At 60.8% G+C, this 55,987-nt stretch carries 55 protein-coding genes (2 of these 55 cut by a window edge); 30 read left to right on the top strand and 25 right to left on the bottom strand.

The features are described 5' to 3' along the window. The 3 genes in view from Q0887_RS00785 to Q0887_RS00775 are tightly spaced (at most 51 nt apart) and all read left to right on the top strand, a layout consistent with a single transcriptional unit that may run on beyond the window. Positions 1-1,677, top strand: the 3' portion of a protein-coding gene (locus Q0887_RS00785) for a S9 family peptidase (protein WP_299191503.1). The gene continues 264 nt to the left of window position 1, outside the view; 1,677 of the gene's 1,941 nt are visible here — the last part of the coding sequence; the start codon falls outside the window, past its left edge; the stop codon is at positions 1,675-1,677. Between the two features lie 51 nt (positions 1,678-1,728). After that, positions 1,729-2,556 (top strand): SDR family oxidoreductase, encoded by an 828-nt coding sequence (locus tag Q0887_RS00780; RefSeq protein ID WP_299191501.1) that lies wholly within the window; start codon positions 1,729-1,731, stop codon positions 2,554-2,556. Between the two features lie 37 nt (positions 2,557-2,593). Next, positions 2,594-3,406, top strand: coding sequence for an SDR family oxidoreductase (locus Q0887_RS00775; protein WP_299191499.1), 813 nt, complete (start codon positions 2,594-2,596; stop codon positions 3,404-3,406). Between the two features lies 1 nt (position 3,407). Here the strand turns inward: Q0887_RS00775 and Q0887_RS00770 are convergent, their stop codons facing one another. Next, a complete protein-coding gene (locus tag Q0887_RS00770; RefSeq protein WP_299191496.1) occupies positions 3,408-3,710 on the bottom strand; it encodes a 4a-hydroxytetrahydrobiopterin dehydratase in 303 nt (100 codons plus the stop codon). Positions 3,711-3,786: 76 nt separating this feature from the next. Between Q0887_RS00770 and ccmA the strand changes: the two genes are divergently transcribed. Both ccmA and Q0887_RS00760 read left to right on the top strand, forming a co-directional pair. Further along, positions 3,787-4,383: a heme ABC exporter ATP-binding protein CcmA gene (gene ccmA / locus Q0887_RS00765; protein WP_299191494.1), complete on the top strand. Its 597-nt coding sequence runs from the start codon at positions 3,787-3,789 to the stop codon at positions 4,381-4,383. Continuing rightward, entirely contained in the window at positions 4,380-5,030 is a 651-nt protein-coding gene (locus Q0887_RS00760; protein WP_299191492.1) for a heme exporter protein CcmB, read from the top strand. The genes ccmA and Q0887_RS00760 overlap by 4 nt, the downstream gene beginning before the upstream one ends. Here Q0887_RS00760 and Q0887_RS00755 read toward each other — a convergent pair. Both Q0887_RS00755 and map read right to left on the bottom strand, forming a co-directional pair. Then, positions 5,027-5,290, bottom strand: coding sequence for a hypothetical protein (locus Q0887_RS00755; protein ID WP_299191490.1), 264 nt, complete (start codon positions 5,288-5,290; stop codon positions 5,027-5,029). The genes Q0887_RS00760 and Q0887_RS00755 overlap by 4 nt on opposite strands. Before the next feature lie 165 nt (positions 5,291-5,455). Next, a complete protein-coding gene (map, locus tag Q0887_RS00750) occupies positions 5,456-6,283 on the bottom strand; it encodes a type I methionyl aminopeptidase (RefSeq protein ID WP_299191488.1) in 828 nt (275 codons plus the stop codon). Positions 6,284-6,378: 95 nt separating this feature from the next. Here map and Q0887_RS00745 point away from each other — a divergent pair, with 95 nt between their 5' ends. The 7 genes from Q0887_RS00745 to Q0887_RS00715 all read left to right on the top strand — a co-directional run bounded on the left by Q0887_RS00745 (position 6,379) and on the right by Q0887_RS00715 (position 12,992). Continuing rightward, positions 6,379-7,764, top strand: a complete 1,386-nt coding sequence (locus tag Q0887_RS00745; RefSeq protein ID WP_299191486.1) for a leucyl aminopeptidase family protein — start codon at positions 6,379-6,381, stop codon at positions 7,762-7,764. Positions 7,765-7,875: 111 nt separating this feature from the next. Further along, on the top strand, positions 7,876-8,229 hold the full coding sequence (locus Q0887_RS00740) for a hypothetical protein (protein WP_299191484.1): 354 nt from the start codon (positions 7,876-7,878) through the stop codon (positions 8,227-8,229). Positions 8,230-8,249: 20 nt separating this feature from the next. Beyond that, positions 8,250-9,185: an N-acetyl-gamma-glutamyl-phosphate reductase gene (gene argC, locus Q0887_RS00735; protein WP_299191482.1), complete on the top strand. Its 936-nt coding sequence runs from the start codon at positions 8,250-8,252 to the stop codon at positions 9,183-9,185. Between the two features lie 210 nt (positions 9,186-9,395). Further along, positions 9,396-9,734 (top strand): P-II family nitrogen regulator, encoded by a 339-nt coding sequence (locus Q0887_RS00730; RefSeq protein WP_299191480.1) that lies wholly within the window; start codon positions 9,396-9,398, stop codon positions 9,732-9,734. Positions 9,735-9,817: 83 nt separating this feature from the next. Continuing rightward, positions 9,818-11,233 (top strand): type I glutamate--ammonia ligase, encoded by a 1,416-nt coding sequence (gene glnA, locus Q0887_RS00725; RefSeq protein WP_299191478.1) that lies wholly within the window; start codon positions 9,818-9,820, stop codon positions 11,231-11,233. Between the two features lie 153 nt (positions 11,234-11,386). Next, positions 11,387-12,136 (top strand): hypothetical protein, encoded by a 750-nt coding sequence (locus Q0887_RS00720; protein WP_299191476.1) that lies wholly within the window; start codon positions 11,387-11,389, stop codon positions 12,134-12,136. A gap of 97 nt (positions 12,137-12,233) precedes the next feature. Beyond that, positions 12,234-12,992 (top strand): lysozyme, encoded by a 759-nt coding sequence (locus tag Q0887_RS00715; protein ID WP_299191474.1) that lies wholly within the window; start codon positions 12,234-12,236, stop codon positions 12,990-12,992. A gap of 24 nt (positions 12,993-13,016) precedes the next feature. Here the strand turns inward: Q0887_RS00715 and Q0887_RS00710 are convergent, their stop codons facing one another. From Q0887_RS00710 to Q0887_RS00695, 4 genes are all read right to left on the bottom strand, one after another. Continuing rightward, a complete protein-coding gene (locus Q0887_RS00710) occupies positions 13,017-17,225 on the bottom strand; it encodes a translocation/assembly module TamB domain-containing protein (protein WP_299191473.1) in 4,209 nt (1,402 codons plus the stop codon). Next, the gene (locus Q0887_RS00705; protein WP_299191471.1) at positions 17,225-19,453 is read right to left on the bottom strand and encodes a BamA/TamA family outer membrane protein; all 2,229 of its coding nucleotides are present in this window, start codon (positions 19,451-19,453) and stop codon (positions 17,225-17,227) included. The genes Q0887_RS00710 and Q0887_RS00705 overlap by 1 nt, the downstream gene beginning before the upstream one ends. Positions 19,454-19,496: 43 nt before the next feature. Then, the gene (locus Q0887_RS00700) at positions 19,497-20,342 is read right to left on the bottom strand and encodes an arginyltransferase (RefSeq protein WP_299191469.1); all 846 of its coding nucleotides are present in this window, start codon (positions 20,340-20,342) and stop codon (positions 19,497-19,499) included. Between the two features lie 277 nt (positions 20,343-20,619). Continuing rightward, positions 20,620-21,873, bottom strand: coding sequence for a threonine ammonia-lyase (locus Q0887_RS00695; protein WP_299191467.1), 1,254 nt, complete (start codon positions 21,871-21,873; stop codon positions 20,620-20,622). A gap of 87 nt (positions 21,874-21,960) precedes the next feature. On the opposite strand from Q0887_RS00695, the gene Q0887_RS00690 reads away from it, so the two are divergent. The 3 genes from Q0887_RS00690 (at position 21,961) to Q0887_RS00680 (ending at position 24,947) form a co-directional block, all read left to right on the top strand. Then, the gene (locus Q0887_RS00690) at positions 21,961-22,887 is read left to right on the top strand and encodes an NAD(P)-dependent oxidoreductase (protein WP_299191466.1); all 927 of its coding nucleotides are present in this window, start codon (positions 21,961-21,963) and stop codon (positions 22,885-22,887) included. Between the two features lie 8 nt (positions 22,888-22,895). After that, a complete protein-coding gene (locus tag Q0887_RS00685; RefSeq protein WP_299191464.1) occupies positions 22,896-24,551 on the top strand; it encodes an amidohydrolase family protein in 1,656 nt (551 codons plus the stop codon). 174 nt (positions 24,552-24,725) lie between these two features. Further along, positions 24,726-24,947, top strand: a complete 222-nt coding sequence (locus Q0887_RS00680) for a hypothetical protein (RefSeq protein ID WP_299191463.1) — start codon at positions 24,726-24,728, stop codon at positions 24,945-24,947. An 80-nt stretch (positions 24,948-25,027) separates the two neighbouring features. Here Q0887_RS00680 and tatC read toward each other — a convergent pair whose 3' ends face one another. The 9 genes from tatC to Q0887_RS00635 form a co-directional block, all read right to left on the bottom strand. Continuing rightward, positions 25,028-25,843, bottom strand: a complete 816-nt coding sequence (tatC, locus tag Q0887_RS00675) for a twin-arginine translocase subunit TatC (protein WP_299191461.1) — start codon at positions 25,841-25,843, stop codon at positions 25,028-25,030. After that, complete coding sequence (gene tatB / locus Q0887_RS00670; RefSeq protein ID WP_299191460.1) at positions 25,844-26,233, bottom strand: Sec-independent protein translocase protein TatB; 390 nt, start codon at positions 26,231-26,233, stop codon at positions 25,844-25,846. A 43-nt stretch (positions 26,234-26,276) separates the two neighbouring features. Continuing rightward, positions 26,277-26,513: a twin-arginine translocase TatA/TatE family subunit gene (gene tatA, locus Q0887_RS00665; protein ID WP_299191458.1), complete on the bottom strand. Its 237-nt coding sequence runs from the start codon at positions 26,511-26,513 to the stop codon at positions 26,277-26,279. Positions 26,514-26,612: 99 nt separating this feature from the next. Continuing rightward, on the bottom strand, positions 26,613-27,302 hold the full coding sequence (gene scpB, locus Q0887_RS00660; RefSeq protein WP_299191456.1) for an SMC-Scp complex subunit ScpB: 690 nt from the start codon (positions 27,300-27,302) through the stop codon (positions 26,613-26,615). Next, entirely contained in the window at positions 27,299-28,087 is a 789-nt protein-coding gene (locus tag Q0887_RS00655) for a ScpA family protein (protein WP_299195150.1), read from the bottom strand. Before Q0887_RS00655 ends, scpB begins: the two co-directional genes overlap by 4 nt. A gap of 71 nt (positions 28,088-28,158) precedes the next feature. Next, on the bottom strand, positions 28,159-29,181 hold the full coding sequence (gene nagZ / locus Q0887_RS00650; protein ID WP_299191455.1) for a beta-N-acetylhexosaminidase: 1,023 nt from the start codon (positions 29,179-29,181) through the stop codon (positions 28,159-28,161). Positions 29,182-29,305: 124 nt separating this feature from the next. Beyond that, positions 29,306-29,986, bottom strand: coding sequence for an SPOR domain-containing protein (locus Q0887_RS00645; protein WP_299191453.1), 681 nt, complete (start codon positions 29,984-29,986; stop codon positions 29,306-29,308). Positions 29,987-30,001: 15 nt separating this feature from the next. Then, complete coding sequence (gene argS, locus Q0887_RS00640) at positions 30,002-31,750, bottom strand: arginine--tRNA ligase (protein WP_299191451.1); 1,749 nt, start codon at positions 31,748-31,750, stop codon at positions 30,002-30,004. 89 nt (positions 31,751-31,839) lie between these two features. Beyond that, the gene (locus Q0887_RS00635) at positions 31,840-32,490 is read right to left on the bottom strand and encodes a hypothetical protein (protein WP_299195148.1); all 651 of its coding nucleotides are present in this window, start codon (positions 32,488-32,490) and stop codon (positions 31,840-31,842) included. Between the two features lie 105 nt (positions 32,491-32,595). Between Q0887_RS00635 and ispH the strand changes: the two genes are divergently transcribed. Genes ispH through rnhA form a run of 3 tightly spaced genes read left to right on the top strand, consistent with a single transcriptional unit; the run spans position 32,596 to position 35,029 of the window. After that, positions 32,596-33,567 carry a 4-hydroxy-3-methylbut-2-enyl diphosphate reductase gene (ispH, locus tag Q0887_RS00630; protein WP_299191449.1) on the top strand — a complete coding sequence of 324 codons (972 nt, stop codon included), beginning with the start codon at positions 32,596-32,598 and terminating at the stop codon, positions 33,565-33,567. 19 nt (positions 33,568-33,586) lie between these two features. Then, positions 33,587-34,558, top strand: a complete 972-nt coding sequence (locus tag Q0887_RS00625; RefSeq protein ID WP_299191447.1) for a homoserine kinase — start codon at positions 33,587-33,589, stop codon at positions 34,556-34,558. 27 nt (positions 34,559-34,585) lie between these two features. Then, positions 34,586-35,029: a ribonuclease HI gene (gene rnhA, locus Q0887_RS00620; RefSeq protein WP_299191445.1), complete on the top strand. Its 444-nt coding sequence runs from the start codon at positions 34,586-34,588 to the stop codon at positions 35,027-35,029. An 82-nt stretch (positions 35,030-35,111) separates the two neighbouring features. Here the strand turns inward: rnhA and Q0887_RS00615 are convergent, their stop codons facing one another. From Q0887_RS00615 to Q0887_RS00605, 3 genes are all read right to left on the bottom strand, one after another. Then, positions 35,112-35,288, bottom strand: coding sequence for a YegP family protein (locus tag Q0887_RS00615; protein ID WP_190787999.1), 177 nt, complete (start codon positions 35,286-35,288; stop codon positions 35,112-35,114). A gap of 66 nt (positions 35,289-35,354) precedes the next feature. Next, positions 35,355-36,479 carry an FAD-dependent oxidoreductase gene (locus tag Q0887_RS00610; protein ID WP_299191442.1) on the bottom strand — a complete coding sequence of 375 codons (1,125 nt, stop codon included), beginning with the start codon at positions 36,477-36,479 and terminating at the stop codon, positions 35,355-35,357. Then, on the bottom strand, positions 36,479-37,438 hold the full coding sequence (locus tag Q0887_RS00605) for an alpha/beta hydrolase (RefSeq protein ID WP_299191440.1): 960 nt from the start codon (positions 37,436-37,438) through the stop codon (positions 36,479-36,481). Before Q0887_RS00605 ends, Q0887_RS00610 begins: the two co-directional genes overlap by 1 nt. A gap of 141 nt (positions 37,439-37,579) precedes the next feature. Between Q0887_RS00605 and Q0887_RS00600 the strand changes: the two genes are divergently transcribed. The 7 genes from Q0887_RS00600 to Q0887_RS00570 all read left to right on the top strand — a co-directional run bounded on the left by Q0887_RS00600 (position 37,580) and on the right by Q0887_RS00570 (position 45,092). After that, positions 37,580-38,059 (top strand): prepilin peptidase, encoded by a 480-nt coding sequence (locus Q0887_RS00600; RefSeq protein ID WP_299191439.1) that lies wholly within the window; start codon positions 37,580-37,582, stop codon positions 38,057-38,059. Positions 38,060-38,158: 99 nt separating this feature from the next. Then, on the top strand, positions 38,159-39,250 hold the full coding sequence (gene cpaB, locus Q0887_RS00595) for a Flp pilus assembly protein CpaB (RefSeq protein ID WP_299191437.1): 1,092 nt from the start codon (positions 38,159-38,161) through the stop codon (positions 39,248-39,250). Positions 39,251-39,396: 146 nt separating this feature from the next. After that, positions 39,397-40,986: a type II and III secretion system protein family protein gene (locus Q0887_RS00590; protein WP_299195145.1), complete on the top strand. Its 1,590-nt coding sequence runs from the start codon at positions 39,397-39,399 to the stop codon at positions 40,984-40,986. Positions 40,987-41,010: 24 nt separating this feature from the next. After that, positions 41,011-41,652, top strand: coding sequence for a CpaD family pilus assembly protein (locus Q0887_RS00585; RefSeq protein WP_299191435.1), 642 nt, complete (start codon positions 41,011-41,013; stop codon positions 41,650-41,652). A gap of 3 nt (positions 41,653-41,655) precedes the next feature. Then, positions 41,656-42,936, top strand: coding sequence for a pilus assembly protein CpaE (locus Q0887_RS00580; RefSeq protein ID WP_299191433.1), 1,281 nt, complete (start codon positions 41,656-41,658; stop codon positions 42,934-42,936). Positions 42,937-43,096: 160 nt separating this feature from the next. Next, positions 43,097-44,068 (top strand): type II secretion system F family protein, encoded by a 972-nt coding sequence (locus Q0887_RS00575; protein WP_299191431.1) that lies wholly within the window; start codon positions 43,097-43,099, stop codon positions 44,066-44,068. A 19-nt stretch (positions 44,069-44,087) separates the two neighbouring features. Then, positions 44,088-45,092: a type II secretion system F family protein gene (locus Q0887_RS00570; RefSeq protein WP_299191429.1), complete on the top strand. Its 1,005-nt coding sequence runs from the start codon at positions 44,088-44,090 to the stop codon at positions 45,090-45,092. 91 nt (positions 45,093-45,183) lie between these two features. Here Q0887_RS00570 and Q0887_RS00565 read toward each other — a convergent pair whose 3' ends face one another. Beyond that, the gene (locus tag Q0887_RS00565) at positions 45,184-45,714 is read right to left on the bottom strand and encodes a MarR family winged helix-turn-helix transcriptional regulator (protein WP_299195142.1); all 531 of its coding nucleotides are present in this window, start codon (positions 45,712-45,714) and stop codon (positions 45,184-45,186) included. 67 nt (positions 45,715-45,781) lie between these two features. Beyond that, the gene (locus Q0887_RS00560) at positions 45,782-46,654 is read right to left on the bottom strand and encodes a crotonase/enoyl-CoA hydratase family protein (protein WP_299191427.1); all 873 of its coding nucleotides are present in this window, start codon (positions 46,652-46,654) and stop codon (positions 45,782-45,784) included. Positions 46,655-47,005: 351 nt separating this feature from the next. On the opposite strand from Q0887_RS00560, the gene Q0887_RS00555 reads away from it, so the two are divergent. The 3 genes from Q0887_RS00555 to Q0887_RS00545 are packed head-to-tail and all read left to right on the top strand — an operon-like array spanning position 47,006 to position 48,400. Continuing rightward, positions 47,006-47,458, top strand: coding sequence for a helix-turn-helix domain-containing protein (locus tag Q0887_RS00555; protein WP_299191425.1), 453 nt, complete (start codon positions 47,006-47,008; stop codon positions 47,456-47,458). Positions 47,459-47,474: 16 nt separating this feature from the next. Beyond that, positions 47,475-47,846: an antibiotic biosynthesis monooxygenase family protein gene (locus Q0887_RS00550; RefSeq protein WP_299191423.1), complete on the top strand. Its 372-nt coding sequence runs from the start codon at positions 47,475-47,477 to the stop codon at positions 47,844-47,846. 17 nt (positions 47,847-47,863) lie between these two features. Next, a complete protein-coding gene (locus Q0887_RS00545; protein ID WP_299191421.1) occupies positions 47,864-48,400 on the top strand; it encodes a cytochrome b in 537 nt (178 codons plus the stop codon). A gap of 88 nt (positions 48,401-48,488) precedes the next feature. Here Q0887_RS00545 and Q0887_RS00540 read toward each other — a convergent pair whose 3' ends face one another. Together Q0887_RS00540 and Q0887_RS00535 are read right to left on the bottom strand one after the other, a co-directional pair. Then, on the bottom strand, positions 48,489-49,274 hold the full coding sequence (locus Q0887_RS00540) for an SDR family NAD(P)-dependent oxidoreductase (RefSeq protein ID WP_299191419.1): 786 nt from the start codon (positions 49,272-49,274) through the stop codon (positions 48,489-48,491). A 64-nt stretch (positions 49,275-49,338) separates the two neighbouring features. Further along, positions 49,339-50,511 carry an acetyl-CoA C-acetyltransferase gene (locus Q0887_RS00535; RefSeq protein WP_299191417.1) on the bottom strand — a complete coding sequence of 391 codons (1,173 nt, stop codon included), beginning with the start codon at positions 50,509-50,511 and terminating at the stop codon, positions 49,339-49,341. A gap of 471 nt (positions 50,512-50,982) precedes the next feature. Here Q0887_RS00535 and Q0887_RS00530 point away from each other — a divergent pair, with 471 nt between their 5' ends. Continuing rightward, positions 50,983-53,988, top strand: a complete 3,006-nt coding sequence (locus Q0887_RS00530) for a TonB-dependent receptor (RefSeq protein WP_299191416.1) — start codon at positions 50,983-50,985, stop codon at positions 53,986-53,988. Positions 53,989-54,092: 104 nt separating this feature from the next. Continuing rightward, entirely contained in the window at positions 54,093-54,473 is a 381-nt protein-coding gene (locus Q0887_RS00525; RefSeq protein WP_299191414.1) for a hypothetical protein, read from the top strand. Positions 54,474-54,517: 44 nt separating this feature from the next. On the opposite strand, the gene Q0887_RS00520 is transcribed toward Q0887_RS00525, so the two are convergent. Continuing rightward, a complete protein-coding gene (locus tag Q0887_RS00520) occupies positions 54,518-55,519 on the bottom strand; it encodes a hypothetical protein (protein WP_299191412.1) in 1,002 nt (333 codons plus the stop codon). A gap of 48 nt (positions 55,520-55,567) precedes the next feature. After that, positions 55,568-55,987 carry the 3' portion of a hypothetical protein gene (locus tag Q0887_RS00515; protein WP_299191411.1) on the bottom strand. Its footprint extends 57 nt past the window's final position, so only the last 420 of its 477 coding nucleotides appear in the window; the start codon falls outside the window, past its right edge; the stop codon is at positions 55,568-55,570.

Genomic DNA, 55,987 nt, shown 5'->3' with positions numbered 1-55,987 from the left:
AAAGGCGGGGACGAGAATTTCCTGCTCTACCGCATCGATATCGCCAGCGGCGAAGAGGTCTGCCTCACCCCGTTTGAGAACACTCGGGTGCAAATTGTCGGCTCTTCGGAAACCAACAAGCGTGAGGTTCTGGTCGGCCTCAACAACCGCGATCCGCAATGGCACGATGTGCATCTGCTCGATCTGGCGAGCGGCGCGCTGACGCTGGTTTACGAGAACAACGCCTATGCCGGTTTCATGGCCGATGACACGCTGACGCTGCGCATGGCGATGGCGCAGAACGAGGATGGTGGGACCGACTATTACCGTGTGACGGACAATGTGGTCGAGGACGAGCCGTTCGAGAGCACTGCGATGGAAGACGCGATGACGACCTCGCCCGCAGGCTATACGGTCGATGGCTCGGTGCTCTACTGGCTCGACAGCCGGGGCCGCGACACTGCGGCGCTCTACGCGCAAGACACCGAAAGCGGCGAACGCACTCTGATCGCGGAGAATGCCAAGGCAGATATCGGTAGCACGATGCGCCACCACCAGACCGGCGAAGTGCAGGCCTATTCGGCAACCTATCTCAAGACCGAGTGGACCGCCATTGACCCTGAAATCGGCGCTTCGCTCGATTGGCTGGGCGCGCAGTTTGACGGCGAATACGGGGTGATGAGCCGGACCGATGCGGATGACCTGTGGATCGTGTGGAACGATCCGGGCACCGCGCCGATTGCCGCCCATATCTATGACCGAAAAGCGCAGACGCTCAGCCCGTTCTACGTCACGCGGCCAGAGCTTGCGGACGCACCGCTCCAGCCGATGGAGTGCGTTGAGATCACCAGCCGCGACGGGCTGACCCTGCCGTCCTATCTGACCCGTGCTGCGGGAAGCGAGGAGGGCGTGCCGGGACCGATGGTGCTGCTGGTCCATGGCGGGCCGTGGGCGCGCGACTCCTATGGCTACAATCCGGTCCACCAGATGCTCGCCAATCGCGGGCTTACAGTGCTGTCGGTCAATTATCGCGGTTCCACCGGTTTCGGCAAAGGCTTCATCAATGCCAGCAACCATCAATGGGGCCTGGCGATGCATGACGATTTGATCGACGCCGTGAACTGGGCAGTCGCACAAGGTATTGCCGACAAGGACAAGGTCGCCATCATGGGCGGCAGCTATGGCGGCTATGCGACGCTGGCGGGCCTTGCCTTCACACCCGAAGTCTTTGCCTGCGGGGTCGATATTGTCGGTCCGTCCAACCTCGAAACGCTGCTGGAAACCATCCCGCCCTACTGGGCGCCGATGGTGAAAATCTTCCACGAACGGATGGGCAATCCGAACACAGAGGAAGGGCTCGCGATGCTCAAGGCCGCAAGCCCGCTTTACAAAGCCGACCAGATCATCAAGCCGCTGCTGATCGGACAAGGCGCCAATGATCCGCGCGTGAAGCAGTCCGAAAGCGACCAGATCGTCGGCGCGATGAAGTCGGCCAACATCCCCGTCACTTACGTGCTTTACCCCGACGAAGGGCACGGATTCGCAAGGCCGGTCAATTCAATCTCCTTCTTCGCGATCACCGAAAATTTCCTCGCCGAATGCCTTAATTCGCGCGCGGAATCGATTGGCGACGTGGTCAGCGCATCGACAGCCGAGATCGTCGAAGGCGAAGCGCATGTGAAGGGGTTGGCAGCCTAGCCTCCCCGCACTAAACCCGTTTCAAACAAAAACGGGAAGAGGGACCCTCCTATGTCTGGATCAGGCGCACAGCCACGCCGTCACATCTTCATTACCGGAGGTGCGTCGGGCATTGGCCGGGCGGTTGCGCGCTATTTCGGCGAACGCAACTGGTTCGTCACCGTGGCCGACGTCAATGTTCAGGGGATGGAAGACACGCTCGGCCTGATCGGCGGCGGGTTCAAATATTCGCATCAACTCGACGTGCGCGACCGCAAGGCGTGGGACGTTGCTCTCGAAGCCGCTGCCACAGCAGCAGGCGGGCGGATCGATGTGATGTTCAACAATGCCGGGATCGGCACTGGCGGCGCATTGGCCGAATTGGAGGTCGAGGAGATCGACCGCTGCCTCGACATCAATCTGCGCGGCGTGCTCTACGGTGCGCAGGCGGTCTATCCATACTTGCAGAAAACCGCGCCCGGATCGGCTCTGATCAACACTGCGAGCGCGGCGGGTATCACCGGCGGCACCGGAATGAGCGTTTACAGCGCAACCAAGTTTGCGGTGCGCGGGATCGCCGAAAGCCTGGACGCAGAATGGGCGCCCGAAGGGATCAAAGTCGCCTCGATCTGCCCCAGCTTTATCGAAACCCCGTTGCTCGACGGCACCGGCCATCGCGGATCGAACGAGCAAATCCGCGACCGCGTGCAGGATGCCGGCCTTGAGATCACTCCGGTAGAGGAAGTCGCCGAAACCGTCTGGCAGGCCGTCCATGGCGAAGATGTGCACTACCTCGTCGGGAAGACGGCCAAGCGGATCAATTTCGCCAAACGCTGGATGCCGGGCCGTGTGCGTAAGCAGCAGCGCGATTCCGCCGGTCTGCTCGGCGGTCGAGGCTGATTTGGGCGCGAGCCAATAGTTTGAGAGAGAAACAAGAATGACCACAGGCGAAGCCACACGTTCGATCTTCATCACCGGCGGCGCGTCGGGCATTGGCCGCGCGGTAGCGGTGTTCTTTGCCGAGAGGGGCTGGTTTGTCGGGATCGCCGATATCAACGAGGCCGGAATGGCCGAGACGCTCGGCATGATCTCCTCGGGCCGCGCATCGACCCATACACTCGACGTGCGCGACAAAGCGCAATGGGAGGCTGCACTCAAGGCCTTCAATGAAGCCGCAGGTGGACGGATCGACGTGGTCTTCAACAATGCCGGGATCGGTGAAGGCGGAGCGCTGGTGGATCAAGCTGAGGGCGAGCTGACCACCATGCTCGACATCAATCTAAAGGGCGTGATCTTCGGCGCACAGGCATCGCACCCCTATCTCGCCGCGAGCGCTCCGGGATCGGTTTTGCTCAACACGGCGAGCCTTGCCGGGATCATCGGCGCGCCGGGCCTTGCCGCCTATTGCGCGACCAAATGGGCGGTGCGCGGGCTCACTGAAAGCCTCGATGCCGAATGGGCCGATGACGGGATCACCGTGGCCTCACTCTGCCCCGGCTTCATCGACACACCGATCATCGGCAAAGTGCAGGAAGGCACCAACCAGACTGCTAAAGAGGCGCTGATTGAACAGGGCGTCGAAGTGTCGTCAGTCGATATCGTGCCCGACGTGGTGTGGCGCGCGGTGCATGGCGACGATCTGCATTACACCGTCGGCCGCGAAGCGGGCCGTCTGCGGCGGCTAAAGCGCTGGCTGCCCGGCATGGTTCGCAAGCAAATGCGCAAGAGCGGAATGGGGATCGAGGTCTAACCTAGACCAGCGCGTCAATCGCCCGGGCCAGCTTGACATCGCGGTGTGACAAACCGCCGCTCGTCCCCGCATCATGCGTGGTCAGGGTGATTTCCACCTTGGCATAGACGTTGAACCATTCAGGATGGTGATCCTGCGCATCGGCGAGCAGCGCCACGCGGCTCATAAAGCCCCAGGCTTCGGAAAAATTGCCGAATTGAAAGGTGCGAATGATCGCCTTGCCCTCGCGCGCAAGTTCCCATTCGGGATGATCGGCGAGCAAGCGGCTGCGTTCGGCTTCATCGAGTTCGGGGACAGTGGCCATTGGAATGGCTCCTTTCGCACGGCGTGTTGTGAGCGGGTGTTGAGACTCTTGAGGCTTTTGCCTAACGCTGCCGGTCATGCAAGCCAAACTGTCCGCGCTGAACCTCGCCTGCCGCCGCGGCGACCGGCTGCTGTTTCGCGGGCTGTCCTTCGATCTGAGCGCGGGCGAGGCGCTGCATCTGACTGGCGCGAACGGGACCGGCAAGACCACTCTGATACGGGCGTTGGCAGGGCTGACGACGCCTTTTGCAGGCGAGATTTTGAGCCATGGCGAACTTGGCTTGCTCGACGAGCGCCCTGCCCTCGATCCCGACCAACCGCTGGGCAAAGCGCTGGCATTTTGGCAGCTTGTGGATGGCTGTAACGATCCTGCGGGCGCACTCAAAGTGCTCGGTTTGGAACCCCTGCTCGAAGTGCCGGTGCGCTACCTTTCGACCGGCCAGCGCAAGCGCGCGGGCATGGCTGCGCTGCTCAATCGCGGTGTGCCTGTATGGCTGCTCGACGAACCGCTATCTGGCCTTGATGCGAGCGCAATCGAGCAGGTTACCTCGCTGATCCAGCTGCATATTGGGGGCGGCGGAATTGCCCTGATCGCCTCGCACCAGCCGCTCGCGATTTCCGGCCTCAAGACCCTCTCCATCGAAGATTTCGCCGCGCGCGAGGAACCGTCATGATCGGCGCGATGTTCCGGCGCGATCTGGCGAAATTCTTCCCCTTTGCAGGAGGAGGCGCGGCGCTGCCCGTGGTGTTCTTTGTCGCGGTGGCGATGCTCTATCCCTTCGCAGTCGGGCCGGACGCTGATCTCCTCTCGCGCACCGGCGGAGGGGTCGTGTGGATCGCCGCCTTGCTCGCAGCGATCCTGCCGCTGGAAAAGCTAGTGGCGCAGGACATCGAGCTGGGAGTGTTCGATCAGCTCAAGCTGCGCGGCGCGAGCGAAGAGATGATGATGGCGGTGCGGCTTGCCGCCCATTGGCTGAGCTTCGGCCCGCCTCTGGTGCTAGCCGCATTTCCCGCCGCCGCGCTGCTGGCGCTCGATATGCCGACATTGCACCTGCTGCTGCTTGGCCTGCTGGCAGGCACGCCGGGCCTCGCCGCTATCGGCCTGATGATCGCAGCCCTAACCGCAAGCCTGCGTGCCGGAGCCGCTTTGTCGGGCCTCCTCTTAATCCCGCTCGCTCTTCCGATCCTGATTTTCGGCGCAGGCGCGCTGGCGAGGCAGGATGCGGCGAGCTTGGGATTTGTGGCAGCGATCAGCCTGCTGCTGGTGGCGCTCGCGCCGTTTGCAGCAGGGGCGGCGATCAGGGCCGCGCGGGAGGTTTAGATAGAGCGCGCCTTCGGCTGGCTTCCAAGCCCTTTGGGCACCTGCGCGGGTTTGCGAACCTCCTGCTTCGGCACAATCTGATTTTCGCCCAGCACATAGGTCATAAGCGCCGCCTGGCGTTTCGCAACGACATAGGAATAGGCCAACCCGGCGACCAGAAGCACGCCCGGACCGCCGCCAAGGTAGGCGATGTCGAAATAAGTGGCGACAATGATCAAGACTATTGCCGCAAACAGAATTGCAAGCGTGACCTTCGACATCTTCAGACCCTCAGCAGATGTATGAGGGGCGTCTTTTCGCATGCAGCAATGACGCGAGAGTTATCTCTCGCGGTTAATTTTGAGTGCGGCGCAGGCCTTGGCAGCATGCCGCGAAGGCCCATACCCGCGTGACTATGCGGTGATTAACACCTGCGCGCCAAAGCCTTAATAAGGTGGCTTGTCCCGACCAGTCGGGCTCTTGGTGAAAATCTCCACCCCGTCCTCGGTGATCGCAAGGCTGTGTTCGAACTGCGCACTCAGCGACTTGTCACGCGTTACCGCAGTCCAGCCGTCGCCGAGAACCTTCGCCCATGGTTTGCCGAGATTGATCATCGGTTCGATGGTGAAGAACATGCCGGGTTTCAGTTCAGGCCCCGTGCCCGCCTTAGCTGCATGGACCACTTCGGGAGCGTCGTGGAACAGTCGGCCTAGGCCATGCCCGCAAAACTCGCGCACCACTCCGTAGCGGAACTGCTTGGCGTGCGCCTCGATCGCAGCGCCAATATCGCCCAGCCGCGCGCCCGGTTTGCCCGCCGCCTCGATCCCCAGCATTAGGCAGTCATAGGTGACATCGACCAGCCGCTTGGCCTTTAGGCTCGGCTCGCCTGCATAATACATCCGGCTCGTATCACCGTGCCAGCCGTCAAGCAGCGAGGTCACGTCGACATTGAGTATGTCGCCATCTTTCAGCACTTTCGGTCCCGGAATACCGTGGCAAATCACATGGTTGATCGAGATACAGCTCGAATGCGTATAGCCGCGATAGCCGAGCGTCGCCGGAACCGCGCCCGCATCCATCATCATTTCGCGCACGCGCGTATCGATGCTCTCGGTCGTAACACCGGGCTGCACCCAGTCAGCCACTTCATCGAGAATGCGCGCGGACAATTGCCCGGCCCTGCGCATCCCTTCGAAGCCTTCTTCGGTGTGGAGCTTGATCGTGCCGTCGCGATAGACGGTCTGGTCGCTTTCAACGAGTTGGTATTCAGTCATAGCCAGCGATATAGCGGCCCACTTGCGAATTTGCGAGTGCCGGTTCACCGCAATTGATGCGTGACAAGCTCAAGCACGCGATTATGGACAGCCAAATGACCGACATCCAAGACCTCATCCAGCCCGATCGCGGGCAGGACGCCATCGCGATCCACCTCACCACCAAGGCGGATTTCGACAGTTTCACCAAGAGCCTCTCGTCAGGCCAGCGTGCAAGCCTATCCGCGCAGAAATTTGACGGATCGCCGGGTGCGGTCGGGATCGCGCCAGACGGAGACGGCTTTGTCGCAGTCGGCGGGGTAGCGGACCCGGAAAACCTATCAAGCTATTGCCTGTCCGCACTGGCGGAGCGCCTACCCGAAGGCACGTACCGCCTTGTCGATCACGAACCGGGTGCCGCCGCCTTTGGCTGGCTGACCGCGCATTACCGCTTCACCCGCTACAAGGATGACGAGAGCGCCAGCGGCCCGCGCACATTGCTGACTTCGCAAGTTGGCCGCCTGCCCGCTTTTATGGCCGAAGCTCAGGCAGAGATGTGGGTGCGTGATCTCGTCAACACGCCAGCAGAAGATATGGGGCCAGCAGCGATCGAGGCCGAGTTCGAGCGCCTTGCAGAGGCGCATGGTGCAAAGCTCGACGTGACCAAGGGGGATGCGCTCGAACAGGGATACCCGATGGTCCATGCGGTTGGCCGCGCTGCGGATCGCAAACACGCGCCGCGCCTGCTCCACCTCAAATGGGGCAAGAAAGGCGCGCCGGTGCTGGCGATTGTCGGCAAGGGCGTGTGCTTCGATTCAGGCGGGCTGGATATCAAATCGGCTGCCGGAATGCGGCTGATGAAGAAGGATATGGGCGGCGCTGCGCATGCTCTGGCGCTTGCAGGCCTCGTCATGGGAGCAGGCCTGAAAGTGCAGCTCCACCTGATCGTGCCCGCAGTCGAGAATGCGATTTCCGGCCCGGCCTTCCGGCCCGGCGATGTGCTTTCCAGCCGCAAAGGGCTTTCGGTCGAAATCCACAACACCGATGCCGAAGGACGTCTGATCCTCGGCGATGCGCTCACCCGTGCGAGCGAAGAGGAGCCCGATCTGGTGATGGACTTCGCCACGCTGACCGGCGCAGCGCGGATCGCGCTTGGCCCCGATTACGCGGCGATGATGGCGCGCGAGGATGCAACCGCTGACGCTCTGATCGCAGCGGGCAAGGCGCATGATGACGAGCCGTGGCGACTGCCTCTGCCAGAGGCCTATCGCGATTACCTCAAGTCCGACATCGCCGACATCGTCAACGCCCAGTCCAACCCCTATGCCGGCGCGAGCGTCGCTGGTCTGTTCCTCGACCGCTTCGTTGGCGAAGGGATCGACTGGGTGCATTTCGACACATTCGCTTGGCGTCCCTACCCCAAGCCGGGCCGGTCAAAGGGCGGCGCGGCCTATGGCCTGCGCGCTGCATGGCACATGTTGCAGGCCCGCTTTGCCGACTAGTTCAGCAGCTAAGCTGTCTGCAACTCGCGCCGTCATCTTGCCCGAGCCAAGCGCCTCGTCTAAGCGCGGCAAAAGCCCGCTTGGGGAGTGGGGCTGGAGACAACACGAACGATGAGCGCGGGCGAAAGCCAGAACGGGAAGTATGCGGTGCCGACAGGCGGGCTGGGCCTTAAAGGCCCCGTCGAAAGGCCTGCGCCTGGCACGCTGGCTCTGCGCGGCGACCTCGCCCATATCGCGCTCGCCGGAAAGCATCTCGCGGCGCATTACGTGATCCCGCATGAGCGTGTGATCGGGTCTGACGGCGCCGATGTCATGCTGAACACCCGCGACGATTCGCCGGTTGTGACACACTTCAAAGCGGGCACACGGGTCGAAGTTCTCGACGTGGCTGGCGAGTGGATCTGGGGTTGTCTCGGCCCCGATGGCCCGAGCGGTTATATGAAAGCCCATTGTCTGGCTGACTGATCCGGCTATGGCTGCGCGCCATGGCGACAAGCATTTTCATCGATGGAGCTGCCGGTACAACCGGCCTTGAAATTCGCGACCGGCTGGATGGCCGTGAGGAGTTCGAGCTGATCGTGCTCGACGACGCGCAGCGCAAGGACGAGGCCGCGCGCAAGGATGCCCTGCATGCTGCGGATGTGGCGATCCTGTGCCTGCCCGATGACGCCGCGCGCGATGCGGTGGAGCTGGCCGAAGGATCGGACACGCGCATCATCGACGCCTCCAGCGCGCACCGCGTGGCCGATGGCTGGACCTATGGATTTCCCGAGCTGATCGGGCAAGAAAAGGTCGCCAATGCCCAGTATGTGAGCAACCCGGGCTGTTATCCGACCGGCTTCCTCGCGCTAGTCGCGCCGTTGGTGCGCGCCGAAATTTTAGAGCCGGACTGGCCCTATACCGTCAATGCTGTGAGCGGGTATTCCGGCGGAGGAAATGCGCTTATTGAGCGATTCGAAAATGAACCGGATATTGCCTTCAGGGCATATGGGCTTGGCCTCAATCATAAGCACCTTGCCGAGATGCAGGCTCATGCAATGTTAGGTCTGCCTCCCGTCTTTTCGCCGGCAGTGATACCCGCGCATCGCGGAATGATTGTCGATGTTCCCATTCCACTTGATGCAATTTCGGATGAGCATTTTGTGGAACCGGTGAAGCCAATCTTGCTGGCCAAGCTCCAGGATACCTTTTCGGACAGCAAGATCGTAACCGTCAATCCCGGAACCGAGGCCGTGCCAGAGCTTCTCCTTAAGCGCAGCGCAGAGCCTTGGGACGGTATGGAATTGTTCGTTTTTGAAGGCGACTACCAAGCCCGTCTGATCGCCCGGCTCGACAATCTCGGCAAAGGTGCGAGCGGCGCTGCGATCCAGAATTTGAACATTATGTGCGGCCTGCCCGAAACCACCGGTTTGCGGCTCTGAATGCTGGCAGCATGAGGCTGCCTATTTTTTAAGCACATCCAGCCTCTTGTATGAGCAGCCACGAGGGTTTTTGGCGCCACCTCGCGCCGCTTAAAACCGGCAAGGCGCGGGAATCCAAGCACTTTCAATGCCCCCTCCGCACGCGCGCTGATTGGCACGTTTCTTGATTCATAAATGCCACAAAGCATTGCTCATCAGGGAAGCAGCAAATTGAAAAAGATCGAAGCGATCATCAAACCCTTCAAACTCGACGAGGTGAAGGAGGCGCTGCACGAAATCGGCGTGTCCGGCATCACCGTGACCGAGGCGCGCGGCTTTGGCCGGCAAAAGGGCCACACCGAGCTTTATCGCGGCGCTGAATATGTCGTCGATTTCCTGCCCAAGGTGAAGCTGGAAGTAGTCGTCTCCGACGATCAGGCAGAGCGCGTTGTTGAAGCGGTAGCCGCCGCTGCGCAAACCGGCCGGATCGGTGATGGCAAGATCTTCGTTTCGCCGATCGAAAGCGCCTTGCGCATCCGCACCGGCGAAACCGACGACGACGCGATCTAGCCCGACCAAACACCCTCAATTCGAATAACGGCGCGCCGGTTCAGGCGTGGCCGCAACCAAAACCAAAGCTGGAGTAAGACATCATGGCTACCGTGAGTGACATCGCAAAACGGATCAAGGACGAGGAAATCGAGTGGGTCGACCTGCGCTTCACCGATCCCAAGGGCAAGTGGCAGCACCTGACTATGGCGGCGGTCGCCATGGACGAAGATGCGCTTGAAGATGGGTTAATGTTTGACGGCTCCTCGATCGAGGGTTGGAAAGCGATCAACGAAAGCGACATGATCCTCAAGCCTGATATGGACGCGACCTATATCGATCCGTTCAGCAGCACCCCGATGCTCTCGATCTGCTGCGACATTGTCGAGCCGTCGGACGGCCAGCTCTATTCGCGCGATCCGCGCTCAACCGCCAAACGCGCCGAAGCGTTCCTCGCTTCAACCGGTATCGGCGACACGATCTATGTCGGGCCGGAGCCTGAATTTTTCATGTTCGACGACGTCCGTTTCGAAGATGGCTATGCCGGCAGCGGCTTTGCCATCGACGATATCGAACTGCCGACCAACACCGGCACCGATTACAGCGACATGGGCGGCAATATGGGCCACCGCCCGCGCGCAAAGGGTGGATACTTCCCCGTCGCGCCGGTCGATAGCGCTGTCGATATTCGCGGCGAGATGGTCTCCACCATGCTCGAAATGGGCCTCAACATGGACAAGCACCACCACGAAGTGGCCGCTGCGCAGCACGAGCTCGGCATCACCTTCAGCACGCTGACCAAGACGGCTGACCAGGTGCAGGTCTACAAATATGTCGTGCAGCAGGTCGCCCACCAATACGGCAAGACCGCGACATTCATGCCCAAGCCGATCAAAGACGATAATGGCAGCGGCATGCACACCCATATGTCGATCTGGAAAGATGGCGTTCCGACTTTCGCGGGCAATGAATATGCCGGCCTGTCGGAAACCTGCCTCCACTATATCGGCGGCGTCATCAAACACGCCAAGGCGCTCAACGCCTTCACCAACCCAACCACCAATTCCTACAAGCGTCTGGTGCCCGGTTTCGAAGCCCCCGTGCTGCTGGCTTACTCCGCACGCAACCGCTCGGCATCGTGCCGCATTCCGTATGGCGCGGGCGAGAAAGCAAAGCGCGTCGAGTTCCGCTTCCCCGATGCGCTGGCGAACCCGTATCTCTCGTTTGCTGCTCTGCTGATGGCGGGCCTCGACGGGATCGAGAACAAGATCCACCCCGGCGATGCGATGGACAAGAACCTCTACGACCTACCGCCCGCAGAGCTTGCCGATGTGCCGACCGTTTGCGGTTCGCTGCGTGAAGCTCTCGAAGCGCTCGAAGAAGACTACGAATTCCTGCTCAAGGGCGATGTCTTCTCGATGGATCAGATCGAGGCCTATGCCGAGCTCAAATGGGAAGAGCAGCTGCGTCTCGAAACGACCCCGTCGCCGGTCGAGTTCGACATGTATTACAGCAGCTGATCTGATCTCACTGTAAACGCAAAAGAGGGCCGTCCGGGCAACCGGGCGGCCTTTTGCTTTGCACGCCCGAATTCCCAGCTCGCGTCCATTTCTTACAACTCCGCTTGCGGGAACTGCTCTATCAAGGCGCAAAATCGGAGAGGATTTGTGACCATGTTCAAGCCGTTCGCAGCACTCGCGCTGCTTCTCGCGCCAGCATTCGCCTATGCGCAAAGCCCCGCTATCGATGCCGCGCGGGCGGCTGCGGCTGATTATGACAATGACGGTGCCCGAGCGATTGTGAGCGAAGCCTGCGACAATGGCGATGCAGCTGCATGCCGGGCGTTGCTGGCGACGCTCAACAACAGTTATTCCGACGACGACGAGGCGGCATCACGCACTCTGGCCAGCACAATGTGCGACAATGGCGACTTGCTCGCCTGCGTTACTCTTGTCCGCTACGCGGAACGCGGCCGCGGTGGAGACATCGACCAATCACTCCAACGTAGCAGCGCTGTCGCGGCCTGTCGCGGCGGCATGCTAAGCGCGTGCACCACAGCATCGAGCATGGCCGGGCAAGGCGAAGGCGGACCGCAGGACCGTGCGCTTTCGCTTGAGATGGTCCAACTGGGCTGCGAGGGCGGCAATGCGATCTCGTGCCAGTTCCTTGGCGCCCGCTACCAGCAATCGAGCTGGGACGAGAATGAAGGCGAAGATGTGGAGGCGAGCTGGATCGCCTCGCGCGCCGCCTATGCACGCGGCTGTGAGCTGGGCGATGTCTACAGTTGCAGCTCGCTCGCCGAGATGATGATCAGCGGCGATGGCGGTGAGAAAGACCTAGAAGGCGGCCTCGCGTTGCTTGAACGAGCCTGCGCAGAGGACTTCTACCAGTGTGAGCCGTGGCTGCGCGCACTTGAACCCTGAGGACGCGCGCGGCCCGCTCTTCATTGACCATTTTCCTACAGGGGCATTTTGTGCCTAATAGGTGGACCTCGTTTTCGCAGATTCCCGAGGTTCCCCAATGTCACACAATCCAACCACCAAAGCCGCCCCCCAACCCGCCCCGCGCAAGCCGATCTTTGATCTGGTTCGCCGGATGCTCGGGCGCGGCTTCAAGCAATCTGAAGTCGATGCGCTCGACAACCTCCTCGATGAAAGCCCTGATATGGGCCCTGACACCGGGCTCGAAACCCGAGTCGAAGGACTTGATGCTGAGGCAGCGAAAGTTTCCTCTCTGGACCGTGTAACAGGCGGTCCAAGTGTCCCTTCGATACGGCGCAAGGATCGCCTTTCCTTCCTCAGAAAGCGCAAGATCGGGACGGCCGGAACCGCGCTCATCAAACGCTTTGAAGGCTGCGCAAGGTTGCGCCGCGATGGCTTGGTAGAGGCCTATCCTGATCCCGGCACCGGCGCGGAACCATGGACCATCGGCTGGGGCGCAACCGGACCCGGCCTTGGCGGAACGGAACGCATCGGCCCCGATACGGTGTGGACACAGGAGCAATGCGACAAACGGCTCGATGATGATCTGGTGCGCTATGCTCGCGATGTCGAGCGCGCGATTGGCGACACGCCGACTTCGCAAGAGCAGTTCGATGCCATGGTCAGCTTTCACTACAACACCGGCGCGATCAGCCGCGCGACGCTCACAAAGAAGCACAATGCGGGCGACTATGCCGGCGCTGCAGCGGAATTCGCGCGCTGGAACAAGGCCGGCGGACGGGTGCTCAAAGGTTTGGTGCGCAGGCGCGCGGCTGAGGCCAAGCTCTATGTGAGCTGATTGGCGCGAGCTAGTAGGCGCGAGCTAGTAGTCCCGACTAATCTCGGCGAGCACGCTGTCGCGCCCGATGGTCGAAACCGTGCCGAGCAAAGCGAGCCAGCTCGTCACGCGGTATTCGACCTGCGATGCGCTGTAACCCTGCCCGTCTGTCACCAGTTCGATATAGAAGCGCCGACCCAGGTTCTTGCCCAATGCGACGCCGGTTCCCCGGCCCAGCGCTGGGTCGGCGCTCACAATGCGGAGCTGGTCGAGGCCGATCGAGCGGCGCAGCTGGCCAATCGGATCGATCCCGCCTCCGCCGCCTTGCAGCGCTGCCAAGGCAGCACCGAGCTGGACTGCATCGGTCGCCGAAAGCGAAGTGACCGAGCCGCCAAACAGCAGCCGCGCGAGGATCTCCTCTTCAGGAAGGGCAGGCGTGGCAGAAAAGCCGATTTCGGGGGTCTGGGCATTGCCTGTGATGGCGATGGTGACATTGGTGCCGTTGGCGCTCGCTTCGGCCTCGATATCGAGGCGCGGATCAATTGGGCGATTCTCGTCAAATTCGATCCGACCCTCGGTCAGCTCGAAGCGGGTGCCAGCAAAGGTGTAATCGCCGCGGACAAGCCGCGCCTCGCCGCCAATGCGCGGGTCGTCGACTGTCCCGCGAAGGACAATGTCAGCGCCCCACTCGCTGGCCAGACCCATGCCATCGACGGCGATACCGCGCCGCGCACGCGCATCGACGAGGTAACGCCACGAGCCTCCGCTCGCTGCGCTCTGTATCGTAGTGCTGTCCGCCCGGTTGATCTCGCGCGTGGCGATGGTGGGAAGCCGCAGGTCTTCGGCTGCAACACCCAGCGCCCAGCTCGCGCGGTTGACCGTGACCCGGCCCGCAATCGTGCCGTCCACTCCGTTCGAGACGATACGCAAGGGGCCGGTCAAAGTCGCATCGAGGCCAGCTGCGTTGAGCAGCCGTGCATCGGTAACGGCGGCGCGGATGTCGATCTCTGGACCACGGCTGGCAGAGATATTGGCAAGGTCGACATAGCCGCTGCCGCTCACGCTTCCCCCGCCGCGCGTGGAACCGGCGAATTGTGTAAGCTCAAGCCTCGATCCGGCAAAGCGCCCGCGCGCATTGATATCGTTGATGTCCGTGCCCGAAATCGCGCTCTGGAGCCGCAGATCGTCGCTCGACAGGTCGCCCGTTAAACGCGGATCGTCTAGCGTACCGGTCGCGCGGGCCTCCACCGATAGCGGGCCGGTAAGGTCGAATGTCTCGATTGCCGCGAGGCGCCATAGCGACTGCGCGGGACCTTGATAGCTCAGCCGCGCATCAAGCTGTCCGCGCATGATCCTGCGCCCGAAGTCCGCACCGCCAGTGATCCCTGTCACGCGGGCATCGAGCCGCCCAAGCTCGCTATCCCCTTCGCGCAGCCGCGCCCCGATGCTGAGCTGGGTAGGTGCGAGGTCGGCAACCACAAAGACGTCTATCGGGCGCGAAGAGAGCACGAGGCCGGAGCGGGTGAAGTCGTCGATCCGCACGCGCGCGCTGCCGGTGGGGGGTGCATCACCCCGCATCCTCCAATTGACCACACCCGAAAGCCGCCCGCCAAGCCCCAACTCAGCGCCTGCAAGATCGGCCAGCCGCAGCGGCATCCGCGCGAGCTGAATGTCGAGATCGACGGCATTGCCGCTGACCATGCCTTCCGCAATCGCATAGCCGCGCGCATATCCGATCTGCGTCGGCGCGAGGCGATAGCCGCCGTCGTCCAGCGCTGTCAGCACAGCGCGACGCGGCATGGTGATGGGCCGCCCGCCATATTCGCCTTGCGCGATCACAGCGATCCGACCCGGCTCGAAATCGCCATCGAATTTGAGCTGGAAACGGTCTGCGCGGCTTCCGGCAATTGCCGCCTGGACACTCCCGCGTCCGTCAATCACCTCGGCTTCGACATTGAAGGCGTCAATTGAGAGCGCACCATATGCAAACCTGCGGCCCTCCATATCCGCCTCGATCCGGCTGGAATTCTGGGTGAAGAAACCGCTTGCCTCGATATCGGCGTGGGCAAGCGACAGCGGCACCTCTCCGCCAAATCCGGCCCGGCGGGCGGCAAGCTCGACGTCGAAGGCTTGCGCACCTTCTGACGAGGGCGCCAGCGCGATTGTGCCGTCCAGCCCGCCTCCATTTACGGCCAGCGTGCCCTCAACATAGTCTTCGAGCAGGTTCAGCGATCCAGTGACATTGGTGCGGGTGACGCGCAGTCGCTCGATGTCGATGCGGGCGGGAGCGTCAGCTGGCAGAGCGAGGCCGAGCGTCCCTTCGAACGGACCCAGCAGGGAGCGGCCATTCGCCGCTATCGCAAAGCCCGTCTCGCTCGGCGCGATCCCCAGACGCACATTGGAAAGCCCTGCCGCTGGATAAGGATTGGCAAGCACCAATGTCGCGCTCGCGCCCTCGCCCGCCAGTTCGGCATCGAAGGTGAAGGGGCCATATGCGTTGTGCTCACCCGACCCTGAAAGCGTGGTGCGCTCGCCAATGATCCGGCTGTCGAGCCGCGCTTGCAATCGCTCGCTATCGATCTCCACATCGCGCATCACAATCGGACGGCCCGCGCCCATGCCGAAACTTCCGTCGAAACGGACGGGTTCGCCTGCGATATTGGCAAGGCTCGTATTTGCAATTTCGCTGAGCACGCCAGAGATATTGGCATTCAGGTTCCACGGCACTTGCGACCCGAAAGTGAGCAATATCTTGGAATTGGCGTTGACGGAGCCGACATTTTCGAGCGCCAGACCCCGCGCCGTCACTGGCCCAGCCAGCGCATAGGCTCCGCTCGCAACGTCCCCTCGCAGTGAAAGCTGGGCATTGAGCCCGTCAAAGGCGACCAAAGCGTTATCAATCGCCAGATCGCTGCCGGTGAGGGTGAGCAAGCCAGAAAGCGTACCCTGTTGCAGCCGGGGATCGATCACCGGGTAACCGGTGACGATCTGCGCAGAGGTGACCGCGAGCGGGACGCGCAAGGCTTCACCATCAAAGGCTGCTGTGCCGGTTTGCCTTAGCCCGCTTGCAGTCGTCAGTTCGCCCGCGACCAGCCGGTCCACCGTCACCTCATGCCCGATAACAAGGTCGCGGAATGGCCCGTCGAGGTCTGCGGAGAATTGCAGACCTTCAAGCAGGACATTGCCCGCGAACAGCCCCGGATCGCGCAAATTGCCGCGAAGTCGGAATGGATCAGCGCTGTTAGCAGCAAGGTCGAGCGCGCCTTGACCGCGCAGATCAATCGCGGGGCTGACAGCGGCAAGCACTCCGTCGAACACCGCCTCTTGCAGCGTGCCCGATACCGCCAGCGAAAGCGCATCACCAACCGCGCGATCCATCAGCGTGTCGCTCGCCAAATCCGGAGTCACCTGCCCGATTGCTCCGTACACACCCGAGGAATTAGTCAGGCGAAAACCCGCAACACGGCTGGTCCCAGCATCCGTTTGCCGCTGCACAAGCGCATGGCCCAGCCAGTCGCTCCATGTACCCTCGCCTGCAATGCGCGCCTCATAGGCGGCATCGAGTCCAGCAAGCGCGGCAATCGGGCCATCCGCCGCCGCGCGGTAATCCAGCGCGAGATCGAAGCGGTCGCCATCGGGTTCGGCATCGATCAGCATGTCGAGCGTGTCTTCGGAGCCGAACGCACCTTCGGCATCGATCAGGGCGCGCCCTTTGCGAATATCAACCTCGGCCTGGAAATCGACCCGTTGAGAGGCCTCACCCGCGACGCCTTCTGCCAAGGTCAAATTGTCGATGGTGAAATCATCGATGCGGATATCGAAATCGGGCAGGATCGGCGCGTCGGGATCACCCGGCAACAGTTGAGGCAGACGCTGCAACGTCCCGCGCCGCGCGGTCAGCTCGCGAATATCAATCCCGCTCCATATCCACGCCAGCGGGTTCCAGTCGAGTTCGGCTTCGGGGATCGTGAGGAAAGTGCCCTCGGTGTCCTTGACCGTCACATCATGCAGCACCGCTGCGCCGTAAATGTCGCCTTCGATCCGCCCAACTTCAAAGCGCAGACCCGATGCGGGAGAGACTTGCGCAATCTGGTCAGTGACGAAACGCTTGCCAATCGATGTGCTCAGAAACAGGCCTGCCAGCAATAGCGGCGCAAGCAGGATCGCCAGCAGCCATCCAGTCCGCTTGGCCCAGATGCGCTTGCGGGAAGGATTGGCCTTTGCCGCGGAAGAAGTGGTTGCTTCGCCAGCCATCAAAATGCCTGCCCGAGCGAAACATAGACCACAACCGGCGCATCGAACTCGGTCGGGTTGAGCGGCACGCCAACATCGACGCGGATCGGGCCGAAGCTGGTCTTGTAGCGCACACCCAGACCTGCGCCGTATCGGATGGTGCCGAAATCGGGTGACGAACTGGCGGAAACCGAGCCTGCATCCACGAACGGCACGACTTCAACCGCGCCATCAAGCAATCCGGTCTGCACCCGCGCTTCGAGCGCGAATTCAACCAGCGAGGCACCACCGGTGGGCTCATCGAAGGCATCACGAGGACCGATCGCCTGAAAACCGTATCCGCGCACCGATCCGCCGCCGCCTGCATAGAGTCTGCGCGATGGTGCGATGTCGAACGGGTCTGCACCTTGTATTGTCGCCACACGGACACGCGCGGCAACCACGGCTGGACCTACGTCACGATAGACGCTCGCATCACCCTGCGCGCGCAAGTAGAAATCTTCATTGCCGAGCGAGCGCGAGACTTCGGGCGCGAGGAATCCTGTCACACGAAACCCGCTGGTAGGGTCGAGCAGGTCGTCGCTTGAGTCGATTGTCGCACTGCCGAACAGCCCCGCGATCATATAGGTCTGGCGCGGGCGGGCGATGCCGACGGTCACGTGGTTGCGCTCATCGGTGTAGAGCGCTTCGGCGCCGACCTGCCAGCTGAGCGGTTTCTGGAACAACAGGTTAGAAACCCGCTCGAACGCTCCTCGCAAGGCCACAGTGCGCGCATCAACCGCTTCGGTTTCGATGTCGCTGGCATAGGCGTCCACCGTCAGGATCTGGTCGCGTGCGCGGAAATTGCTGCGACGGTACGTGACGCTGGCAAGTTGTTCGCGCGTGCCGAGGATACCGCGCAGCCGCAAGGCTCCTTCGGGCGGAAAGAGATTGCGGTGTTCCCATGCGGCTTCGACCTTGATCCCGTCCTCGGTGCCGTAACCGATTGCCCCGGAAATGGTGCGCAAGGGCGCGCGTTCGAGCTCGACATCGAGCGCAACTTCGCCGGGTGCGTCTCCGCTAGGCGGGCTTGCTTCGCGGGTTGTGATGGCAACGCTCGACACAAGGCCGGTTGCGAGGATCGCGCGGCGCAGATCGGCTTGCAGGCTGGTGCGATAGGTCTCGCCAGCGTCGAAGCGCGCAATGCGCGCAAGGTGGCGGCTCGACAGAAATTCCGGATCGCTGCTGATGACGTCGCCAAAGACGAACTTGCCGCCCGGCTGGACAGGCAGCTCGAGATCGCCTTCTTCTCGCGCATGGTCGATGAGCAATTCGGGCGCGCCAAGATCGGCAAAGGGATAGCCGTTTTCGCCCAGCGCCAGCCTGAGCGCACTCTGCTGCGCAACAATCCGGTCCGCATAGAGCGGATCGCCGGGTCGAATCCCGAATGCGGCACGCAAATCGCTGCCATCGGGATCGGCCAAGACTTCTAGCCCTCCCAGATCAATCGCGCCAAAGCGATATTGGGAACCCGGAAGGACATCAAAGCGCACGCTCGGGTCGGATTCTGCAATGCGCTGAGCATCGTTACGCTCCGCCGCATCAACTCCTCGCCGACCGCCCGACAGCTGACGCACGATCTCGCCATCGTAATATCCGTAAGTGCGAAGGATCTGTGCCAAAAGCTGCTCGTCCGAACGCGCACGCGCGGCCAGTTGCGGGACCGTGTCATCGGCGGAATCGAGTGCAAGGATCGAAGACAGAGCGCGATAGCGGGTTACGAACTCCCCCTCTTCGGGGAATGCGCCCTGCTGGGCTGGAAATGCGAGAATGAGTGTGTCGTTGATCTGACGGTCGACGAGTTCGGGTAGGTCAACGAGGTCAGGAGCCTCAATCTGAGCGAATATCGGACGATCCGCATCAGGCTCCAGAGGTTCGAATTCGGGAATCTCAAGACCGTCCAACGCCGCATCGATATCGAAACCGGCCAGTGGTCGAGAATCTGGCGGAGACGGAGGTTGCGACCCTGAGTCCTCATCAGTGCCTACGCCATCAGCTGCCCAACCCTCAGTATCTTCAACTGCACTCGAAGGTATCAGCTCATCCAGCGTCGGGAGTGACCGAGAGGGTGGAGCCGGTGACGGCACAGGCGGGGGCGGAGGCTGGGGCGGAGGCGCTGACGGCTCATCGCGCGCTTCATCACTCTGCTGCTCTGCCTCGATTGCGGGCGCAACCTGACCATCGGCGGCCAGAACGCCAGATGCAGTCAACCCGGCCGCAAGGACCGGAATGAGCCTCAATAATCGCAAAAACTCAACTCGCAGGGAATTTAACGGGCTGTCCGTCCTTACCCCTTGCGCCGCCAATTGCGCCAGCAGATTTGTCACGCGGTGCTGTAGCTGCGGCGATCAGTTTGCTCTGCTCATCCTCGCCCATGCGCTGCCAGCCTTCGCGGGTCAGCTTTTCGAGCGGGCGATAGCGAACCTTATACTGCATGCGAGGGCTGCCATCGACCCAATAGCCCAGATAGACATAGGGCAATCCGCTATCCGCAGCGCGCAGGATATGGTCGAGGATAATGTAATTGCCCAGCCCCGCGCGCTCCTCGTGATCGGGATCGTAAAACGAATAGATCATCGAAAGCCCATCGCCCTGGCGATCCGTAAGGCATGCGCCGACCAACCGGCCCGGCTCCTCCGTTTCGGTCGGCTCGCGATATTCAACCAAGGTGCTGGTGACCGGCGTATGCTCGACCATGTCGGCATAATCCATCTCATCCATGGTCGACATTCCGCCATCGGGATGGCGCATGCCGAGATATTTGGAGAGCAGTTCAAACTGCTCGTCCGTCGCCCAGGGGCGGCATTCAGTCACGACAAGGTCGCTGTTGCGCTTGATATCACGCTTCTGTGTGCTCGATGCCCTGAATTCGTTTGCGACCACCCGCACCGAAACGCATGCCTGACAATCAAGGCAGCTAGGGCGATAGGCAACCGTCTGGCTGCGGCGGAAACCGATCCGGCCAAGTGCCTCGTTCAACTGATCCGAATGCGCGCCCTTGAGTTCGGTGAACACCTTGCGCTCGCTCTTGCCCGGCAAATAGGGGCAAGGCGCAGGGCTTGTCACGAAGAAGCGGGGGAAGCGGATTGGTGCCGTCACGGGTTTGGCGGAGTCCTTCGCTAGGTGAATGTCACAGGCGCTTCACGGGAATCGCCGGATGCTGCGTTAAGACATTCTTATGCCTTCTTGGCACGGCCGGTAAAAGACCCTTAACCACAAAACAGGGTGAATATGGGGTTACTTTGCACATTTCACGGGCCGGAATTCCACCGGATCGGACCATAGATTTGCAAAGCGCCGTGCGCGCGTCGCGAAGTGGGACAGGCCAGCTAAGCGAACTTAATCGGGGGGTAAAATCGCGCGAATCGACGAAGAGCTAATTCAGCTCGACGACCTGCACCGAATATTTCGCATCGCGCAACGCAGCGACCAACCGTTCGACCTGATCGGCATCGCGGGCTTCACATTCGATATCGGTGATGAGGCCCTTGGCAGGGAGAGTCGTGAAAATGCGCTGGTGATAGATCTCGATGATATTGACGTTGTGCGCATCGAACAGACGCATGACTTTGAACAGCGCGCCGGGGCGATCCTGCAAGGTTACGCGCAGCCGCGCCAGACGGCCTTGCCGCGCCAGATCGCGCAGCAACACATTGGCGAGCAGCCGCGTATCGATATTGCCGCCGCACAGAACCAGCCCGACCGACTTGCCTTTGAAGCGCTCCGGATTGTCGAGCACCGCGGCAAGGCCAGCAGCGCCAGCTCCTTCGACAACCGTTTTCTCAATCTGGAGCAACAGCGAAACGGCCTTTTCAAGGCTCGGCTCGTCGACCAGCAAGATGTCGTCGACCCTTTCCGCGATCACCTGACTGGTGAATTCACCCGGTTTCTTGACCGCGATCCCTTCAGCCAGAGTGTCCCCGCCGCAATCGCGAGTTTCACCCTTGATCTTGGCAAACATGCTGGGGAATAGGCCTGCCTGAACGCCAACCACTTCGATATCGGGATTGAGCGCTCGGGCGACCGTTGCCATTCCCGAAATCAGACCGCCCCCGCCGATCGGCGTAACAAGACAATTGAGATCAGGCTTCACCTCAAGCATTTCGAGCGCAACCGTGCCCTGCCCTGCCGCGATCTGCGGATCGTCGAAGGGATGGACAAAGGTCAACCCGCGCTCAATTTCCAGCTCGCGCGCATGGGCATTGGCATCGTCAAATGTTTCGCCGTGAAGGACGACATTGCCGCCCACGCTCTCGGTCTGCATGACCTTCACCGTCGGCGTGGTCTTGGGCATGACGATGGTGACAGGAACGCCCAGACGGGTGCCGTGATAGGAAAGCCCCTGCGAATGGTTGCCGGCCGAGGCCGCGATCACACCGCGATTGCGCTGCTCTTCGGTCAATTGCAGCAAAGCATTGAGCGCGCCGCGCTCTTTATAGGCGGCGGTGAATTGCAGGTTCTCAAACTTCAGCCAGATATCCGCGCCAGTAATCTCCGACAGGGTGATCGAATGCATCATCGGCGTCTTGACCACCGCGCCGTCAATGCGCTGCGCAGCTGCACGCACATCGTCGATGGTCAGGTCCGCTGGTGTCGGAGCGGGCGAAAGGCTGTTGTCTGGGGCATTCATAGTGCCCGCGCACCTAAGGCTTCCTATGCGTAAGGGCAATTCGATTCCGTTGGCAATCGGTGCAAATCGCATTAGGCGTGGCTGCCAATGAGCGATCCAGCAGACAGCAAAGCAATAGCGTTTATCGGCCTTGGCGTGATGGGCGGCCCGATGACCGGCCATCTGGCCCGAACCGGACAGAACGCCGGACACCGCGTTACCGCCTATAATCGTTCGCCTGAGCGCGCGCGCAAATGGGCGCAATTATGGGCTGATGAAGGTCTGGAGGTAGCCTTTGCCGATACCCCGCGCGAAGCCGCCTCGGGTGCAGATATCGTCATGGTTTGCGTCGGCAATGACGAGGATCTCGCCAGCGTCACTCTCGCCGATAACGGCGTGCTTGCCTCGATGCGCGAAGGCAGCCTGCTGATCGACCACACCACCACTTCAGCCGACATGGCTCGGCAATTGGGAGAGGCATGCGCAGCCAAAGGCATCGCCTTTGTCGATGCGCCCGTCAGCGGCGGTCAGGCGGGCGCGGAAAATGGCCAGCTTGCGATCATGTGCGGCGGATCGGACGAAGCGATGGCGCGCGCTACGCCCGCAATGCAGCCCTATGCCAAGGCGATCACTCATGTCGGCCCGACCGGCGCTGGCCAGACCGCCAAAATGGTCAACCAGATGTGCATCGCGGGTATTTTGGGCGGACTTTCGGAAGCGATCCGGCTTGCGCAGGGCGCAGGGCTTGACCTTGAAAAGACCTATCAAGCGATTGCCGGCGGCGCGGCGCAAAGCTGGCAGATGGACAATCGCTGGGCGAGCATGACCGCCGACACGTTCGATTTCGGCTTTGCGATTGACTGGATGCGCAAGGATCTGGGCTATGCGCTAGGCGAGGCCAATCGCCTCGGACTGAGTTCGCCGATCACCGCGCTGGTCGATCAATTCTATGCCGACGTGCAAGCCAATGGCGGCGCGCGGCACGACACGAGCGCGCTCATAACGCGCCTTCCCAAAGCTCCCAATTCCAAGTGAGAACCTGCATGATCCGCACCCTTCTGGCAGCTCCGCTTATGTTTGGCGCCGCGCTGATCGCAAGCCCAGTGCTTGCCGACACGCTCGTCTATAATGTCGATGGCGTCACGATCGACGAGAACGGCGACGTGAAGCGCTTCACCAGCCTCGTCTTCGACGATGACGGCATCATTACCCACACGCTCGAACGCGGCGAGGAACGCCCCGAAGATATCGACTTTGCAATGGATGGCGCAGGTCAGGTCATGCTGCCGGGCATGATTGACGCGCATGTCCATGTGATGGGAATCGGCGTTGGCGCGCTTACGCTGGACTTGTCCGACACGAACAGCCTCGAAGAAGCGCTCGCCAAGATCGCCCTGTTCGCCGAGGAAAACCCTGGACGACCATGGATATTGGGTCGCGGCTGGAATCAGGAGAAATGGGGCCTTGGCCGCTTCCCCACCGCCGCTGAATTGGATGCCGTCGTTTCGGATCGCCCGGTCTGGCTGAGCCGCGTCGATGGCCATGCGAGCTGGGCCAACACGATGGCGATCGAGGAAGCTGGGGTCACAGCCGAAACCCGCGATCCTGAAGGCGGACGCATCATCCGCACCGCCAGTGGCGCACCTGAAGGCGTGTTCGTCGACAATGCCGAAACACTCGTCAATTCCATCGTTCCCGCCCCTCGACCCGAAGACCGCGACGCCGCGCTTGCCATGGCTCAGGAGCGCTTGCTCGCCAATGGCATTACCGCGGTTGCCGATATGGGCATCGGGATAGAGGACTGGCAGACTTTCCGCCGCGCGGGCGACAACGGAACCTTGCGCATCCGGATCATGGCTTATGCCAATTCGGTTGAATCGATGGAGCTGATCGGCGGCCCGGGTCCGACCCCATGGCTTTACGAAGACCGGCTGCGCATGGGCGGGATCAAGATCTATGTCGACGGCGCGCTCGGCTCACGCGGGGCGATCCTGAAAGAACCCTATGACGACGAGCCGGGTACAAGCGGCCTTGCGCTCATCACGCCCGCGCAGCTGCGCAACCGGATGAGCCTCGCCGCGCTCAACAATTTCCAGACCGCCGTCCACGCCATCGGCGATGCTGCGAATGCGGACGTATTGCTCGCCATTGCGGAGCTGTCAGAAACCTATACCGGCGACCGGCGCTGGCGGATCGAACATGCGCAGATTGTCGATGTCGAAGACCTTGCCAGATTTGGCGAACACGGGGTGATCGCTTCGATGCAGCCCCTCCACCAAACCTCGGACCGCACAATGGCAGAAGCCCGGCTGGGCGAAGACCGGCTGGGCGGCGCCTATGCCTGGCGCAGCGTGCTCGAAGTTGGAGGGCGGCTGGCATTCGGCTCGGATGCTCCGGTTGAACCTGCAGACGCATTTGCCGGCCTCGCGGTTGCGATCAGCCGGACGGATGCGGATGGTCAGCCCTTTGGCGGCTGGCGCTCGCAAGAAGCGATCAACCGCCAACAGGCACTCGCCGCCTTCACATCGGACGCAGCTTTTGCCGGTTTCGCAGATGGGCGATTCGGGCGTTTGATCCCGGGCGAGCGCGCAGACTTCCTTTTCGTCGACCGCGATCCGATGCTTGCTTCGCCCACCGACATCCGAGAAACCGAAATCCGCGAAGTCTGGGTAGGCGGCCAGCGCGTCTTCGCCCGTTAGCAAGATTTCTCCTTAACGGGATTCGGAGGCCAGACTACGTACTACTGCGTAGGTACTTGAATTAACGTGATTTTTTGGTATCTCGTGCGTTCAAGCTAATGCTTTGCGGGCGCGCCCGTTCGCAATTCTGGCAGAACAAAACGCTTTATAAGTGACCCCCAAGGAGACCAATCGATGAAAATTCGCACCATCGCCCTCGCTGCAGGAGCGCTCTCGCTCATGGCATCGCCTGCCATTGCTGAAGCCGCATTCGAACGCGCCAGCGCGCCGCTTGAAGGTGAGAGCGAACTTGAAGGCAACGCGTCCTACCTTTTTGCAATCCTTGGTGCAGCCGCGGTTGTCGGCGGAATCATCGTCGCCTCCAGCAATGATGATGACACGCCGACCAGCCCGTAACTTTCTCGTCTTCTGGAACTTCCTCAAAGGGCCTCGATTACGGGGCCCTTTTCTTTTGTCAGAGCAGGCAAGCTCTTTTCCTATTTGCCAGTCAGAGCATTGTCCTCTGCGGATTGATCGGCATCAACCTCAGCCTGCTTGCGCGAACCCCGCTCCTGAAACCGCATCAGGAGCAGCGAGCCTTCGAACAGAACCAATAGCGGCAGCGCAAGAATGACCTGACTGCCCGGATCAGGCGGTGTCACTATCGCCGCAAGCGCGACCACGCCAACAATGACATAGCGCCGCGCGCCAGCGAGCTGTGACCGCGTCACGATGCCAGCGCGGTGGAGCAGCATCAGCAAGACAGGCAGCAGAAATGTCAGCCCGAAGGCTAGAATGAACTGCATCACCAGGCTGAGATAGTCACCTGCCGCCGGAAGCGCCTGCACCTGAAGCCCGCCAGCCTCTCCTCCAAAACCGAGGAACCAACGAAACGCGGTGGGCATCACGACATAATAGGCAAGTGCAGCTCCGCCTAGGAACAGCACCGGCGTTGCAATAAGGAAGGGCAGAAAGGCCTTTTTCTCATTGGCATAAAGCCCCGGCGCGACAAATGCCCAGAGCTGGTTTGCAATGATCGGAAAGCTCAGCATGAATCCGGCAAACAGGCCAACTTTCAGCTCGACGAAGAAGATTTCAGGCAGCTTGGTGAAGATCAACTGCCCCTCCCCGTCAGGAAAGGCGTCTTTCAGTGGCTGAACAAGATAACCCAGGATCGGGTCGGCATAATAAAAGCACACCGCAAAGCCGATCATCAGCGCAATCACAGCGCGCACAAGCCGTGTTCGCAGCTCGATCAGATGGTCGAGCAGCGGCGCGCGGCTTTCGTCGATATCCTTGACTTCAAACGCCATCTATTCCGCATCCTTGGATGGCGCAGGCTTAGATGGAGCGCCATCACCAGGCGGCGTTTCGGGAGGCTTGGGGGGCACAGCCTTGGCGTTGGGCTCAGTGCTTACCGGAGGCGGTCCGGTCATGACCGGCTCACCCGCCTCGGCCTCGCTGGAAGCGGCAGAGCGCTTCATGATCGCCTCGTTCTGCGCCTTCCACTTTTTTTCCATGTCTTCGAGTTCAGCCTCGCGCACCATGGCATCGAGACCGGTGCGGAAATGGGCAGAAACCTTGCGCACTTTGCCAATCCAGCGCCCGGCAGTGCGCAGCGCGAGCGGAAGCTCTTTCGGCCCGATCACAAGGACCGCGACGATCACAATGACCAGCAGTTCCTGAAAGCCGATATCGAACATGGAGTGCCTTTGGAGCGCGCCCTAAAGCGCGACTGCGAATGGATCAGCTGGGAGTTTCGCTCTTTTCGCTAGCCTTCGTCTCGGCAGAAGCGGCGTCCTTTGCCGGTGCTTCGATCTGGGCCTTGGACGCTTCGCTTGCGCTATCGTCCTCGGTCATGCCCTTCTTGAAGCTCGAAATACCCTTGCCGAAGTCGCCCATCATCTCAGCAATTCGCCCGCGCCCGAAAAGGACGAGGATAACGAGCGCGATAATCAGAAGTTGAGGCCAGCCGATGCCCATGCGAAGTCTCTCTCAATTGCCCTTTCGGGGGGTGTCTTGACCTGAATATAGGCATGAAGACCCGCTCGCGCCAGTCGCACGTGACTTAGGCGGAAATTTCTAACCCTGCGTGCCCTCTTCGGCGTCCATCTCCGGCGTGTCAGGTGCGTCCTCTTCAACGGCTTCGCAATCCTGCGATTCTGTCTCTTCCGCCGCTGCTTCATCGTCCGACCCGCCCATTGCCTCCTCAAACGCGTCGTCAACCGGATCGAGCAGGCCGGTCGCTTTCAGCTCGTCCATGCCGGGAAGATCGCGGCGCGATTCGAGGCCGAAATGGTCGAGGAATTCTGGAGTGGTCGCATAGATCACGGGGCGGCCGGGCACTTCGCGGCGGCCCGCGAGCTTGATCCAGCCTGCCTCCATCAGCACATCGAGCGTGCCAGTGCTGGTCTGCACACCGCGGATCGATTCGATTTCCGCGCGGCTCACCGGCTCGTGATAGGCGATGATGGCAAGCACTTCGGTCGCTGCACGGCTGAGCCTGCGGACCTGCTCCTTTTCGCGGCGCAGGAGATGCGCCATGTCGGCGGCTGTCTCGAAATGCCAGCGCTTCCCGCGCTCCACCAATTGCACGCCGCGATTGGCATAATGCGCTTGCAAAGCTTGCAACGCGTCGCGGATCACCGGCTTTTCCAGATCGCCCAGATGCGCGGCAATCTGTTCGACGCTTAGCGGCTCGTCTGCGGCAAAAAGCGTCGCTTCTAGCCCGCGTTCGACCTCGTCAGGGACGTTCTGTGCATCCTCTGTCACGCTGTGGCCCCTTCTTTCAGACGGCGGATACGCAAGGGGGAGAACGCCTCTTCCTGCGCGATTTCCGCCCGGCCCTGCCGCGCCAGTTCAAGCGCGGCGACAAAGCTCGATGCGAGCGCGGATTTGCGCAGTTCGGGCTTCGCGTGTTTGGGCAGGAAGTCGCGCAGGTCCATCCAGTCGAGCGTCACGCCTAGCATTGCCGAAACCCGGTCGAGCGCGCTGTCGAGCGTCATCACCGGACGGTCCGATACGTGGTAGATGCGCGGCGCCGTGCGCGCCTTCACCTGACCATAGGCCTGGATCAGCGAATAGGCGTCCGAGCGCCACAGGGTCTTGCGATCGGTGCGCAGCCCCTCTGGCGCGCCGCGCAGGAAAATGTCGCGCCCGATCCGGTCGCGCGCCATCAGCCGGGCTGCCGCCTCGCGCATCGCTCCAAGCCGCTGGAGGCGCAATTGCAGGCGCAGCGCGAGCTCTTCGGGGCTTGGGTCTTCCTGCTCGTCCTTGGGCAGCAGCAGCGCGGATTTGAGGTAAGCGAGCCACGCCGCCATGACGAGATAATCCGCCGCCAGCTCCAGCCGCAAATCCTGCGCGCGCTCGATATAGGTGAGGTATTGATCCACCAATGAGAGGATCGAGATCGCGCGCAGATCGACCTTTTGCCGCCTTGCCAGATCGAGAAGCAGGTCGAGCGGACCCTCCCACCCGTCGAGCTCAAGATAAAGCGCGTCGTCGCCTGACTTTGCGCCTTGCCGCGCCACATCATCAGCAGGCCAGTTGTCTGGCATCTCCGCGGTCGGATCTCCCATTCCGGCGGCATCGCCGGTCAGCATGAAGCCGTCTTCGGTATCTTCAGCGCTCATGCCGCCTCTCCAGTCAGCGCCAGCAACGCGTCGCGTTTGGCGAGCAACTCGCCTTGTTCGTCAGCGATTGTGTCGGTGATGCGTGTGTCAGCTAACGCTCGATCAAGCCGGGTTGTAACCTCGGTCGACATCTCAGGAAGCACTTCGCAAATCCCCGTCATATCGTCGATCTTCGCCCAGCAATTGAGGATGATGTCACAGCCCGCCTGATGCGCGGCTGCGGCGCGTTCAGGGATCGAGCCGCCGAGCGCTTCCATATCGATATCGTCGGTCAGAAGCAGGCCGTCAAAGCCGATCTCGCCGCGAATGATGTCCTGAATGATCGTGCGCGAGAGTGTCGCCGGATCTTCTGTGTCCCAGACCGGAAATTTGAGATGGCCGGTCATACCGACCAGCGCCGAATTGAGCGAACGGAAAGGTGAGAGGTCATGCTCAAGCTCTTCGGCGCTCGCACGGACCGTCGGCATTTCCTTGTGCGTGTCGCACATGCTGCGACCGTGGCCCGGCATATGCTTGATGCATCCCGTGACGCCGCCTGCGCTCAATCCGTCAAGGATCCCTCGGCCAATCGCTGCGACCTGCATCGGATCGCTGCCAAGCGAGCGATCACCGATCACATCATGTGCGCCAGCCTGCCGAACATCGAGCGGAGGGTGGTAATCGACTGTGACCCCCATTGCCGACAGTTCGAGCGCCATCGCTTTTGCTCCTGCGCGGGCAGCTTCGATCGCGCTGGCGGGAGCAACAGCATAAAGCCGGTCAAACGCCTCACCCGCCGGATAGGAGGCCCATTGCGGCGGGCGTAGGCGAGCGACCCGTCCGCCTTCCTGATCGATCGAAACAAGCAGCTTTTCGCGCCCATGGATCGTGCGCAAATCGTCAGTCAAAGCGCGCAATTGTGCAGGGTTTTCGCAATTGCGCCCGAACAGGATGTAGCCCGCAGGATCAGCCTCGCGGAAGAACGCGCGCTCGTCATCGGTCAGGACCGGACCGGAACATCCGAAAATCGCCGGAATCATGTGCAAAGCCTTGCAGCGAGGGGACGATCAGGCAAGCGCGCTAACCTTTGATTTGCGCGATTTTGGGGGGAAATCTGGTGAGAAAGCGATGAATCGCGTCTCGTCGGTCATGCAGCGCGCGAGTTTAAGGTTTCACCTGACAATCAAGCCCGTCTGCACGCAGCGCCGCGCAAAGTTGATCGGCCGCTGCACGGTCGCTTGCAACCGCCTGAAGCCGGTAGACGGTGCCAATGTCGACAGTGCCTTCCTCGATCCGGTAGCGTGCGCCATCGAGCGCACTGGTGCGCCTGCGCAGATCGTTCCAGCCCTGCTCGGCACGAGCGCGCGAGCTGTAGGCTGCGAGCTGGACGCCCACGCCTGCTGTGCCGGTAGTCTCCCCAGAGCCACCCTCGCTGCCCTCTCCTCCGGCGCTATCGCCGCTTCCCGAATTGCCATCGGTGTCCATCACGCCTTCGCGCGTCCCGCCTTCGCCGACGACGGGAGCAACATTGCCAGTGCCATCGAATTCGCGGCCACCGGGATCTTCGGGACGTTCGCGGATCGGGCCTTCAGGCGCTTCGATAGTGCTACCATCGGCCACTTGCGCATCACCGCTGGAGCGGTTGGCGAAGTACCAGACGCCTGCGACAATCAGGCCAAGCAGAAGCAGTAGGACAAGCGCAAAGCCGACGATCTGCGCGGTGTCGATCCCGCCCGAACCTTCGTCTTCCTCGTCCGCTTCAAGCCATGGCAGGCTATCATCTTCCGACAGGTCAAGCTCGCCTTCGGTTCCCTCAACCTCTTCGTATTCGCCTTCGATGATCAACGAACCAGTTCCCCGTTACATGCGATCCACGGCTTCTACGCCCAGCACGCGAAGCCCATTGCGCAACACTTGCCCGATAGACTCCGCCAAGAAAAGCCGCGCGGCGGACAAAGCCTTGTCCTGTTTCAGGATGAACCGCTTTTCCAGGTCGGTGTTACCGAGGCTGTAAAAGGCGTTGAGGTCAGTTGCGAGGTCATAGAGGTAGAAGGCGATCCGGTGTGGTTCGCGCGCCTTTGCCGCAGATTCGATCTCGCGCGGGAATTGCGCAGCGCGGCGGATGAGGGTGATTTCCTCAGCGCCAAGCTGGCCAAGCGCCTCGGTTGACGGGGAAATTCCCTCATCTTCCAGCGCCTTGCGCAAGGTCGATTGGATCCGCGCATGGGCGTATTGGACGTACCAGACGGGGTTGTCCTTCGAGGCTTCGACCACTTTGGCAAAGTCGAAGTCCATCTGCGCCTCGGGCTTGCGGGTGAGCATAGTGAAGCGCACCACGTCCTTACCCACTTCCTCGATCATGTCGGCGATCGTAATGAAATTGCCCGAACGCTTGGACATTTTCACCGGCTCACCGCCGCGCATCAGCTGGACCATCTGGACCAGTTTTACGTCAAATGGAGTGGGCTCGCCCTTCCCTTCGGAAAGCGCTGCGACCGCTGCCTTGATCCGCTTGACCGTGCCGGCATGGTCAGCGCCCCAGATGTCGATCAGCTCATCGGCCTCGCCAGCCTTCTGCATATGATAGGCAAGGTCGGCGCCGAAATAGGTCCATTTGCCGTCCGATTTCTTGATCGGGCGATCCTGATCATCGCCAAATTTTGTCGAGCGGAACAGCGGCAGTTCGACCGGTTCCCAATCCTCTGGCGGAGCCTTGCCCTTGGGTGCTTCAAGAACGCCGTCATAGACGAGGTCATGCTCGCGCAGCCAAGCCTCGGCTGCGTCGGGTTTGCCTGCCGCGTGCAGAGCTGCCTCGGAGGCAAAGACATCGTGGTGGATGCCCAGCAGCGCGAGGTCGGATTTGATCAGCTCCATCATCCGCGCAACCGCTTCGGCGCGGAAAATGGCGAGCCATTCCTCTTCGGGCAGGTCTTTGTATTTGTCGCCGAACTCGCCAGCGAGCGCCTCGCCAACAAGCACCAGATAGGCGCCTGGATACAGCCCCTCGGGGATGTCGCCGATATTGTCGCCTAGCGCCTCGCGGTAACGCAGATGTGCCGAGCGCGCGAGCGTGTCGACCTGACCGCCCGCATCGTTGATGTAATATTCGCGCGTCACATCATGCCCGGCAAATTCGAGCAGGCTGGACAGCGCGTCGCCAACCACCGCGCCGCGGCAATGGCCCATATGCATCGGGCCAGTCGGGTTGGCCGAGACATATTCGACATTAACTCGCGTGCCCGCGCCCATGGCTGAGTGGCCATAAAGATCACCAAGCGCGTCAATCGCCTGCAACTCACTCAGCCACGCAGCCGGTTCGAGCCGGAGATTGATGAAGCCCGGCCCCGCGATTTCTGCACTGGTGATGCTGTCATGCGCTTCGAGCTTGGCGGCAATTGCCTCTGCAAGCGCGCGCGGATTGGTCTTTGCAGGCTTGGCCAGCACCATTGCGGCATTGGTCGCGAGATCGCCATGCGCGGGGTCTCGCGGCGGCTCTAGCGTGACGTTCTTGAACGAGGCATCGGCTGGCAAAGTGCCGTCGTCAACCAATGCGCCCAGCGCTTCTTCGACAATGCCCGTATAGGCGGCGTAAAGTGTTTTGTCAGACATAGAATACCTGTGCGCCCCCGCGCAGGCGGGAGCCTCCTTGCAGCACGCCCCAGCCTTTGCGGGGACTCACAGTTTTTTCAAGGACTCGCTTAACGCGTCGCGTTGTAGGCGAGCTGTTCTTCGGTCAGCTGGAAGCCGATCAGCATTTCAAAGCGCGTACGCGCAATCGCGGCACGAACTTCGGGAGCTGCAAGCGGATCGAGCGCCGCTTCGGGATCGCCGGCCCGTCGTCGCCGAGTAATCCGCTCGCGAATATCCTCGGGCAGGCTGGCTGCGGCGCGATCTACAAACGACCCGGCTCGCGCGCTTGCTTCGGCGCGTTCCTGCCCGTCGGCAAAGGTCAATGTGACTTCGCCCAGACGCTTGCTCTGCACTGCGCTGCCGCCTTGCAGCACGGTCACGAAATAGGGGATCGTCACAGTCCGGCTGCCGCGCACATCGGTGCGGCGGGCCTGAATATCGAACGTCGCCTCGGTATAGATGCGGTCGCTCGTGTCGTTGCAGGTCGAGCGCAGGTTGGTCATCGACGCCGAAACGTCGAGATTGGCCAAAGTCGGATCACCCGCCGTGCGGAATGTCGTGACATCGCCGGTATAGTCCGGAATGCCGACCGCCGGGCAAGTCGTCAGAACCGAGGTGATGCCGACGCCTTGATCGACCACCAGCTCACCCTCGCGCGCGCAGCCAGCAAGGGCAGCGACCAAAGCGATGGCAGGCAAAGCGCGGGTGCGAAACAACATTGAAATCCGTCCTTCGATATCGATCTTGTGCAGGTATCTCTTATCAGAATCCCGCATTTATCCTCGCCCTAGCGAGGCACGCGGCAAAGCGCTAGAGGCCATGGCATGAACGCACCCTTGCAAACGTCCGATAGTTCCAGTGCGGAACCGCTCAACCTGCTGATCGCGGCCCCGCGCGGCTTTTGCGCAGGGGTCGATCGTGCAATCGAAATCGTTGAAAAGGCGCTCGAGCGCTATGGCGCGCCGGTCTATGTCCGGCACGAAATCGTCCACAACAAATATGTGGTCGAGGGACTGAAGGCCAAAGGCGCGATCTTCGTCAAGGAATTGGACGAAGTGCCCACCGACGCGCCGGTTGTGTTCAGCGCGCATGGCGTTCCCAAAGCGGTCCCTGCCGAGGCAGAGCGGCGCAATATGGTTTATGTCGATGCGACCTGCCCGTTGGTATCGAAAGTCCACCGTCAGGCCGAGCGACAGATCGAAAAGGGCCGCCATATCATCTTTGTCGGCCATGCGGGGCATCCTGAGGTGATCGGGACGATGGGTCAGGTCGATCAGGGCCAGATGACATTGGTGGAGACAGTCGAGGATGTCGCAAAACTGGACTTCGCGACCGAAGAACCGCTCGCCTTTCTTACCCAGACGACACTGTCGGTCGACGACACCGCCGAAGTCATCGCCGCGCTCAAGGCGCGCTTCCCGCATATTCGCGGGCCGAAGGCTGAGGACATTTGCTACGCGACTTCTAATCGTCAGGCGGCAGTCAAGGAATTAGCCGAAGACTGCGACCTCCTGCTGGTTGTTGGCGCGCCGAATTCCTCCAATTCATTGCGGCTGGTCGAGGTTGCAGAGCGGCTGGGCACGCCGGGCAAGCTGATTCAGCGGGCCACGGAGATTGATCCTGCATGGCTTGAAGGCGTGACCACAATCGGGCTCACAGCGGGTGCTTCGGCTCCGGAAATTCTGGTGCGCGAGGTGGTGGATGCGCTGGCGAAACTGCGCCCCATACGCGAGCGGACTATCAAGACCACCGAAGAGCGCATGGTGTTCAAACTGCCACGCCAGCTCACCGAATAGGCAAGCGAGGGGCGAGCATATGGCGGTTTACACCCATCTAGGCGCTGAAGAGCTAGCTCGACTGATCGCGCATTACGACGTCGGCGATCTGGTCAGCGCCAAAGGCATTGCCGAGGGTGTGTCCAACTCCAACTGGCTGGTCGAAACGACCGGACCCGACGGGTCGGGCGCGCGGTACATCCTCACCATGTATGAACGCCGGATCACGCTTGAGGATCTGCCCTATTTCCTTGGCCTGCTCGATCACCTTTCGGCTAAGAACTGCCCGGTGCCGCGCACCATCCATGATCGCAGCGGAGCGGCGTTCCGGATGGTGGGAGACAAGGTGGTGGCGCTGATCGAGTTTCTGCCGGGCGTCTCACCCGATAGCGCCACTCCGGCACAGGCCTGCGCAATCGGAGTGGAGCTGGCGCGCATGCATTTGGCGAGCGCTGATTTTGACCGAAGCCGCGTCAACACGATGGGCTTTGCCGATAATCTCGCGGTGCTAGAGAAATGCGGGAGCGCGGGGCTTGCCTCGATCCACCCCGATCTGCCTGCGATCCTCGCTCCCGCGCGTGCAGCTGCAGCGCTCGACATGTCAGGCCTGCCGCGCACCAATATCCACGCCGATCTGTTCCCCGACAATGTTCTGATGCTCGGCGATGAAGTGACGGGCATGATCGACTTCTACTTCGCCTGCACCGACACAATGGCGCTTGATCTGGCGACCACCCATGCGGCGTGGTGCTTTGACGATGAAACAGGCGACTATGACGAAGCCAAGGGCAGCGCGCTGCTCGAGGGATACGAATCGGTGCGGAAGCTCGAAGAGTCCGAGCGCGCATTGCTTCCCGAAATCGCCAAAGGTGCTGCGCTGCGCTTTGTCGCCAGCCGCGCGGAGGACTGGCTCGACACGCCCGTCGATGCGCTTGTGACGCGCAAAGACCCGATGCAATTCGTCGCTCGCTGGCGCTTTTACGATGATAAGGGCGCGCAAATATTTGCGTGACTGCACGTTTGGCGCGAAGGGAGCGGCATGAACAGGGTCGAGATTTTCACCGATGGTGCGTGCAAGGGCAATCCCGGTCCGGGTGGCTGGGGCGCGCTGCTGCGCATGGGAGACCGCGAGAAAGAGCTTTCGGGCGCAGAAGCGGACACAACCAACAACCGGATGGAAATGACCGCAGTGATCAGGGCGCTATCGGCACTGACAAAGCCTTGCGCGGTCGATCTCTATTCAGACAGCAAATATGTAATCGATGGCATCACCAAGTGGATTCACGGCTGGCAAAAGCGTGGCTGGGTCAATGCAGCGAAAAAGCCGGTTGCCAATGCAGATCTGTGGCGAGAAATGATCGAAGCCACTGCGCGTCATGAGATTAGCTGGCACTGGGTAAAAGGCCATTCAGGCCACCCCGAGAACGAACGCGTCGATCAGCTAGCCAGCGACGAGGCTGAACGTATCGCCAGAGAATCCTAAGACACCGGCGCCTGAATGCGAAACGGGCGCACCACCCGAAAGGTAGCGCGCCCGCTTCAAAATCTGTGATTGTCCAGCTGGCTTAGCTGTTGTCTTCTACCGGAGCGCCGGGGCCATTCTTCTGGATCGAAGCGATGGCGTTCTTGGCGCTGTCCTTGCTCGAATAGCCTTCGGTCGAGAACATGATTTCGCTGTTGTACTTGAAGCGAACGCGGAACTCGCCTGCCTTGTCTTTGTAGATTTCAAACTTGTGAGCCATGTTTGGTTTTCCCTCTCGTGGTGTGAATCTCTTCGGAATGTATCTTACAGATAGAGAGCGCCGTGACTAGCCCGTCTGGAGCGCTTTCTGACGGACAAAGCGGGCCGGTGAGTAAATTGATGTATCAATTTGCGCCGTGAGCACGTCCGGCTCCAACCCCAGCATGATCTGCGCACCCAGCCTTGCGGCGGCGGGGGCGGTCTGGATGCCGAAGCCGCCTTGGCCTGCAAACCAAATGAAATCTTCAACAACCGGGTCGGGGCCATAGACCGGCAGCCGGTCTGGCGCGAAGCTGCGCAGGCCTGCCCAGCGACGCTCGACCGCCTCGATCTGCCAGTCAGTGACCTGCTGGAAAGTGTCGATGGCGCGCGCTACGTCAATCTCTTCGGGGGCAGCATCGCAAGGCGTGGTCGGAATCTCGTCATGCGGGCTGAGCCACAACCGGCCATTGTCGGATTTGAAATAGAAACGCCCCGAAATATCGAGCACCAAAGGCAGATCATCGGGCGCCTTGGGTTCAACCCGCAATTGCGCGACCGTGCGCCGCAAAGGTGTGATCCCGAGCGGCTGTGCGCCAGCGCGCGCGGCGATCGTATCGGCCCATGCACCAGCGGCGTTGACGATCTTAGCAGCCCGAAAGCTCTCGCCGCGCTGCGTGGTAATGCGCCATCCGCCCTGCTCGCGCGACAGATCTTCCACACGGGCACGGCAAACCAGATTGGCTCCTGCCTGTTTCAAGGCCCTGAGGTAGCGCTGATGCAGCCCCGCCACATCGATGTCTGAACAAACCGGCTCCCAGATTGCGTCGCACCAATCCTCACGCATATGCGGAGCGCGCGCGCACAGCCCCGCGCGATCCAAGCGTTCGATTGTCACTCCGGTCCCTGAAAACCGGTCGAAGAAACCGTCAATTGCCTGCCTGTCTTCGGCGCGGCCGACATAGAGCGCCCCGCGCTGCTTCAATAAGCCATTGTCGCGCAGGTAAGTACCGGAGGCGAGCGTCAGCGGAACCACGCCCGGCCCGCCATAACATTCCTCCCAGAACGCTGCCGAGCGTCCGGTGGAATGATAGCCCGGTGTATCTTCACCTTCGAGCACAAGCACTTTGGCATAGGGCGCGAGTTCGGCGGCGATGCTTGCGCCTGCCATCCCCGCCCCGATCACGGCAAAATCGTATAGCGGCTGATCCATTACGCTCCTGCCGGAGCCACTTCATCGAGGAAGGCAGCAATCTCTTCCATCATCCGCCCGCGCACTGCGTCCACCTCGCGCAGGATCTCGTGATGCGCTTCTTCGCCAAATTCATAGAGCCTGCCATTGGGCAAGCGTTCGGCCGCGCGGATATTGGCCGCGTGGCTGACCAGTTTATCCGATGTGGTCGAAACGATCAGCACCGGCACATCGACTTTTTCAAGCGCGCCGGGCGCTTCGAGCGCGCGCCAAGAGGCATAGGCGCGCTCGACCCAGCCCCAGCTCGCCGGACCCATAACCAGTTCAGGCCGTTTCTCACGCCAGAACTGCTCATCTTCGTAACGGTCATTGTCGTGAGTGAGCAGGCTGGCGCGATGTTTGGGCAGTTCCCCGGGCTTCTCGCTCCACTTCCACGCCTGCCGCATAGGCTCACCGAAGGAGGTCATCATCTTTGCCACCCCGTGCAAGACAGGCAGCGGCAACGGCGGGCCGTTCATGCCCAGCATTGGCGCGCTTAGCACCACCGCATCAGGCTCTATCCGTCCTTCGACCAGCGTGCGCATGATCAGATGGCCACCCATCGAATGGCCTGCGAGAATATGCGGGCCGGGCACTTCGGTGGTCCATTGCTTCCAGAAATGCGCAAGGTCATCGACCCATGTCAGGAAGTCATCGATATGGCCGGTAACCGCGTCCTTGCCCAGCCGACCGGAGCCTGCCTGTCCGCGCCAGTCTGAGCCGGTCACCCGCCAGCCCGCGCGGTGCCATTCTTCTAGTGTCTCAAGATATTTCTCATAAGCATCGCCGCGTCCGGGCAAGAACAGGACCGACCCGCGCGCAGTCGAGCCGCTTCCTTCACCCGGCCAATCGATCCGGCGCAAGACATGCCCGTCGGCAGCTGTCCAAGTGCTTTCGCTTGCAGCAGGAGGGATCACACGCCGGTCAATGATCGCAGGCATGTCAGCCACTGCCTCGTTCGCGTTGCTAATGAAATCTCTCCAGGTTTGGTTACTATTTGGTAAGCACTCGACTGTAGCACTCGCCTTCGAACTAACGACCGCACGGGACATTCGTTCGAGCGGCTCGCCTTTGGGGGCTACATGCTTACGACCTACATTTCCTACGGACTGCTGGTTGCCTTGGCAATTGCGCTGATCTTTGCCGCGATTACCGATATTCGCAGCCGTACGATAGCCAATTGGCTGAATGCAGGAATTGCGCTGGCAGCGCCGGTCTTCTGGTGGTCGAGCGGACTTGCGCTTTGGCCTGACGTAGCGATCCAGCTTGGGCTGGCATTGGGTGCCTTTGCATTTCTGGCCGGACTATTCGCAATCAACATGATGGGCGGCGGCGATGTGAAATTGCTGACCGCGCTCGCATTGTGGATTGCGCCATACACGTTTCTGAAATTGCTGATCGTCATGGCCATCGCAGGCGGCGCTCTGACGTTGGTGATGGGGATCCATCACATCTTCAAAAAGAAAAAAGAGCGGATCGCTGTGCCTTACGGGGTGGCGATCGCGGTTGGCGCTCTGTGGGTGCTTTACCCCAAACTCATCGCAGTTCCCTCATTTGCTTAGGAGCCGCTGTGAACCCGATTTTAACCAATTCGGACTTAACCAACGCAACCATACCCGCCCGCATATTCAATTGGGCCGACATTAGGGGGCTAAATAGCCATGGATAGGAAGAAACTGGTACTGCTGCTTGGTGCGCTGGTTGTAGCGATAGGCAGCGCATTCCTTGCGCGGAGTATGTTCGCCGGAGATGCAACGCCTGTTGCAGAAGCCGCGCCCGAACCTCAAGGCCCCAAGGTGCTGGTGGCGAACCGCGCTTTACCGGCTGGCACGATCATTACCGCTGATGCGATGGGTTACCAGATGTGGCCCGAAGAGCTCGTGCAGGACGCCTACTTCATCGAAGGCGAATCCGATATGAGCCAGCTGCTCGGCACTGTTGTGCGTTTTCCTGTCACTGCCGGTGAGCCTGTAACCCAGGGCTCGCTTGTCAGCCCTGGCGATCGCGGCTTCCTTGCTGCGGCGCTTGGCCCGGGCATGCGTGCTGTGACCGTTCCGGTGTCGGCCAAGACCGGTGTTGCCGGCTTTGTCTTCCCGGGCGACCGCGTTGACGTTGTTCTTACGCAATCCGTTGAAGGCGAAGGCCGCCCGCTCAAGGCTGCCGAAACCGTGCTGCGCAATCTGCGCGTGCTCGCCACCGACCAGACGACCGAGCAGGCCAGTGACGAAGAAGGCAACACGATTGTTCGGGCTTTCCGGACTGTGACGCTCGAAGTGACCCCGCAGATCGCGGAAAAGGTCGCCGTCGCCCAGACCATCGGCCAGCTCACCTTGGTGCTGCGTTCGATTGCCGACAATCAGGCTGAGCTTGAGCGTGCAATTGCATCGGGCGATATCAGCATTCCCGACGACGCTTCACCTGAAGAGGAAGAGCGCATCCTTCGCACCGCGATGGGTCAGCCGGTTGATAGCGGTTCGACTTTCTCGACCGGCGGCGATGTTTCGCGCTTTCAGCGTCGCAACATTCCCGCACAGGATGACGGCAACCGTCGTCCGCGCGTGACTGCACCCGCACCCGGCGTTCCGGCCACGGCCAATGGCGCTCCGCTGCGCACCGGCCCGACCGTTCGCGTCACCCGCGGCAAGGCTACGACTGAGGTGCCGGTAGGCGGCTCGATCAGCACTGCAACAGCAACCGGCGCTGGACAGGTCAGCCAGACCGCTCCGGCTGCCAGCGGCCTGACGATCCGTTGAAGGAAATGACCATGCCGATGCTTTTCAAACGCACAAATGTTGCTGCCGATATTCCGGCTGCAAACAAAAGGACATTCACAGGGGGTCCTAAAATGAAGGCCAAATCTTTCGCAAAAGCGTTGTTTGCTGGCGCGCTGGCTCTGCCCATGGTGGCAGCGCCGACCGGCACCGCAACCGCTCAGCAAGTCGTGAGCCCGAGCCAGGAAATTGTCCTGTCGATCGGCCGCGGTGAGCTGGTCACCATCCCTGGTTCAATGACCGATGTCTTCGTCGCAAACGAGAATATCGCTGACGTCCAGATCAAGTCGCAGCGCCAGCTTTATGTCTTCGGACGTGCTGGCGGTGAGACCACGATCTACGCCAGCAATGCTCGCGGTGATGTGATATTCTCAGCCAATATCCGTGTGGGTTCGAACATCGGCAGCATCGACCAGATGCTCGCTCTTGCCATGCCTGAAGCACAGGTCAGCGTCGCCACAATGGGTACGAACACCGTGCTTCTGACCGGCACTGTTGCCGCTCCTGAAGACGCAGCCGAGGCAGAGCGCCTTGTGCAGGCCTTCCTTGGCGATGATGCCAATGTAATCAGCCGCCTTCGCACGGCCACTCCTCTGCAGGTCAATCTGCAGGTGAAGTTTGCCGAAGTCAGCCGCAGTCTCGTCCGCGAGATTGGCAGCAATGTGACCACCTTTGACGCAGCAACCGGCGGTTTCCGCGGTGCGGTGGGAACCGGGCGTCAGCTTGGTTCGGGCACGTTCGACTTCCGCAATGGTCCGCTCGGCGTTGGCCCCGGTGTCGCAAACCCGGTCGTCGGCCCGTTCTTCGATCCGAACACCGGCCTGCCTATCCTTGACGCCAATGGCGATCCGCTGACCTTCACCGGTCCCGGTTTCAACACCAACGGTAATGGCACCACTCTGGGCGGTATTGGCCGCCTGTTCGGGCTCGACGTTCTCGGCGCGATGGACCTGTCCGAGCGCCTTGGCCTCATCACCACGATTTCGCAGCCAAACCTGACTGCGCTTTCGGGTGAGACCGCGACCTTCCTCGCTGGCGGTGAGTTCCCGATCCCGATTTCGCAGGGCCTCGGCAACGTCGCGATCGAGTATCGCAATTTCGGTGTGAGCCTTGCCTACACCCCGACCGTGCTGGCCAATGGCCGGATTTCGATCCGCGTGCGTCCGGAAGTGTCCGAGCTGTCGAGCCAGGGCGCTGTAACGCTCAACGGCTTTCAGGTCCCTGCGCTTACGATCCGCCGCACTGAAACGACTGTGGAGCTGGGTTCCGGCCAGAGCTTCATGATCGCCGGTCTGCTCAGCAACAATGCGCAAAACTCGCTCGATAAGGCTCCCGGCCTTGGCGATGTTCCGATCCTCGGCAACTTGTTCCGTTCGCGCTCCTTCCGTCGCGGCGAAACCGAGCTGGTGATCGTGGTCACGCCCTATCTGGTGCAGCCGGTGAACGCGAATGAGATTCGCCTGCCGACCGATGGCTACCACTCCGCGAACGAGTTCGAACAGCTCCTCACCTACCGCGATAATGCGGGTGAAAGCGGCGAACAACGCCCCGGCCCGACCGCTGCTGATCAGGAAGCTCCGCTGCCTGACGTCAGCAATGCCGACCCGGCAGCGATCGTGCCAAACAGCCCGCAACCTCAGCCGCGCCGCGCGGATGAGAACCGCAACCGCAATCGGGACCGTCAGGCAGATGCCGCCGCTCCCGGTTTCAGCCTCTAAGCCATCCGCGAAAGGTTCAAGACAATGAACATTGCACGTAACAGCAAATTGATGGGCGCAGTTGCCCTCTCGCTCGGCCTCGCAGTGGCAGGTTGCGGCGGCATGGCCACCAACACCTCGCTCTACAGCCTTAAACAGCCGGTTGTTGAGCGCACCAACTACACGATGGATATCGACACCAACCGTTCCGGTCTGGCTATCTCTGAACAGCAACGCCTCAATGGCTGGTTCGAAACTCTCGACCTTGGCTATGGTGACCGTGTTGCGATCGAAGATCCAACCGCGAACCCGGCGGTGACTGAAGCAGTCAACTCGCTTGCGGGCCGTTACGGTCTGATTGTCAGCGCGGTTGCTCCGACCACTTCGGGCGTTCTCCAGCCGGGTCAGGCGCGCGTCGTCATCACCCGCTCGAGCGCTGCGGTTCCGGGCTGCCCTGACTGGTCAGCACAGGCCGATAGCAACTATCTCAATGCAACCAGCCCCGGCTATGGCTGCGCCGTCAACAGCAACCTTGCTGCGATGGTCGCCAATCCGGAAGACCTCCTGGAAGGTCAACGCGGCTCGGGCGAGACCGTCGTCGCCACCGGCACGCGGGCTATCCAGACTTATCGCGATGCCGCACCGACCGGCGCTGGCGGACTTCAAAACGCAACTGGAGGAAACTGATCCATGAACGCTCCTTGGAAATCGGGTCTTCCCGGCAATCGTGACGCCTTTGCCGCCTATATCTGCGACGATGCCGCGCTCGATGTGCTGCGTCCGGTCGTCATCGAAATGGGCTGGCAGCCTGAGAAGTGCAACAAAGGCGGCCTTCGCAATGCGATCCAGTCGCTTTCGGTTAGCGCAAGCCCTGCAATCCTGATCGTCGATCTGTCGGAAAGCGGCGACCCGCTTAACGACATCAACGCTCTGGCAGAGGTCTGCGAGCCCGGCACGGTCGTGATTGCGGTCGGTCAGGTCAACGATGTGCGCCTCTATCGCGATCTGCTCGCCAGCGGCATTCACGACTATCTGCTGAAACCGCTGAACGCTCAGGCAATCCACGATGCGCTTAACGGTGCACTGGCTGTCTTTACCGCTCCCAAAGGCAGCGATGGCGAAGCGGTCAAGCGTCACATCTCGACTGCAGTTGTCGGCACGCGCGGCGGCGTTGGCGCTTCGACGCTGGCGACTTCGCTTGCGTGGTTGTTCAGTGATCACCATCAGGCGCCTACTGCATTGCTCGATCTCGACGTGCATTTCGGCACGGGCGCTCTCGCGCTCGATCTGGAGCCGGGTCGCGGTCTGACCGACGCAATCGACAATCCAAGCCGTATCGACGGGTTGTTCATTGAACGCGCCATGATCCGCGCCAATGACAACCTCTCGATCCTGTCGGCAGAGGCGCCGATCAGCCAGCCGCTGATGACCGATGGCGCGGCCTTCGTTCAACTGGAGGAGGAATTCCGCCAGGCGTTCGAAATGACCGTCATCGATCTGCCGCGCAACATGCTGATCAACTTCCCGCATCTGCTGGCTGACGTGAACCTTGTGCTGCTGACTTGCGAGCTCACGCTGGCATCGGCGCGCGACACGATCCGTATCCTGTCGTGGCTCAAGACCAACGCTGCCCACGCGCATCCGATGATTGTTGCCAACAAGGCGCAGCCGGGCGTTGCAGAGATCAGCAAGGCCGATTTCGAAGCGTCGATCGAACGCAATATCGACATCCTCGTCCCTTACGATGTGAAGGCCGCTTCGAACGCTGCCAAGCTCGGACAGGTGTTCGTGGAAGCCAACAAATCGTCCAAGGCGACGGTTGCTATCAAGCAACTTGCCGAACGCATTATGGGCGCGAGCGAGGAAGATCTCTCGGCCATCACCGAAGAGAAGAAATCGCTGCTCGGCGGGTTCGACTTCAAGAACCTGCTGTCGAAGAAGGACAAGTCCGAAGCCCAGGTGGCTGAATAGGCAGGGTGACATGGGTGCGTTTGCCGAATGCGGGCACACCCTCCCCTTTCTTTTCTAACCGGCACCAATCAGTTTTGGGCGCCAGTTGACGGATTAGGCGATGCGCAGGCGGCCTTGGCTCAATGCGCGATGAGAATGGAACAGGCAGAAAGCAACCGATATGGAATTCTTTGACACCCTGATCATCACGCTGGTGATTTTTACGGTGCTGGTGGCTGGCTATCTGCTGGTGACAGGATCGGGCGCGGGTAAAGCGCAAAAGCGTCGCCTCGATTCCTTGCGCTTCCGCCATTCCGAAAGCACCGACACCAAAGTTGAATCGCAGCTCAAGAAAGCCATCGCGGCGCGCAAGCCCAAGACGCATCGTATTGCCGGGTCTGGCTCGCGTACCGAAGCTCTTGAAATGCGGCTCGACCGGACTGGCAAAGGCTGGACCGTATCGCAATACATCTATGCGACTTTGGGCCTTATCCTTGCGATTGCTGTTGTGATCTATCTGCGCAGCGGAGCCTTTCTGCTGTCACTGGGCATTGGTTCGGTGATCGGGCTTGGCCTGCCGCATCTGGTGGTCGGCTTTTTCATCAACAAGCGCACCAATGATTTCAACGCCAAGTTCCCCGACGCGATCGAGCTGCTTGTGCGCGGTCTGCGTTCAGGCCTTCCGGTGACCGAAACGCTCGGCGTTGTCGCGCAGGAAGTCGATGGCCCGGTGGGCGTCGAATTCAAAGGCATCGTTGAGCGGATCAAGATCGGTAAGACGATGGAAGATTCGCTTCAGGAAACCGCTGACCGGCTTGGCATTCCTGAATTCAACTTCTTCTGCATCACACTCGCCATCCAGCGCGAGACCGGTGGTAACCTGGCAGAGACCCTGTCGAACCTCGCCGACGTGCTGCGCAAGCGAAGCCAGATGAAGCTCAAGATCCGCGCGATGAGCTCGGAATCGAAAGCCTCGGCTTACATCGTCGGATCGCTGCCCTTCATCGTCTTCGGCCTGATCTACTGGATCAACCCGAACTATATCGGCGGCTTCTTCTACGAAGATCGCCTGATCGTTGCCGGCCTTGGCGGCATGGTGTGGATGAGCATCGGCGTATTCATCATGGCCAAAATGGTCAGTTTCGAGATCTGATCCGGGAGCCACATGAACCATGCTTAACCAGACCCCCGGACCCACATTGCTCGGCTTCGACGTTGTTCTCGTCGGGACGATCCTTGCTGGCCTCGCTGCCTTTGCTGTCATCATGGCGATCTATGCCGCGGTGACGATCAAGGACCCGATGGCAAAGCGCGTCAAATCGCTCAACGACCGGCGTGACGAGCTGAAAGCTGGCATTGTCACTGGCGGCACCAAGAAGCGCGCCAGCCTAGTCCGCAAATCCGACACCACCGACAAGGTGAAGGATTCGCTGGGCAAGATGAATGTCCTCCAGCAAAGCCAGCTCGAAGTCGTCCAGCAAAAGCTGGCCCATGCCGGCTACCGCAACAAGGAACTCGCGGTCATCATCATCGGTCTGCGCGCTGTGCTGCCGATTGTGTTTGGCCTCATCGGTTTCGTCATCTTCTATTGGGTCGACTATTTCGAGTTTGGCGACGGCTCACTCAAGAAGCTGTTTGGCTTCGCAGCCATGGTTTTCCTCGGCTACAAAGGCCCTGAACTGTACCTCTCCAACAAGGCATCCAAGCGCACGCTGGAGATCCAAAAGGGCCTTCCCGACGCGCTCGACCTCCTTGTCATCTGCGCCGAAGCCGGCCTCACCGTTGACGCCGCATTCAACCGCGTCGCCAAGGAACTGGGCCGCGCTTACCCCGAGCTGGGCGACGAATTTGCGCTGACCGCGATTGAACTGTCCTTCCTCAACGAGCGCAAGATGGCGTTTGCCAACCTCGCCTACCGCGTCAATCTCGAAGCGGTGAAGGGCGTGGTCACCACCATGGTCCAGACCGAGAAATACGGTACGCCGCTTGCTTCGGCATTGCGTGTTCTTTCGGCCGAATTCCGTAACGAGCGGATGATGCGCGCCGAAGAGAAGGCTGCGCGTCTGCCCGCGATTATGACCGTGCCGCTGATTCTGTTCATTCTGCCGGTGCTGTTCATCGTTATTCTTGGTCCGGCAGCCTGCTCGATCTCCGACGCGCTGATCAACCGGGAGTAACCCTGCACACCACGTGTAGGAAAGCACAAAAGTTAGCGGGGCTGATCCAATAGGCGCGGATCAGCCCCGTTTTCACGTCTGCACTTGAAGGTCAGTCCGTCTCTCGCGCCAGCCGTCCGGCGCGGTTGCGCATGCGTTCCAGCATGCTGCGCAAAGCCGCCTCTTCCTTGGGCGCGAAGCCTTCAAACAGCTCGCGCTCGGTTGCCTTGGCGAGCGGCATGACTTCGCGGTGGATCGCTTCGCCCTCGCCCGTGAGTTCGAGCAGATGCGAGCGGCCGTCGTTCACATTCTGTGCTCGCGCCACCAGCCCGCGGCTTTCGAGCACTTTGCAGGCCCGGTTAACCGCGACCTTGTCCATCAGAGTCGCCTCGGTCAGGTCGCGCTGGGTCAGCTTGCCGCCATTGCCAATGCCCTGCCTCGCCGCGTCGCCGAGCACTGCCATAACCCGCCATTCGGGCACTTTCAGGCCGAAGCGCTTGCGGTAACGCTCTGCAATCAGCGCGCTCACCGCGTTGGACGCGATCGAGAGCTGGTAGGGCAGGAAGGATGAAAGCTCGTATTCGCTCTCACCCGTTCCAGCGGCAGCTCCCGCACCGGTTTCGTTTGCAGGCCTGTTCGTCATGTCGTTCATGTCAACTGGTTTCCCATGAAACCACCTTCCGCGCAAGCCGCTCCAGACCCCTTCTGGCCTATTCGAACCCGCGATCCTGCCACCATGGGTAGAAGTCGGGCATGTCCTCGCTGACCTTGCCCGGATACATCGGATTGCGCTTTTCGAGGAAGCTCGCGATCCCCTCCTTCGCATCGGCCCCGCGCGACATGCGATAGATGGCGCGGCTGTCGACCTTGTGCGCCTCCATCGGGTGATCGGCGCTCATCAACCTCCACATCATCGCCCGCGTCATCGCGACCGAGACGGCGGAGGTGTTGTCGGCGATCTCGCGCGCCAGTCCCTGCGCTGCGAACATCAGATCCTCTGGCGCATGGATCGAGCGGACCAGCCCGCCCTGTTTGGCTTCCTCCGCATCGAAGACACGGCCCGAATAGCACCATTCGAGCGCCTGGCTGATCCCGACCAGTCGCGGCAGGAACCAGCTCGAGCACGCCTCTGGCACGATCCCGCGCCGCGCGAAGACGAAGCCGTAACGCGCATGGCTCGCGGCAAGGCGGATATCCATCGCCAGCTGCATCGTCGCACCGATCCCGACCGCGACACCGTTGCAGGCGCTGATCAGCGGCTTGGTGCTTTCGAACAGGCGCAGAGTGACCGTGCCGCCGCCATCGCGCACCCGCTCGTCCGACAGGTCATCGACCTCGTTCGGGTCGGAGAAGACGTGCCCCCCGCCCTCCGGCGTCAGGTCAGCGCCCGCGCAGAAGGCCCGCTCTCCGCTGCCGGTGAAGATCACCGCGCGCACCGCGTCGTCAGCATCGATATCGTCCATCGCCGCGATGATCTCGGCCCCCATCGTGCGGGTGAAGGCGTTCATCTTCTCCGGCCGGTTGAGCGTGATCGTGGCGATGCCATCGCGCTTGTCGAGGAGGATCTGGGTGAATTCGGTCATGCGGCTCTCTCTTCCATTCGATCGGTTTGCGCGGAGACTTGGACCACGCAAGTCCCCACTTTAAGAAACTGTCTTTCCCCGCAAAACCGCAGAAAAGCGCCCGTTTCAAGGGGTTTGCGTGCCCCAAAGTGTCAACTTGCACGCTCAGAGTGTCAACTTCCATTTCCGCGCAATTCTGGCCCATATCTGGCGAGAAAATGCGCGCTGTTACATCGCCCAATTCGATAGGCTTTTGGCCCCTTGTAGGAAAGTGCGGGAGAGCAAGCTGACGGTGGCGACGTCGCTCACGTCACTGTGACAGGCGTCAAACATTGTTTGACAACATATTGTCGTTTTGACTATCACGCACCAATGACGATTCGAAACCCCAAAGGCGAAGCACTCACTGCACTGATTCTGGAAACCTTCCGGATCAACGGGGAGCTGCTCAGCGCAGGCAATCGGCTCACCAAGCCGTTTGGCCTCACAAGTGCTCGCTGGCAGGTTATCGGCGCCATTGACGAGGCAGGTCAGCCGCTAACCGTCTCGCAGATCGCGCGCCGCATGGGTCTTGCCCGGCAAGGGGTCCAGCGCATCGTCAACGATCTCAAGAAGGCCGACTTGCTCAAGGCCGAGCCCAATATCGATCACAAGCGCGCGCCGCTCTTCTCGATCAGCGCCCACGGCGAAGCAGTCATGAGCCAAGTCAACACCGCACAGGCCGAGTGGGTCAACTCGCTCGCCGAAAATCACGATCCAGAGCAAATCGCGCAGGCGCTCGAACTGCTCCAATCCCTGCGAAACACACTCGAAAAACAAGACTAGGAAGGAAACCTGCACCATGCCGCAGCTCAAACAGCTCAACGATACCGTCAGCCTGATGGACCAGTTTCAGGTCAATGATGATGGCTCTGTAGTGCTCATCAATGTCTTCACAATCGACCCGAAGGACGAAGACGATCTGATCGCGGCATGGGCGCACGATGCCGCCTTTATGAAAGAACAGCCCGGCTACATCTCGACCCAGATGCACAAGGGCGTAGGCGGCAGCCCCACCTATCTGAACTACGCGGTCTGGGAGAGCGTGGAGACGTTCCGCAACGCCTTCACCAATCCCGAATTTCAGGCGCGCATTGCCCGCTATCCCGATAGCGCGGTTGTCTCGCCGCACCTGTTCACAAAAATGGCCGTTCCCGGCCATTGCGTCGCCTAAGGCGCGGGAGGGGGACAATGCCGATCAAGAGCACACCGACGCATTATGGCAGCGTCGCCATCACCATTCACTGGATCAGCGCGCTGCTTATTATCGCTTTGCTGGCAAGCGGAATGCGTGCGGGCGGGATCGAGGATGCCTCTTCCAAGGCCGCGTTCTTGCGGGTTCACATCCCGCTTGGCGTAAGCGTGCTGATCCTTACGATCTTGCGCCTCATCTGGTGGATGTTTGCCGACAGCAAGCCTGCGCCGGTTGCCATGCCCGATTGGCAGGACTTCATCGCAAAGAGCATCCACGTCCTGTTTTACGTCGTGATCCTGGGCATGGCGATCTCCGGCATTGCGATGCTGGCAGTGTCCGGCGCTGGCCCCACAATCTTCAGCGGAACGGTGGAGGCTTTGCCGGATTTCTGGGACTACAAACCTCGCATGCCGCACGGCATTGGCGGTCGCGTGATGCTCGCGCTGTTTGTCTTCCACGCAGGCGCGGCGCTCTATCATCAATTCGTCAAGCGTGACGGTCTGATTGGCCGGATGTTGCCGTCGCGCGGCTAAGGGTCCGTCCGGGTCGCAGAACGAAAAACGCCGCCCGCACCGGAATGCAGGCGGCGTTTTCCTTGTGCCGAAATGGCGCCGCTCGCGCTTAGCGCGGAGCCATGCGGATCGCGCCGTCGAGGCGCACGTCTTCGCCGTTGAAATAGCCGGTTTCGATCATGGTCATGGCCAGCTTGGCGTATTCTTCGGGGTAGCCCAGACGCTTGGGGAACGGGACCGATGCGGCGAGCGCTTCCTTTACCTGCGGCGGGGCAGCGTTCATCAGCGGTGTGTTGAAGATGCCGGGCAGGATCGTGTTCACCCGGATGCCTTCGCGCATCAGGTCGCGCGCGATGGGAAGCGTCATGCCGACCACGCCGCCCTTCGATGCAGAGTAAGCCGCCTGACCTATCTGGCCATCTTCGGCAGCGACCGAAGCGGTGTTGACGATCGCGCCGCGCGCACCGTCTTCGTTGATCGGATCGAGGCTCATCATGCCTGCCGCTGACTTGGCGATGCAGCGGAAGGTGCCAATCAGGTTGACCTGAATGACGAAGTCGAACGCCGAAATCGGGAAGTGCTTGATCTCGCCCGATTGCTTGTCGCGGCTGGCGGTCTTGATCGCGTTGCCGATGCCTGCGCAATTGACGAGGATGCGCTCTTGTCCGTGGGCTTCGCGCGCTTTGGCGAAACCGGCATCGACGTCTTCATCGCTGGTCACATTGACCTTGCAGAAGATGCCGCCGAGTTCGGCAGCCATGGCTTCGCCCTTTTCCTCGTTCATGTCGAAGATCGCGACCTTGGCGCCCTTGGCCGCCAGTGCGCGAGCGGTGGCTGCACCAAGACCCGAAGCGCCGCCAGTGACAACGGCGGGTGTGTTTGCAGATACTTCCATTGTAGAACTTCCTTCGTGTTTTGAGAGGGTTAAAGCGATTCAACGCCAATAAGCGTGAATACGCTTAAAGCGATTCAACGATGGTGACATTGGCAACACCGCCGCCTTCGCACATCGTTTGCAGGCCGTATTTCTTGCCGTGACGCTTCAGTCCGTGGACGAGCGTCGCCATCAGCTTGGTGCCCGAAGCGCCCAGCGGGTGGCCCAGCGCAATCGCGCCGCCATGGACGTTGAGCTTGTCCGGGTCCGCGCCGGTGTGCTTGAGCCATGCAAGTGGCACCGGAGCAAAGGCTTCGTTGACTTCATAGAGATCAATGTCGCTCATCTTCATACCAGCGCGTTCGAGCGCGCGGTCAGTTGCGAACAAAGGTTCTTCGAGCATGATGACCGGGTCGCCGCCGGTGACGGTGAGGTTGTGGATGCGCGCCAGCGGTGTGAGGCCGTGGGCTTTCAGCGCCTCTTCGGACACGACCATAACCGCCGACGAACCATCGCAAATCTGGCTCGCGCTCGCAGCGGTCACGCGGCCATCGGGCGAGATCAGCTTGACCCCGGCAATCCCCTCAAGCGTCGCGTCGAAACGGATGCCTTCATCGACGGTGTGCATTTCCTCGCCTTCAGCCGTCTCGATGGCAACCGGTACGATTTCATCGGCGAACGCCCCCGCCTCGGTCGCGGCAATCGCGCGCTTGTGGCTTTCAAAGGCATAGGCATCGAGATCGTCCTTGGAGAAGCCATGCTTCTGCGCGATCATCTCTGCGCCCATGAACTGGCTGAACTGGACTCCGGGATATTTGGCCTGAAGGTCAGGCGACATGTAATGACCCAGCCCTTCCTTCATGTGAAAGGTCGCATTCGAGCCCATCGGCACGCGGCTCATGCTTTCAACGCCGCTGGCGATCACCACGTCCTGCGTGCCGCTCATCACCGCCTGCGCGGCGAACTGGATCGCCTGCTGCGAGGAGCCGCACTGGCGGTCAATCGTCACCGCAGGGGTGCTTTGCGGCAAATGCTTGGAAGCGAGCACGCCCATCCGGCCCACCTGCATCGCCTGCTCACCGGCCTGCGTCACACAGCCAGTCACCACATCGTCAACCGCCTTGGGATCAATCCCGCTGCGCTCCACCACCGCATCCAGTGATTTGGCGAGCAGATCGACCGGGTGAACTCCGGCAAGACGGCCGCCGCGGCGCCCCCCTGCAGTGCGGACGGCATCGACAATATAGGCTGTGGGCATGATCGGTTTCCTTTGGAGACTGATTGAATGTCACCGACCGGTTAGCACCGCCTGCGCACTCGTCAAGCGACACAATCGAGCATCGTCTGTGTCACGAAAGATCGAATCGGGTTTGCGATGAACACCGCGCCGCCAGGCGACCCGACTGCAACAATGGAAACGCACAAGAACGGCCGATGGTGATTGTGGCCTCAGGATCAACCGTGTTGCATCTGTGTTACATATGTATCTTGATTTCGTATTTCCGGACCAACCCACTTCCCATCTGGGCCCGCATAGGCGTATTTCGCTCGCCAGGGACTGTCTAAACCAGAGTGCTGCGCATTTTCCGCGTGGGGCTCCGGACTCAATTACAGCCCGATGGAGGGGTGGAGAGAGGCTGCACACTTAAACGTGCTGCTAAACTGCATTCACCCTAAACGTGGTCCCGGCGAGAGCGGGGGGCACTCGTTCATAAGGGTAAACTACTATATGAAAATCTCATCGCAACTTCGACTCAGCGCTGGTTCGCTGGCAGTCGGGCTGGCACTGGCAGCGAACCCCGCGTTCGCCCAGGACAGCGAGACTGGTGAAGATACCGCAACTGCGGATACGGATTCGCAGATCATCGTCACGGGTACTCGTACCACCAACCCCAACCTTGAGCTTTCGAGCCCGGTTGTTGCGGTTGGCCAGGAAGAACTCACTCTGCGTCAGACCAACGTCGCAGAATCGTTCCTCCGCGAACTGCCTTCTGCTGTTCCGAGCATCGGTTCGGCAGTGAACAACGGCAACGGCGGTTCGTCGTTCGTCAACCTGCGCGGCATCGGCTCGCAGCGTAACCTGGTTCTGCTTGACGGCCGTCGCTTCGTGCCGGCTGATACGACTGGTCGTGTCGACCTCAACTCGGTCCCGCTGGCGGTGATCGAGCGGACCGACATCCTGACCGGTGGTGCAACCACCACTTACGGTGCTGACGCTGTTTCGGGTGTTGTCAACTTCATCACCCGTCGCGACTTTGCTGGCCTCGAAGCCAACTTCAGCTCGACCATTTCTGAAGAAGGCGACGCCGACGGCTACCGCATTGAACTGACCACTGGCGTAAACTTCGACGATGGTCGTGGTAACGCCGTGTTCAGCATCGGCTATCAGGACCAGGGCGACGTTCTTCAGGGCGACCGTCCGACCGGTTCGGACAATGTGAGCTCGTTCTCGGGCAACCCTGGTGGTTCGTCGAACGCTGTTCCGTCCAACATCGTGTTTGTTGGCCCGGTCAGCAACGTGATCGGTCAGATCAACGACGCTGGTACCGACATCACTCCTGGTGTTAACAGCGACGCTGGTCCGTTCAACTTCAACCCGTTCAACTACTACCAGCTCCCGTTCGAGCGCTTCAACATGTATGGCTCCGCCAATTACGAGTTGTCTGAAGCTCTCGAAGTGTTCTCGCAGGGCGTCTTCTCGAAGCAGACTGTTTCGACGCAGATCGCACCGGGTGGTTCGTTCTTCAACACCTACCAGCTGAACCTCAACAACCCGCTCCTGCCGGTAGCTATCGCTAACCGCTTCTGCGACGCGTTGGGTCTCACCGCTGCTCAGTGTACTGCTGCCATCAACACTCCGGACGGCGAAACGCTTGCCGGTGGTGGTGCTAACCCTGACTACGTTGAAGTCGGCACGCAGGTACGTCGTCGTTCGGTCGAAGCCGGCACGCGTAACTCGGAATTCACCTCGACGCTGTTCAACTTCGTTGTTGGCGCACGCGGTGGCATCACCGACAACATCGATTGGGAAGTTTCGGGCACCTACGGTGAATCCGAGCGTATCCAGCGTCAGAGCGGCTTTGCTCGCTTTGCACGTCTGCAAAACGCTCTGATTGCTATCCCGGACGGTGCTGGTGGCGCACAGTGCGCAACCTCGGCACAGGCTGGTGCAACCGCTGAAGCTGGTTGTGTTCCGATCAACCTTTTCGGCCCGCTCGGCACGCTGACCCAGGATCAGATCGACTACACGTTCGCTCTGACCCAGCAGGTCATCACCGCAACCACGATCGGTACCGTAAACGCTCAGATCACCGGTGACATTGACACAGGTCTTCTGACCTCGCCGGTCAGCTTCGCTGTTGGTGCTGAATATCGTGAGTTCACCTCGACACGTAACTCGGACGAAGCTTCGCAGACTCCGGGCGCGGTTGTTGGTGGCGGCGGTGCCGCACCTGACATTAACGGTGCCTATGACGTGTTCGACATGTTCGGCGAACTCTACATCCCGCTGCTCGAAGGCGTTCCGGGTGCGGAAAGCCTGACGCTTGAACTGGGTGGTCGTTATTCCGACTACTCAACTGCAGGTACCGAGTTCACCTGGAAAGCAGGCGGTAGCTGGGAACCAGTCGCTGGTCTGACCATCCGTGGTAACTACCAGCGTTCGTCGCGTGCGCCGAACATCGGTGAGCTGTTCACTCCGGTCTCGACCGGCCTGAGCAACCTTCAGACTGACCCTTGTCAGCTGGCTCTGCCTGTCGGCAACGCCGCGCTGACCGCAGTCTGTCTCGCACAGGGCGCACCTGCTGGTGCGATTGGCAGCATTCAGCCGCCTCCCGCTGGTCAGATCAATGTCACCACCGGTGGCAACCTGAACCTCGGCGTTGAAACCGCGGATACGTGGACGGTTGGCTTTGTTGCCCAGCCCGATGCAATTCCTGGCTTCTCGTTCTCGATGGACTACTGGAACATCAAGGTCGAAGGCGCGATCGGTACTCCGGCTGTTGGTGACATCATCAACGGTTGCTTCGGTAGCATTACCGCAGCAAGTGCAACCGATCCGGTTTGTACGGACCTCATTCAGCGTTCGCGCACCACTGGTGCACTTGCGGGCGCGCCGAATGAAGTTCCCGGCCTGATCCTGCAGCTGTCGAACCAAGGTCTTATTCAGACCGACGGTATCGACGTCAGCGCGAACTATCGCACTGATCTGACCGATAATATCGGCCTGTCGATGACTTTCGATGCCACCTGGACCAACGAGAACATCTTCAATGCCAACGTTGCGAACCCTGCGTCGCTTAACCGCGACTGCGTCGGGTTCTACTCGGTCAACTGTGGTTCGATCCAGCCGGAATTCGTCATCTCGCAGCGTTCCACGCTGTCGTTCGACGACTTCGTCCGTCTGTCGCTGCGCTGGCGTTACCTGAGCGGCACCGAGCAGGAGCCGGATGATATCGCAAACGGCAACGGCCCGGCGTTCCAGGGCACCTCACCGCTGTTTGGTGAAGTGGACTTCCAGAACATTTCTGCGGAACACTACTTCGACCTTACCGGTCAGTGGGACGTGATGGAGAACGTTCTGTTCACCCTGACTGTGACCAACCTGTTCGACAATTCGCCGGCAGTTGTTGGTAACAACATCGGTTCGACAGCGTTCAACAGCGGTAACACCTATCCGTCGACTTACGACGCGATCGGTCGCCGTTACAGCGCTGGCGTACGCTTCAGCTTCTGATCCTAGATCAGACTTGAATGAAGGAAGGGCGGGATTTTTCCCGCCCTTTTTTCATGTCTGGCCTTATGCTAGGCTACGCCCGTACAGATGGGAGATACGGTCACATGAACCTTCGCAACTTCGCCACTTCGATCGCCAGAGTGCTGGCCCCTGTGTCTTTGGCTCTGGTCGCACCTGCGGTTCTGGCTCAGGAAGAGGATGAAGGCACCACGCAGGCAGCCGCAACTCAGGAGCAAGCATCGGCTCAAGCCGCGCCGGCCGAAACACCTGCCGCCGCAGAAGCACCTGCCGAACCTGTAGAAATTACCGATCGATCACATCCCGACTACGTTCGCTGTCGCCGCGAAGCCGTTATTGGCTCACGTGCACAGCGCAGGCGGGTCTGTTTGACCAACCGTCAATGGGCTGAAGTCGCGAGTAACGGAAATCGTCTCTCCAACGAACTCGTCGACGATATGCGTTCGACATCAGTTCCCAACAACTAGGATCACTGCACTCAGTCGGCAGCTCGCACACACGCGAGGCAGACCTATGTGATGGAGAAGCCTTGGCTCTGAGCCACAGCCTGACTCCACTGCGCCACGAGGCTGATCTCCTCACCGTGCAGCTTCGCCATGTCGGCCTGCTCTTTGGCTCGATCATCGGCAGAGAAGCTTGCAGAGGCATCCTTGGAGTGGGTGGTGAAGGCCGGGCCTGTCAGCGCCGCCTCAAACTGGTCCGCTGTCAGTTCGAGCCCGCAATGGCTGTACAGCTTGCTCATGGTCGAGCGCGTGTCAGCCAGCAGGCTGGCGCTGTCCTGGATTATCACCCTGTCCGCGCCGAACTCGCTCTCGAGCCGCTTGAACAAAGCAAATTGTGAAAGCCAGCCCAGTGCAGCCACTTGCAGATCGGTGAGTTCAAGCAGGTTTTGCTCTTCAAAACCGCTCAGCAACATCCCATCCGCGATATTGCCGATCAGCACTTCTCGGACCCACCGCCTGCCCCAAAGCTGTTTCTTTGCGATCGACTGAAGGTAGGATTCGATCGGCGCGTAAAGCAGTATCGCCCGCGCACGTGGAACCAGCGTCAGGCAATCGCGCGCGAGCGGGGTCGCAATGTTGGACGGTTTGATGACATTGGTCTCGCCTGCCTCAAACGGACGCGCCAGAAGCGACAGCGCGCTCTCCAAGCCCCTGCGGATCTCGTCCTGCGAAGCGCCCCTGCGGCGCCATCCGAGCAAGTCGTTCAGGATCTGAGGCTCTTTCCATCCCATCGACACTCCCGGAACGTCGAAACCGCGCGCGACCATGGTCGAACAGCAATAGGCGGAATGGAACACGAAATGGGCAACCCGCTCTCGCCCTGCGAACGCCGCCTCGATCTCCTCAATCTTGACAGGCGTGACCGGCAAGTTTGGCGGCAAGTGCTCGTCAGTGGCGAAGGTGCTGCTACGGTGCACCTCGCGTGAGAGCGGAATGAAACCGATCAGACGCGAATTCTCGTCAAAGCGATGCGGCCAGTTGCCAGCACTTTCGAGAAAGGAGTTGCTCATCTTGAACCCATGGCAAGCTTGCCGCGAAGCAACAGCTCGCGGATCGCATCATCTCACGCGGCGAACGTCGACATAGCCGCGCCGCCCGTCGACCCGCAGGCGATAGCCACCAAAGCTCGCTTCGCTGACGGTCACTTGCGCTCCAAGCCGCGGATGCCGCTGCATTCGTGACACCTGAGTTTCCGCCCATATTTGCCCGTTGTCGAGAATGAACAGCCGCTTGTTCGAGCGGTTATCGGTGTAGATTTCCACGACGCTGCCCGAAATCTGACCGTTCTCGGCCACGGCGTCCGGATTGCCCTCCGCAATATTGCGCTGTTCGATCTGCACGGCGGACAGGCCAAAATTAGCGGCCGTCTCCTGCCGCCCCTCTTCGGCCTGCTGCGCAAGAAGTTCGGTCTCACGCGCATAGGTTGCATCGAAACACGCAAGACGCTGAGAATCGTCTGCGATCTGGGCGCAGGGTGC

The sequence above is a fragment of the uncultured Erythrobacter sp. genome (assembly GCF_947492365.1).
GTDB lineage: Bacteria > Pseudomonadota > Alphaproteobacteria > Sphingomonadales > Sphingomonadaceae > Erythrobacter.
Note: the sequence above shows the minus strand (reverse complement) of the source record. Positions and strands in the feature narration are given on the sequence as shown.

Bases quoted from the DNA above. Each gene is read 5' to 3' on its own strand.
- Q0887_RS00780 (WP_299191501.1), top strand. From the start codon at position 1,729: ATGTCTGGATCAGGCGCACAGCCACGCCGTCACATCTTCATTACCGGA.
- Q0887_RS00775 (WP_299191499.1), top strand. From the start codon at position 2,594: ATGACCACAGGCGAAGCCACACGTTCGATCTTCATCACCGGCGGCGCG.
- Q0887_RS00770 (WP_299191496.1), bottom strand. From the start codon at position 3,710: ATGGCCACTGTCCCCGAACTCGATGAAGCCGAACGCAGCCGCTTGCTC.
- ccmA (WP_299191494.1), top strand. From the start codon at position 3,787: ATGCAAGCCAAACTGTCCGCGCTGAACCTCGCCTGCCGCCGCGGCGAC.
- Q0887_RS00760 (WP_299191492.1), top strand. From the start codon at position 4,380: ATGATCGGCGCGATGTTCCGGCGCGATCTGGCGAAATTCTTCCCCTTT.
- Q0887_RS00755 (WP_299191490.1), bottom strand. From the start codon at position 5,290: ATGTCGAAGGTCACGCTTGCAATTCTGTTTGCGGCAATAGTCTTGATC.
- map (WP_299191488.1), bottom strand. From the start codon at position 6,283: ATGACTGAATACCAACTCGTTGAAAGCGACCAGACCGTCTATCGCGAC.
- Q0887_RS00745 (WP_299191486.1), top strand. From the start codon at position 6,379: ATGACCGACATCCAAGACCTCATCCAGCCCGATCGCGGGCAGGACGCC.
- Q0887_RS00740 (WP_299191484.1), top strand. From the start codon at position 7,876: ATGAGCGCGGGCGAAAGCCAGAACGGGAAGTATGCGGTGCCGACAGGC.
- argC (WP_299191482.1), top strand. From the start codon at position 8,250: ATGGCGACAAGCATTTTCATCGATGGAGCTGCCGGTACAACCGGCCTT.
- glnA (WP_299191478.1), top strand. From the start codon at position 9,818: ATGGCTACCGTGAGTGACATCGCAAAACGGATCAAGGACGAGGAAATC.
- Q0887_RS00720 (WP_299191476.1), top strand. From the start codon at position 11,387: ATGTTCAAGCCGTTCGCAGCACTCGCGCTGCTTCTCGCGCCAGCATTC.
- Q0887_RS00715 (WP_299191474.1), top strand. From the start codon at position 12,234: ATGTCACACAATCCAACCACCAAAGCCGCCCCCCAACCCGCCCCGCGC.
- Q0887_RS00710 (WP_299191473.1), bottom strand. From the start codon at position 17,225: ATGGCTGGCGAAGCAACCACTTCTTCCGCGGCAAAGGCCAATCCTTCC.
- Q0887_RS00695 (WP_299191467.1), bottom strand. From the start codon at position 21,873: ATGAATGCCCCAGACAACAGCCTTTCGCCCGCTCCGACACCAGCGGAC.
- Q0887_RS00690 (WP_299191466.1), top strand. From the start codon at position 21,961: ATGAGCGATCCAGCAGACAGCAAAGCAATAGCGTTTATCGGCCTTGGC.
- Q0887_RS00685 (WP_299191464.1), top strand. From the start codon at position 22,896: ATGATCCGCACCCTTCTGGCAGCTCCGCTTATGTTTGGCGCCGCGCTG.
- Q0887_RS00680 (WP_299191463.1), top strand. From the start codon at position 24,726: ATGAAAATTCGCACCATCGCCCTCGCTGCAGGAGCGCTCTCGCTCATG.
- tatC (WP_299191461.1), bottom strand. From the start codon at position 25,843: ATGGCGTTTGAAGTCAAGGATATCGACGAAAGCCGCGCGCCGCTGCTC.
- tatB (WP_299191460.1), bottom strand. From the start codon at position 26,233: ATGTTCGATATCGGCTTTCAGGAACTGCTGGTCATTGTGATCGTCGCG.
- tatA (WP_299191458.1), bottom strand. From the start codon at position 26,513: ATGGGCATCGGCTGGCCTCAACTTCTGATTATCGCGCTCGTTATCCTC.
- Q0887_RS00655 (WP_299195150.1), bottom strand. From the start codon at position 28,087: ATGCCAGACAACTGGCCTGCTGATGATGTGGCGCGGCAAGGCGCAAAG.
- nagZ (WP_299191455.1), bottom strand. From the start codon at position 29,181: ATGATTCCGGCGATTTTCGGATGTTCCGGTCCGGTCCTGACCGATGAC.
- argS (WP_299191451.1), bottom strand. From the start codon at position 31,750: ATGTCTGACAAAACACTTTACGCCGCCTATACGGGCATTGTCGAAGAA.
- Q0887_RS00635 (WP_299195148.1), bottom strand. From the start codon at position 32,490: ATGTTGTTTCGCACCCGCGCTTTGCCTGCCATCGCTTTGGTCGCTGCC.
- ispH (WP_299191449.1), top strand. From the start codon at position 32,596: ATGAACGCACCCTTGCAAACGTCCGATAGTTCCAGTGCGGAACCGCTC.
- Q0887_RS00625 (WP_299191447.1), top strand. From the start codon at position 33,587: ATGGCGGTTTACACCCATCTAGGCGCTGAAGAGCTAGCTCGACTGATC.
- rnhA (WP_299191445.1), top strand. From the start codon at position 34,586: ATGAACAGGGTCGAGATTTTCACCGATGGTGCGTGCAAGGGCAATCCC.
- Q0887_RS00615 (WP_190787999.1), bottom strand. From the start codon at position 35,288: ATGGCTCACAAGTTTGAAATCTACAAAGACAAGGCAGGCGAGTTCCGC.
- Q0887_RS00610 (WP_299191442.1), bottom strand. From the start codon at position 36,479: ATGGATCAGCCGCTATACGATTTTGCCGTGATCGGGGCGGGGATGGCA.
- Q0887_RS00605 (WP_299191440.1), bottom strand. From the start codon at position 37,438: ATGCCTGCGATCATTGACCGGCGTGTGATCCCTCCTGCTGCAAGCGAA.
- Q0887_RS00600 (WP_299191439.1), top strand. From the start codon at position 37,580: ATGCTTACGACCTACATTTCCTACGGACTGCTGGTTGCCTTGGCAATT.
- cpaB (WP_299191437.1), top strand. From the start codon at position 38,159: ATGGATAGGAAGAAACTGGTACTGCTGCTTGGTGCGCTGGTTGTAGCG.
- Q0887_RS00590 (WP_299195145.1), top strand. From the start codon at position 39,397: ATGGTGGCAGCGCCGACCGGCACCGCAACCGCTCAGCAAGTCGTGAGC.
- Q0887_RS00585 (WP_299191435.1), top strand. From the start codon at position 41,011: ATGAACATTGCACGTAACAGCAAATTGATGGGCGCAGTTGCCCTCTCG.
- Q0887_RS00580 (WP_299191433.1), top strand. From the start codon at position 41,656: ATGAACGCTCCTTGGAAATCGGGTCTTCCCGGCAATCGTGACGCCTTT.
- Q0887_RS00575 (WP_299191431.1), top strand. From the start codon at position 43,097: ATGGAATTCTTTGACACCCTGATCATCACGCTGGTGATTTTTACGGTG.
- Q0887_RS00570 (WP_299191429.1), top strand. From the start codon at position 44,088: ATGCTTAACCAGACCCCCGGACCCACATTGCTCGGCTTCGACGTTGTT.
- Q0887_RS00565 (WP_299195142.1), bottom strand. From the start codon at position 45,714: ATGACGAACAGGCCTGCAAACGAAACCGGTGCGGGAGCTGCCGCTGGA.
- Q0887_RS00560 (WP_299191427.1), bottom strand. From the start codon at position 46,654: ATGACCGAATTCACCCAGATCCTCCTCGACAAGCGCGATGGCATCGCC.
- Q0887_RS00555 (WP_299191425.1), top strand. From the start codon at position 47,006: ATGACGATTCGAAACCCCAAAGGCGAAGCACTCACTGCACTGATTCTG.
- Q0887_RS00550 (WP_299191423.1), top strand. From the start codon at position 47,475: ATGCCGCAGCTCAAACAGCTCAACGATACCGTCAGCCTGATGGACCAG.
- Q0887_RS00545 (WP_299191421.1), top strand. From the start codon at position 47,864: ATGCCGATCAAGAGCACACCGACGCATTATGGCAGCGTCGCCATCACC.
- Q0887_RS00540 (WP_299191419.1), bottom strand. From the start codon at position 49,274: ATGGAAGTATCTGCAAACACACCCGCCGTTGTCACTGGCGGCGCTTCG.
- Q0887_RS00535 (WP_299191417.1), bottom strand. From the start codon at position 50,511: ATGCCCACAGCCTATATTGTCGATGCCGTCCGCACTGCAGGGGGGCGC.
- Q0887_RS00530 (WP_299191416.1), top strand. From the start codon at position 50,983: ATGAAAATCTCATCGCAACTTCGACTCAGCGCTGGTTCGCTGGCAGTC.
- Q0887_RS00525 (WP_299191414.1), top strand. From the start codon at position 54,093: ATGAACCTTCGCAACTTCGCCACTTCGATCGCCAGAGTGCTGGCCCCT.
- Q0887_RS00520 (WP_299191412.1), bottom strand. From the start codon at position 55,519: ATGAGCAACTCCTTTCTCGAAAGTGCTGGCAACTGGCCGCATCGCTTT.